The sequence below is a fragment of the Pseudogemmobacter hezensis genome (genome assembly GCF_013155295.1).
GTDB lineage: Bacteria > Pseudomonadota > Alphaproteobacteria > Rhodobacterales > Rhodobacteraceae > Pseudogemmobacter > Pseudogemmobacter hezensis.
Genome location: NZ_JABJXT010000007.1, coordinates 168,357 through 226,027, shown reverse-complemented (window position 1 = coordinate 226,027; position 57,671 = coordinate 168,357). Strand labels below are relative to the sequence as shown.

Here is a 57,671-nt window from a genome sequence, read left to right as displayed (position 1 = left end):
GGTTCAGCACGCCGTAAATGCCGATCAGCGCCGCCAGATAGCGCCGCCGGGGCAGCCGTGCGCCCAGCAAGGTGGTCAGCGGTGCGCCGACGACCACGCCAAAGGCATAGGCGCTGATAACATGGCCTGCATCAGCCTCGCCCACGCCCAGATCGGCCGCATACCAGGGCAAAAGCCCCATCGCGGCAAACTCCGAGGTGCCGATGGCAAAAGATCCCAGCGCAAGCGCCAGGATGGCCCAACGGAAACTGGGCTGAGAACGGGTCTGGGATGTCATTGATACACCTGAACGCAAAAAGCCCGGATCAGAGTATCCCGGCTGCCGCTGTTTGCGATAACAGGCGTGCGCTGTCCATGCTGATCGGATTGGATTTTGCAGATCGCGCCGAAATCGCGCCAAAGAGTGATCCGCTGCAAAGATTTCAGGCCCCTGCGCCGTCCTTTTGGCCGCTGCCTCCTCTGGCCGCTACCTTCGCAGGCCGCTGCCTTCGCAGACTGCCCTCCTCAGGCCACAGCCCTCAGGCCGGCCGCGCGCCCCAAAGGATCACCAGCGCCCCGGCCAGCGCCAGCCCTGCCCCGGCCAGATCGGTCATGCGCGGGGCCTCGCCCTCAGCCAGCCACAGCCAGCAAAGCGAGGCGCAGATATAGACCCCGCCATAGGCCGCATAAGAACGCCCCGCATGTTCGGGCGGCGTCAGCGCCAGCGCCCAGGCGAATGCCGCCAGCGCCACCATGCCCGGGATCAGCCAAAGCGCATTCGCGCCCTGCTTCCACCAGGCCCAGAATGCAAAACAGCCCGCGATCTCGGCCAGCGCCGCCCCGATGTAAAGCGCGCCCGTATAAAGCGCCCCGCTCACGCGCCAGACCCGTCGCGCCAGCGGTTGACCATCGGATAGCGCCGATCCAGCCAGAAGGCCTTTTGCGTCAGCCGCACGCCGGGCGCTGACTGAAAGCGCTTCCACTCGCTGATATAGACGAGGTGTTCGACCCGCTTGACGGTCTCACGCGGAAAGCCCTGCGCCACCAGATCGGCGACCGAGAGATCATTCTCGATCAGCCCTTCGAGGATCGCATCCAGCACCTCATAGGGCGGCAGGCTGTCGTCATCGCGCTGATCGGGGCGCAACTCGGCCGAGGGCGGCTTGGTGATCACCCGCTCTGGCATCACCGGGCCTGCGGGGCCCTTCATCCAGGGGCGGTGGTTTTCATTCCTCCAGCGCGCGGTCAGGAAAACCCGCGTCTTATACATATCCTTGATCGGATTATAGCCGCCGTTCATATCGCCATAGATGGTGCAATAGCCGACTGCGACCTCGGATTTATTGCCAGTCGTCAGCAAGAGCCCGCCGAATTTGTTGGAAATCCCCATCAGCATCACGCCGCGCAGGCGGGACTGGATGTTTTCCTCGGTCACCCCCGGCTCGGTGCCCTGGAACACATGCGCCAGCGCATCGCCCACCGCGCCACGTGCCCCCACGATGGAAACCGTATCAAGCCGCGCCCCCAAAAGCCGCGCGACCTCTGCGGCATCCTCCAGCGAATGCTGGCTGGTATATTCCGAGGGCAGCATCACGCAATGGACGTTCTCAGCCCCAAGCGCATCGGCGGCAATCGCCGCAACAATCGCGGAATCGATACCCCCCGACAGGCCCAGCACCGCCTTTGAGAACCCCGATTTGCGCATGTAATCGCCCAGCCCCATGACGCAGGCGCGATAATCGGCCTCGCCAATCGGCGGGATCGCGGCGATCTGACCCTGATCGGCCTGCCAGCCTTCCGCGCCCCGGCGGAAGGTGACCAGCTCTGCCACCTCATCGAATTGCGGCATCTGCAGCGCCAGCTTCCCGCCCCGGTTCAGGACCATCGAAGAGCCGTCAAAGACCTGATCGTCCTGGCCGCCCACCATATTCAGATAGATCAGCGGCAGGCCGGTCTCGACCACCCGCTCGACCATCAGGTTCAGCCTGAGGTTTGGCTTACCGCGATGATAGGGCGAGCCATTGGGGATCAGCAGGATCTCTGCCCCGGTCTCGGCCAGCGTCTCGGCGACATCGGGGTGCCAGGCATCCTCGCATATGGGCGTGCCGATGCGAACGCCTTTGACCACATAGGGCCCGGTCACATCGGCGGAGGAAAACAGCCGTTTTTCGTCAAATACCGCATCATTGGGCAGGTGATGCTTCAGCACCCTGGCCGAGACCTGACCGCCTTCAAGGATGTAATAGCCGTTGAAAAGCCGCCCGTTTTGCAAAACCGGCCCGCCGATCCCAAGCGCCGGGCCATCAGCGCAGGCCTGGGCCAGATCCTCGATGGCGCGGATCGCCTCCTGGTGGAAGGCGGGTTTCAGGATCAGATCCTGGGTCTGATAGCCGGTGATGAACATCTCGGTCAGCGCAACCAGATCGGCCCCGGCCGCACGGCCACGCTGCCAGAACTCCAGCGCCTTTGCCGCATTTCCGGCAATATCGCCCAGGCTCGGATTGGCCTGCACCAGGAAGAACCGGAATGTATCGGTCATCGCCCTTATGTCCTTTCGCGCCTTACGCCTCCCGCTTGTAGCAGATCATCCGGGGCTGGAAAGCCTTTGCCGCGCCTCCCCCTCACGCCGGCCCTCACGCCCCCCCCTCACACCGCCTTGACCGCTGCACGACTGGACAGCGGCCCGGGCCTTTTCTAGGCTGCGCCCAGCAACGAAACCGGAGACCACCCGCAATGCGCAAATTCACGGCCAATTTCTACGCCGCCACACTTGCCGCGCCGCTGGCCGCATCACTGATCGCATCACAGGCCATGTTCTCCGGCCCTGCCCTTGCCCAATCCGAAGGCGAGGTAATTACCAAGCAATATGACAACGGATCGGTTTACGAAGGCACCTTCAAAAACGGCCGTCAGCATGGCAAGGGAACCTACCGCCTGCCCAACGGATATGAATATTCCGGCGATTGGGTCGATGGCGAGATCAGGGGCCAGGGCCGGGCGCGTTATCCCAACGGATCGATCTATGAGGGGGCCTTTGAGAAAGGCCAGCCCCAGGGCCATGGCAAGATCACCTTCGCCGACAATGGCACCTATGAGGGCGACTGGGTGCTGGGCAAAATGACCGGCAATGGCGTCGCCACCTATCCCAACAACTCGACCTATACCGGCGCCTTCCTCAATGGCCAGCGCCACGGCAGCGGCGTTTTGCAAAACGAGGGCGGCTATCGCTATGAGGGCTCCTGGGTCAATGGTGTCAAAGAGGGCGAGGGCAAGATCACCTATGCCGATGGCACCGTCTATCAGGGCGCGATGCGCGCCGATGCACGCACCGGCATCGGCACCCTGACCATGCCCAATGGGCTGACCTATACCGGCGGCTGGGCCCAGGGCCAGATCAACGGCCAGGGCAAGCTGACCCAGCCCAATGGCGACACCTATGAGGGCGCCTTCATCAATGGCAAACGCGAGGGGAACGGCATCGCCACCCATAAAGCGGGCGACATCTATGAGGGCGGCTTCAAGGCCGACAAACGCGAGGGCCAGGGAAAATTCAGCACGCCCGACGGCTTTCGCTATGAGGGCTCCTGGGTCGCGGGCCGGATGGAGGGCACCGGCTCGGTGACCTATCCCGACGGCTCGGTCTATGTCGGCGCGATGAAGGCCGATCAGGCGCATGGCCAGGGCGCGATCACCTATCCCGACAAATCCACCTATCAGGGCGATTGGGTCAATGGCGTGATCGCGGGCAAGGGTCGCGCCACCTATGCCAATGGCCAGGTCTATGAGGGCGACTTCGTCAAGGCCCGCCCCGAGGGCCAGGGCGTGATGACCCGCCCCGATGGCTATCGTTATGAGGGCGGCTGGAAAGCAGGCCTGCGCGATGGCACCGGCACTCTGACCTGGGCCAATGGCACCGTCTATAAAGGCGATTTCAAAGCCGACAAACGGACCGGCAAGGGCGAGCTGACCACCACCGACGGCTATCGCTATACCGGCGACTGGGTCGACAACAAAAGCGAAGGCCAGGGGATCGCCACCTATGCCACGGGCGATGTCTATGAGGGGGCCTTTGTCGCCGACAAACGCCACGGCCAGGGCAAGATGACCTATAAGGACGGCAAGATCGCCGAGGGCATCTGGAAAGACGGCATCCTGACCGCTCCCTGAGGCCCCACCTCCCGGCGCTAGGGCCTCAGGCCCCAGGCTCAGATACAGCACCGAGACGGCGCAGAGGCTGGCAGCTCTCTGCGCCGTCTGCGTTTGCGGCTCTGATCATCGGGGCCAGCACCGCCCCCTGCCCCAATCCACAGCAAAATCAGGCCAGAACGTCAGCTTTGCTGCCCTAAGAAAATGCGCCACCTTCGGCAAAAAATGCCGCCCCGCCCTTTTCAAGCGGCAATTCCTCCGTATAGTCGCGGGCATGATCACGGGTTCGCATCAGATTATCCTGCCGCAGCCGGGCGCCTGCCCGCTCTTGCCCCGTGGCCTTCTTCTTCTCAGCCTCGTCTGAGCGGGCCTCCGGGCGCGACCGCTCAGATGTGACCAAGCGCCCGGCCTGAAAACTGGCCCGCCTTCGCATATCGGGCCGTCTGTAAAGATCTCTGGCTGCCAGGATCTCTGGCTGAGACGAAAGACCAAGGAATACCCAATGGCACAAGCTGCTGAACAACCCCGCGTTCTGATTTTCGACACCACCCTGCGCGATGGCGAGCAGTCGCCCGGCGCGACCATGACCCATGCGGAAAAGCTGGAAATCGCGGGTCTGCTGGATGATATGGGCGTCGACGTGATCGAAGCGGGCTTCCCGATCGCCTCTGAGGGTGATTTCGCCGCCGTCTCGGAAATCGCCAAAAACGCCCGCAATTCAACGATCTGCGGCCTGGCGCGGGCAAACTTCAAAGATATCGACCGCGCTTATGAGGCGGTGAAACACGCGAAATCCCCGCGCATTCACACCTTTATCGGCACCTCGCCGCTGCACCGCGCCATCCCCAATCTGGACATGGACCAGATGGCCGAGCGTATCCACCAGACCGTGACCCATGCGCGCAATCTGTGCGACAATATCCAGTGGTCGCCGATGGATGCGACGCGCACGGAACCAGACTACCTCTGCCGCGTCGTCGAGATTGCGATCAAAGCCGGGGCGACCACGATCAATATCCCCGATACCGTCGGTTATACCTATCCGATGGAATCGGCCAAGATCATCCGCATGCTGCTGGAGCGTGTGCCGGGCGCCGATGAGATCATCTTCGCCACCCACTGCCACAACGATCTGGGCATGGCGACCGCGAACTCCCTCGCCGCAGTCGAGGCGGGTGCCCGCCAGATCGAATGCACGATCAACGGCCTGGGTGAACGCGCCGGCAATACCGCGCTGGAAGAGGTGGTCATGGCGCTGCGGGTCAGGAATGACATCCTGCCCTATCAGACCGGCATCGACACGACCAAGATCATGCATCTGTCGCGCCGCGTCTCGACCGTTTCGGGCTTTGTGGTGCAGCCGAACAAGGCCATCGTCGGCAAGAACGCCTTCGTCCACGAATCCGGCATCCACCAGGACGGCGTTTTGAAAAACGTCGAAACCTTCGAGATCATGAAGCCCGAGCATATCGGCCTGACGGTCAAGAATATCGCCATGGGCAAGCACTCGGGCCGCGCGGCCTTGCGGGCCAAGCTGAAAGAGCTGGGCTACGAGCTGGCCGACAATCAGCTGAACGATGTCTTCGTGCGCTTCAAGGCGCTGGCGGATCGCAAGAAAGAGGTCTTTGACGAGGACATCCTGGCGCTGGTGGCCGATGAGCAGACGCTCGACGCCCATGACACGCTGGTTTTGAAAAAGCTGCGGGTGATCTGCGGCACCGAGGGCCCGCAAGAGGCCGATATGGTGCTGACGATTGACGGCACCGACCATCACATCGACGCGACGGGCGACGGCCCGGTCGATGCCGCTTTCAACTGCATCAAGCAGCTCTTCCCGCATAAGGCGCGGCTGCAGGTCTATCAGGTGGCGGCGGTGACCGCTGGCACCGATGCCCAGGCCACCGTCTCGGTGCGACTGGAGGAGGACGGGCGCATCGTCACCGGCATGTCGGCCGATACCGATACCATCGTCGCCAGCGTCAAAGCCTATATCAACGCGCTGAACCGTCTGATCGTGCGCCGCACCAAATCGGCCCCGAATGACGATGTGAAATCGGTCACCTATACCGACGCGCCCTGAGGGTTCTCGGTTGCATAAATGAAAATCTGCAAGTGAGGTGGCCCTATGGCCGCCTCATTTTTCTGTGCCAATCGGCTGCCGGGGTGATTCCCGCAAGGGTGCCGCAGGGCCTGCCAAAGCCCGGCACAAAGCTCTGGATCCGGCCGTGGCCTGACCCGCCCCGGCCCCGCGCAATTCGCCCATGTTGTAAAAGGTAAAGCGGCCCCGCAAACTGGCCGTATTTTTCCGGGTAAAATGTTGAAAATCTGCAAGCAAATTTTACGCACGCATATGTGTGCCAGAACCGGCCCGGCGGGCTTTCACAAAATCCTGTGGCTCTTTATATGAAAGCGCCCGCCAGAGTCGTCTGAGTCGCGGGTGCAACAGGTCATAGCCTCTGCTTTCTGCAGCAGGGGTCCCGGCCAAAGGACACGAAGGACGCTGCCCGCATGGCGCTTATTCCCGGTATTTTCTCGTCGGACATGGCGATCGACCTCGGCACGGCCAATACGCTGGTCTATATCCGGGGCAAAGGCATCGTCCTGAATGAACCCTCGGTCGTGGCCTATCACACCAAGGATGGCAAAAAGCAGGTGCTGGCCGTCGGCGAGGATGCGAAACTGATGCTGGGGCGCACCCCCGGCTCTATCGACGCGATCCGCCCGATGCGTGACGGCGTCATTGCCGATTTCGAGGCCGCCGAGGAAATGATCAAGCATTTCATCGGCAAGGTCATCCGCCGCAGCCCGTTTTCGCGCCTAAAAATCATCGTCTGTGTGCCGCATGGCGCGACGCCTGTGGAAAAGCGGGCGATCCGCAATTCGGTTCTCTCGGCTGGTGCGAAACGCGCGGGCCTCTTGTCGGAACCGATTGCCGCCGCGATTGGCGCGGGCATGCCAATCACCGAGCCGACCGGCTCTATGGTGGTTGATATCGGGGGCGGCACCACCGAAGTCGCGGTGCTGTCGCTTGGCGATATCGTCTATGCGCGCTCAGTCCGCGTGGGGGGCGACCGCATGGATGAGGCAATCATCGCCTATCTGCGCCGCCACCAGAACCTGCTGATCGGCGAATCGACGGCCGAGCGGATCAAGACCTCGATCGGCACCGCCCGTATGCCCGATGACGGGCGCGGCGCGGTCATGCATATCCGGGGCCGTGACCTGCTGAACGGCGTGCCGAAAGAGACCGAGATCAGCCAGGCCCAGGTTGCCGAGGCGCTGGCCGAGCCCGTGCAGCAGATCTGCGACGCGGTGATGCAGGCGCTGGAAGCCACCCCGCCTGATCTGGCCGCTGACATCGTTGACCGTGGCGTCATGCTGACCGGGGGCGGTGCGCTTTTGGGCGATCTGGATCTGGCGCTGCGCGAGCAGACCGGGCTGTCGATCTCGGTCGCCAATGAATCGCTGAATTGTGTTGCTTTGGGCACCGGCAAGGCGCTGGAATATGAAAAGCAACTGCGTCATGTGATCGACTACGACAGCTGAGCGGGAAGATGAGTGGGGGCCCAGCCCCATCCGTTTGCTGCATTCATTTCAGGAATACCGGGGCGCGCGCGTGTCAGGAAAACGTAGCGGATCAGAGGATTTTTCCCGCCCGGTCAGGCGGCTTCTGGTTGCGATCCTGGTGGTCCTGCTGCTGGGGATCTTTGTGCTCTGGCGCATCGACAGCCCCCGGGTCGAGCGTTTTCGCGCGGCCCTGGTCGATGCGGTGATCCCGAATATGGAATGGGCGATGGTGCCTGTCACCCGCACCGTCTCGATGTTTGAAGATTTTCAGTCCTATACCCGCATCTATGAACAAAACCAGGAGCTGAAGCGCGAGCTGCAGCAGATGAAGGCCTGGAAAGAGGTCGCCCTGCAGCTGGAGCAGAAGAACGCCCGGCTGCTGGATCTGAACCATGTGCGCCTTGATCCGAAACTGACCCATGTGACCGGGGTGGTGCAGGCCGACAGCGGCAGCCCGTTCCGCCAGTCGGTGATCCTGAATGTGGGCGCCCGCGACGGCATTCGTGATGGTTGGGCGACGATGGACGGGATTGGCCTCGTCGGGCGGATCTCTGGCCTTGGCAACCGCACGGCGCGGGTGATCCTGGTCAGCGATACCACCTCGCGGATTCCGGTGACGATCCAGCCCTCGGGGCAAAAGGCGCTGCTTTCGGGCGACAATTCGGCGCTGCCTTTGCTGGATTTCATCGAATCGACCGAAGAGGTGCGGCCGGGCGACCGGGTGGTGACCTCGGGCGATGGCGGTGTGTTCCCGGCCGGGCTGCTGGTCGGCCAGGTGGCGATGGGCTCTGACCGCCGCCTGCGCACCGTGCTGGCGGCGGATTTCCAGCGGCTGGAGTTCCTGCGCGTGCTGCGCAGCCATGAGCTTGAGCCGATCCTGGATCCCGGCCAGCTGGTCGCGCCGCCCCTGCCCTCGGTTCCGGTGGCCGAGGTCGATGCCGAGGCCGAGGCCGCCAGCCAGCCTGCGACAGGCAGCGGCGAGATTGGCGAAAGCGGATCGGGCTATGCCGAGGGCGGTGACGCCGCTGCAGCAGAGGGCACAGGGGCAGCCGAATGAGCGGCCTGATGCGCATGGACCCCTGGGGCTACCGGCTGCTGTTTCTGGGCCTGGCCTGCCTGCTGCTTTTTACCCGGCTTTTGCCGCTGCAGGGTGTAACGGGCCGCTTCCCTGGCCCAGATCTGCTGATGTGCCTGATCTTTGCCTGGATGATGCGGCGCCCCGATTTCGTGCCGGTCTGGCTGCTGGCCCCGGTGATCCTGACCGAGGATCTTTTGCTGATGCGCCCGCCGGGCCTTGAGACGGCGCTGGTGATCATGGCGACCGAATTCCTGCGCGCCCGTCACGCCATGACGCGCGAGCTGAATTTCGCCGTTGAATGGCTGGTGGTCTCGGGTCTGATGATCGCCATGTTGCTGGGGCAGCGGCTGATCCTTACCTTAACCCTGGTCGATCTGCCGCCCTTTGGATTCGCGGTGGTCCAGGTGCTGTGGTCGATTGTCGCCTATCCGGTGGTGGTCGGGCTGTCGCGGCTGTTTTTCGACCTGCGCAAGCCTGCCACCGGCGAGGTGGATGACTACGGCAGACGTTTGTAACGGGTGACACAACCATGAGACGCACGCAAAAAGACGTCGAGGACAGCGCCCGCACCATCACGCGGCGCGGGCTGCTGATGGGCGGCGCGATGACGGCGATGGTCGCGGCTCTGGGCGCCAGGATGCGCTATCTGCAGATCGACCAGGCCGAAGAGTTCCGCCTTCTGGCCGAGGAAAACCGCGTCTCGGTCGAGCTGATCCCGCCTGGTCGCGGGCTGATCCAGGACCGCAATGGCAAGCTGATTGCCGGGAACGAGCAGAACTACCGCGTCGTCATCACCCGCGAGGATGCGGGCGATGTGGACCGCGTCATGCATCGGCTGGCCGGGCTGATCCCGATGACCGTCGAAGAGATGGACGCGACCCTGGCCGATGTGAAGAAAAACGCCGCCCATATCGAGGTGGTGGTCAAGGATCGCCTCAGCTGGGAGGAATTCTCCAAAGTGGCGATCAACGCGCCCGCTCTGCCCGGCGTGATCCCCGAGGTCGGCCTGTCCAGGATCTATCCGCGCGGCTATGATTTCGCCCATGTCGTCGGCTATGTGGGGGCGGTGTCGCAAAAGGATCTGGACGAGCAGGACGACCCCGATCCGATCCTGCGCCTGCCCAAGTTCCAGATCGGCAAGATCGGCACCGAGCGCTGGATGGAAAACACCCTGCGCGGCCGCGCCGGCACGCGGCGGGTGGAGAAAAACGCCTTTGGCCGCGTGATGCGCGAGCTGGACCGCCAGGAGGGCACCTCGGGGGGCGATATCCGGCTGACCATCGACGCCGATCTGCAGAATTTTGCCCAGGCGCGTCTGGGCGAGGAAAGCGCCGCCGTCGTGGTGATGGACGTGAGGAATGGCGATCTCTTGTGTTGCGCCTCGGCGCCGTCTTTCAACCCGAACCTTTTCGTGCGGGGCATCAGCCATACCGATTACGCCAACCTGACCGGCAATGATCACCGGCCGCTGGCCAATAAGGCGGTCTCGGGGGCCTATCCGCCGGGCTCGACCTTCAAAATGGTCACCGCGCTGGCGGCGCTGGAGGCGGGCTCGATTGATCTGGGCTATAAGGTGCGCTGCCCTGGCTATCTGGAATATGGCGGCAGGCGGTTCCACTGCCATTCGCGCGGCGGTCATGGCACGCTTTCCCTGACCCAAAGCCTGCAAAAAAGCTGCGACGTCTATTATTACGACATCGCGCAGAAGGTGGGCATCGACAAAATGGCCGAGATGGGCCGCAAGCTGGGTCTTGGCGTGCGCCATGATCTGCCGATGTCGGCGATCACCGACGGGATCATGCCCGATCGCGCCTGGAAAAAAGGCCGCTATGACCAGGACTGGCGGATCGGCGACACGATCAATGCCTCGATCGGTCAGGGCTATGTGCTGGCCTCGCCGATGCAGCTGGCGGTAATGACGGCGCGGATCGCCTCGGGGCGGGCGGTCGAGCCGCGTCTGGTGCGGATGATCGACGGCAAAGAGGTGCCGATCCCCGAGGCCCCGCCTCTGGGCCTTGAAGAGCGCCATCTGGCCGCGATGCGCCAGGGCATGTGGGATGTGGTCAACAGCCAGGGCGGCACCGCACGCACCAACCGGATCGTCGATCCGACCATGGTGCTGGCAGGCAAGACCGGCACCAGCCAGGTCCGCAATATCAGCGCAGCCGAGCGGGCGCGCGGCGTGATCCGCAACGATCAGCTGCCCTGGAACCGGCGCGACCACGCGCTTTATGTCGGCTATGCGCCCTATGACAATCCGCGCTATGCGGTGTCGGTGATCGTCGAACATGGCAGCGGTGGCTCGACTGCGGCTGCCCCTATTGCGCGCGACGTGATCCTGGCGGCTCTGACCGGAGGCCGCCCGCCACTGGCCGCCTATCCCAAAGACCAGCACGGCCGGATCGAGTCGATGCTGAAAGACCTGAAACTGCGCGACCCCGAGACCGGGGCCATCACCACCACCGATCAGGCCTGAGGCCCAAGCCATGGCATTTTACGAGAACCGCCTGAAACATGTGCCGACCGGCATCCGCAAGGTGCTTTACCTGAACTGGCAGGTGATCGTGCTGGTCACCGCCGTCGCCTCGGTCGGGATCCTGATGCTGTGGTCAGTGGCGGGGGGCAATTTCGACCTCTGGGCGCGGCGGCAGGCCCAGGTTTTCGCGGCTGGCATGGTGCTGATGTTCATGGTGGCGATGGTGCCTGCCTGGTTCTGGCGCTCGATGGCGGGGATCGCCTATCTGACATCCTTTGTGCTTTTGATCATCGTTGATCTTTACGGCGTCATCGGCATGGGGGCGCAGCGCTGGATCGACATCGGACCGTTGCGGCTGCAACCATCAGAAATGATGAAGTTTTCGCTGGTTCTGATGCTGGCCGCCTATTACGACTGGCTGGATATCCGCAAGGTCTCGCGCCCGTTCTGGGTGCTGGTTCCGGTGTTTCTGACCTGTGCGCCAACAGTGCTGGTGCTGATGCAGCCGAACCTTGGCACCTCGCTGATGCTGTTGATGGCGGGGGCTGCGGTGATGTTCGCGGCGGGCGTCAGCTATTGGTATTTCGCCGTGGTGATCGCGGGCGTGGTGGGCACCGTGGTGGCGATTTTCCAAAGTCGCGGCACCGACTGGCAGCTGTTGCATGACTATCAGTTCCGCCGGATCGACACCTTCCTGGACCCGACCGCAGACCCGCTGGGCGCGGGCTATAACATCATCCAGGCCAAGATCGCGCTTGGTTCCGGCGGCTGGTCGGGCAAGGGCTTCATGCAGGGCACCCAGTCGCGGCTGAACTATCTGCCCGAGAAACAGACCGACTTCATCTTCTCGACCCTGGCTGAGGAATTCGGCTTTGTGGGCGCCTTCTCGCTTTTGATCCTTTACGCGCTGATCATCGGCTTTTGCCTGATCTCGGCGCTGCAAAACCGGGATCGCTTCTCGTCACTGCTGATCATCGGGGTGGCGGCGAATTTCTTCTTCTATATCGCGGTCAATCTGTCGATGGTGATGGGGATGGCCCCTGTCGTGGGGGTGCCTTTGCCGCTGATGTCTTATGGCGGCTCGGCGATGCTGGTGATCCTGGCGGGCTTTGGCCTGATGCAAAGCGCCCATGTGCACCGCCCGCGCTGAGCGATGATCCGCCAGACCGCACTGCGCCCGATTCCGGGCCTTTGCCCTCTGGACAATCGGCGCCAGAGCCCGCAGCCTGCGCGCCATGATCCGCATCTTTTTCTCTGCGCCCGGCTGGGCCGAATACCAGCCCTTCCTTCCCGCAGCCCTGAAAGCCGCCGGGATTGAGGCCGAAATCGTCACCGAGGCGCCCGAGCCCGCCTCGATTGACTACATCCTCTATGCGCCCTCCTCGCTCCTGCAGGATTTCGCGCCCTTTACCCGCGCGAAAGCGGTGATGTCGCTTTGGGCGGGGGTTGAGCGGATCGTCGGCAATCAAAGCCTGACGCAGCCGCTGACGCGGATGGTCGATCATGGGCTGACCGAGAGCATGGTCGAATATGTGACGGGCCATGTGCTGCGCCACCATCTGGGGATGGACCGCCATATCCTGAACCCCGGCCATATCTGGGATCCGACCTGCCCACCGCTGGCCCGCCAGCGCCCGGTCACCTTCCTCGGGAATGGCGAGCTGGGTCTGGCCTGTGCACGTGCCCTGCAGGCGCTGAACTTCCCGGTCAAGACCTGGGGGCGCAGCGAAAAATCCATCGAGGGCATCGCCAGCCATCACGGCCCCGAGGGGCTGGCCCCGGCGCTGGCGGGGGCGCAGATCGTGGTGACCCTTTTGCCAAACACACCGCAGACGCATGACATCCTGAGCGCGCAGACGCTGGCGCTGACCGCCCCGGGTGCGGTGATCATCAACCCGGGGCGCGGGCCCCTGATCGACGATCAGGCGCTCCTGGCGGCGCTGGACAGCGGTCAGATCTCACATGCGACGCTGGATGTGTTTCGCATCGAGCCCCTGCCCCAGGATCACCCCTTCTGGGCCCATCCGCGCGTCACCATCACCCCCCATATCGCCGCCGATACGCGGGCGATGACGGCCTCGGATGTGGTGGCGGAAAACATCCGCCGATCAGAGGCCGGCCTGCCTTTGCTGCATCTGGTTGACCGCAATCGCGGCTATTGAGGCGAGTATTGAAGGCGGGGCGCAGTTTTCCCTCTTGAAGGGGGGGGGCGTTTGCTGTCACCAAAGGCGATGGACTGGATAAAAATCATACATATCCTTGCCGTAATGGGCTGGATGACCTCAATTTTCGCGGTGCCCCGCGCGCTGATCTACTGGAAGCGCGAATGGGCAAAGCTGGGTGAGTTCGGCCCGCTCGGCGATCTGACGCTGCGGCTTTACCGCTTTTCTGCCGGGCTGATGGTGATCGCCATTGCCACCGGGCTGTGGCTGGCCTTTGGCTGGTGGGGGTTTGATCCCTGGCTGCATCTGAAGCTGACGCTGGTGGTGATCCTGGTGATCCATTACCTCTGGACGGGGCGGATGGTGCTGCGGGCCCGCAAAGGTGAGTTCCGCGAAAGCGACCTCTTCCTGCGCATCTTCAATGAGGCCAGTGTGATTGCCGTCATCGCCATCCTCTGGGCGGTGGTGGTGAAACCCTTCTGACGGAGGTCACCGATGCAAAGCCTGATCTCGCTGATCAATACGCCCCTGCCCGATATGCTGGCGCTTGGCAGCATTATCACGGCCTGGGCTGTCACCGGCTGGCTGGTCGAGAACCCGCCGAAATCGCGCCCCTCGGTCACCATCCTGATGCAGGATTACCGCCGCGACTGGATGCGGGCCTTCATCACCCGCGCGCCCCGCATCTTCGACGTGACGCTGATTGCCTCGCTGCGCCAGGGCACGACGTTCTTTGCCTCGGCCTCGATGATCGCCATCGGGGGCGGCGCGGCGCTGATCGGCAATTCCGGCGCCCTCAATGAGCTGGCCGCAGATCTGCCGCTGGATACCGGGCAGATTGATGTGGCGCTGAAGATCCTGCTGCCGATGGCCTTCCTGGCCAATGCCCTGCTGAAGTTCATCTGGGCGCATCGGCTGTTTGGCTATTGTGCGATCCTGATGGCGGCTGTGCCCAATGAACATGACCACCCCGAGGCGCTGCACCGCGCCCTGCAGGCGGCCGAGATCAATGGAACCGCCGCCAAAAGCTACAATCGGGGCCTGCGCTCGATCTATTTCGCGCTGGCGGCCATGGCCTGGCTCTTCGGGGCGATCACCCTGGTTGTGGCCACTCTGGCGGCGGCAGGGGTGCTGCTGCGCCGCGAGTTCTGGTCACAGTCGCGCCAGGTAATCCTTGATCGCTGCCCGCCGCCTGCGAAATATGGCGCAGCGGACAGCGCCTTCGGGACCGGGGGGCCGCCGCCCGTATAAGGCAGCCGCCCGCACCCCAGTCTGCCCCCCCAATCCGAACCCACCAGTCCGAAGCCACCAGTCCGAAACCCCGTTTCAGCGTTTCGCGCCGCGCCGCCCCTCGATCAGCCAGGCGGCAATGGTCAGCCCTGCCGCCAGGATCAGCCAGGCCCAGCCCGGCAGCAAAGCCGCCTGCCGCACCTCGGTCGTGACCCAGGCCTCACGCGGGGTCAGCCCGATCCAGCCGCGCCCGGTCACCGGACGCCCCTCGGCCACCTGACGCAGATCTGGCAGGCCAGATTCCAGCCGGGTCAAAGAGCCATAGGCCCCCGCCGCCGCCCCTTTTGGCGCCAGCAGATCCGCGCCCGAGGCGATGGTTTCCTCAAATTCCTTCGGGCTGGCAGGGCCGACGCCGATCATCCGTGTCAGATCGCCCTGTTGCAGACGGTAAAGCCCGGCGGCAGGGGCCTCCCAGACCACCTGGTATTTGCCGGCACTGATGCGGGCCATGTCCAGAAGGATCTGCTCGCCTGCCGGGGTGGTGACCACCAGCGGCTCTGGCGGGTCTTCGGAAATGGTGCGCCGCGTCAGCGTCAGCTGATTGCCTTTGGCGGTGGCGGTCAGGGCCTCTTCCTCAAGATCGGGCTCTTTCAGCATCCAATGCGCCAGGCGTTTCAGCAGCTCCAGCTGCGGGCCGCCGCCTTCATAGCCGCGCCCCCAAAGCCAGGCATGATCCGAGGTCAGAACGGCGATCCGCCCCTCGCCCACCCGGTCCAGCACCAGAAGCGGCGCAGAATTCGGCCCCTCCATCACCGTCTGGCCGGAAATCTTCTCGACATCCATGATCCGGAACCAGCGGCCCCAGCCCGGCTCGCCATTCTCGCCAGGGGGGGCGAAACGCTCCAGCCCCTCGGTCACCGGATGGCGCTGCCCCAGTTCGGTGATCTTCGGGCGAAAGCCCCCCTCATTAACCAAAGAGGTCGGCGCGACGGGAAGAACCTCGGCCAGCGGCGAGCGGTAAAGGCTGTCAACCGCGCCAAATTCCGGCCCCGAGGCCACCAGGACCGTGCCCCCTTCGCGGACATAGCGCACAATGTTTTCAATATAGGACATCGGCATGATGCCCCGCATCCGGTAGCGGTCAAAGATGATCAGATCGAACTCATCGACCTTGTCGATAAACAGCTCGCGCGTCGGGAAGGCGATCAGCGACAGCTCTTCGACCGGGACGCCGTCATGCTTTTCGGGCGGGCGCAGAATGGTGAAATGCACCAGATCGACGCTGGCGTCTGACTTCAGCAGGTTGCGCCAGACCCTCTCGCCGGCATGGGGCTCGCCCGAGACCAGCAGCACCCGCAGACGGTCGCGCACGCCGTTGATCTGCACCACCGCCGCATTGTTGCGATCGGTCAGCTCGCCATCCGAGGCGGCGATCTGGAACTGCAGCACATTCAGCCCGCCATGCGACAGCGTCACCGGCAGCTCCAGCTCTTCGCCAACCGGGACCGAGTAGGTCTGCGGCGGATCGGCATCGACGGCGATGGTCAGGTCGATGTAATCGGGCGCATCGGCGGGCATCCGGCCCTGATCCTCGATCATCAGGGTCAGCTTGAATTCCTCGCCGATGATCGCAAAGGCGGGCGCGTTTTTCACCACGAGGCGGCGGTCCCAGTCGGCCTCGGCCCCGGTCAGCAAAAGGTGGAAAGGCGCGGGCAGATCGGGGCGCATCTCAAGGTCATGGACGCGGCCATCCGAGATCATGATCACGCCCGCCACCCGGGCGCGGGGCTCTTCGGCCAGCGCCTCGGCCATAGCGGTCATCGCCAGCGTGCCGGTATTGTCAGCGCCGTCTGCGACATGTCTGACGCGCAGCTCGGTGTTTTCCATCGCCGCGACCTGGGCCTCGATACGTGCCAGGGCGCGGGCGGTCTGATCGCGGCGCGCGCCAAGCCCCTGGCTTGCGCTGTCATCAACCAGCACGATCACGATGTCGGACAGGTTGTTGCGATCCTCATTTTGCAGGCCCGGCCCGGCCAGCGCCGCCAGCAGCGCCGCAAGGCCAAGCCCGCGCAACAGCCAGCCCGGAAGGCCACGCCACAGGGCCAGCGCCAGCATGAACAGCACCACCCCCGCCAGCACCCAAAGCACAGGCCAGGGCAGCAGCGGGTCGAAAACCAGACGCGCGTTCATTGCGACACCCTCTTCATTGTCCCAGCCTGTCCAGCAATGCGGGCACATGGACCTGGTCGGATTTATAATTTCCGGTCAGCACATGCATGATCAGATTGACGCCAAAGCGCCTGGCGATCTCGCGTTGCTGATCGCCCGCCGCGCCCCGGCCGACCGGCAGCAGGGTCACGCCGTTTTCATCGGCGGCCCAGGCCGCAGCCCAGTCATTGCCGCCGATCACCACCGGCGTCACCCCGTCATTAAGGTTGCGAAACGGCACGCCCTCGGCCTGGGCGGCATCGGCAGGCGCGGCTTCAACCCAGATCGTGCCCTCGGCCCAGCGGCCCGGGAAGGTCTGCAGCAGATAGAAGGTGCGGGTCAGGACGTGATCCTCGGGGATCGGCTCCAGCGCGGGAATATCAAGGCCCGCCGCGATGCGCTGCAGCGCCTGCCCCTCGGACGAGCCGCCCCCCACCGAGGCCACATTGGCATCACGGGTGTCGAAAAGGATCATGCCGCCGGTGCGCAGAAACTGGTTCAGTTTCACATAGGCCGCATCCGAGGGCAGCGGCGCATCAGCGGTGATCGGCCAGTAGATGAAGGGGAAGAACGCCAGCTCGTCGGTCTCAAGGTCGATGCCGATCGGGGGTTCGGGCTCAATCGAGGTGCGCTGCCAAAGCGTGTCGCCCAGGCCGCGCAGACCATAGTCCGAGATCTCGTCGATCTGCGGATCCCCGGTTTTCACAAAGGCGAGGGTGACGCCATTGGTGGCGCGGATGGCGAAATCATCACCCGGCTGCGGGCCCGCAGCGGTGCTGCCTTGCTGCGCCGTTTCCTGCTGCCCCGCCCCCTGCTGACCCGCACCCTGCTGCCCGGTGGCATCCTGCGCCTGCGCCTGCGGGGCTGCCAGCGCGGCCAGCATGGCAACCGCCAGCACGGCCACCCCACGGCCCAGCCTGCGCAGCCGCCCACCCAGCCAAAGCGCGGCCAGGATATCGACCAGCAGCGCGATCAGCGCAGCAGACAGGAAGCCGCCTTTCAAAGATTGCTCTGGCATCAGCGCAAGCCCCTCGATCTGCGCAGACGCAGGCCACTCAGCCGCCGCGAAACTGGCCTCAGCCCCCAGCACATTCAGCGCCACGCGCCGATCTGCCCCGGCGTAAAGGCCGGGCGGATGGGCGGGGCCGGGCCCTGCGGTCATCGCATCGGCCAGCTCTTCGCCGGGCACGCCCGCCACCTCGCCCGCGTCACGCTCTTCGCCCCAGGCGTTCAGCGTCACCTCGGGCACCCAGATCTGGCCTGCCAGCTCACGCGCACCGGGCTGCGCGGGCCGGGTCGAGATTGCCAGCCGTTCCAGCATCTGCACAAACAGGCCCGACAGCGGCAGGGTCGACCATTCCGCATTGGCGGTGACATGGATCAGCACCACCTGACCCTCGCCGATGAATTTGCGCGTCACCAGCGGCGTGCCATCATCCAGCGCGGCAATCGTGCGGGTGCCAAGTTCGGGGTCGGGCTGGGCCAGCACCTGTTCGGCGATCTGCACATCATCGGGCAGCGCCAGGCCAAAGAAGGGGCTGCCCTCAGGGAAGGGAGCCAGCTTTTTCGCATCCCCCCAGCTCATGGCACCGCCCAGGGCGCGGCCACCTTCGCGCAGGCGGACCGGCATCAGCGGATCCTCTTCATAGCGGCTGACGTCTGAGGCCGCGAGCCGCGGCCCGGCAAAACGCAGCAACAGCCCGCCCTTTTCCACCCATTCCACCAAAGCGGCCTCTTCCGGCGCGGTCAGCCGCGCTACATCGGCCAGCACCACCGCATCGGGGCTGGCGGGCAAGGCGGTCAGGATCGGGGCCTCGATCAGATCGGCAACCGGGGCCAGCGCCTGGCGCAGATAATGCAGGGGCGACAGCAGCTGCAGCCCCTCGGCCTGGGGGCCTGCGGTGATCAGCGCCACCTTGCGCCGCTTCAGGCTGTCATCGGTCAGCGTCACCGCCCCGGCCGAGCGCAGGCCCGCAATCTCAAAACGCGTCACCCGGTTGCGCAGCTCTGGCGGCAGATCCATCTTCACCTCGGCACGGGCCTCATCGCCGGTAAATTCAATCGTGGCACGGGCCAGTTCACGCTCGATCCCCGAGGGGTCAGGGCCACGCCCGACCACCTCAAGCGAGGCTTCGCCCCCCTGCCCCACAAGCCGCGAGGCCGAGACGACCACCGCGCCCTCATCAAAGGCAACCGGATGCAGGCCTACGACCGGGGCATCGCCCTCGATCACCGTCAGCTGGCCTTTGTCGGCGAAAAGCCCGGCCAGCATGTCGCGGCCCGGATGCGCCAGCCCGTCCGACAGCCAGAGCGTGTCGAAGTTTTCAGCCGGGAAACGGTCGACCCAGGCCTCCAGGTTTTGCGGCAGCCAGGGGCTGGGCTCGATCACGGCCAGGCGGCCCTGCCAGTCGCTGGCGGCGCGGAAGGTGATTTCCTGCGGCTGATCGGTCAGCCGCACCACCGCCACCACGCGCCCGTCGCGCCCGGCCTCTTCAAGGACCATCCCGGCCCGCTCAACGCGGCGCGGCCAGTCACGGGCCTCGGCCCAGCCGCCATCCAGCACGATCAGCAAAGGCGCATTGCCCGCCTGTTTCGGCTCTGGGTTCAGCACCGGGCCGGCAAAACCGATGATCGCCGCCGCCACCGCCAGCATGCGCAGCAGCAAAAGCCACCAGGGCGTGCGGTCGGTTTCAGCATCCTCATCGGTCAGGCCCAAAAGCAGCGCGACGCCGGGAAAGCGGCGGCGGATCGGGGCGGGCGGCACGGCCCGCAGCAGGAACCAAAGCAGCGGCAGAATCACCAGGCCCCAGAGGATCCAGGGCGTCAGAAAGCCAATCGGGCCAATCATAAACATCAGCGCCCGCCCTCCAGCGCGCGGTAAAGCCACAAAAGCGCCGACTGCGCCGGGCCGCCGGTGTGATGGGTTGAAAACTGCCAGCCGACAGCGCGGGCAAGGCCGGTCAGACGGTCGCGCCGTTCGGCCAGGCGCGCCAGATAGCGGCTGCGCAATTCGCCCGCCTGCTGGGTTTCATGGCGCAGCGCCCCGGTCATCGATTCGAAGACGACGCGGCCGTCAAAGGGAAATTCTTCCTCGGCCGGGTCCAGCACCTGCAAAAGAACGCCCCGAACACCGCGATCAGCGGCCCGGGTCAGCGCGGCCTCAACCGCATCCAGCGGGCCGAGAAAGTCAGATATGAAAACCGCGCGACCATGGCTGACCATGCCCTCGGTCTGGGGCGCACCGTAATCCCCCGCATCATCGCCCTCGTCGCCCGCCAGCCGCGCGGCCAGCCGCACGACCTGGCTGCGCCCGGCGCGGGGCTGCGCCAGCCCGGCAAGGCCAACCCGCTCGCCGCCGCGCAACAACAGCACCGCCAGGGCCAGGGCCAGCAGTCGCGCCCGCTCGCCCTTGGGCGCACGGTCTTTGCCGCCGGTGAAACTCATGCTTTTGGCCGGATCGACCCAGAGCGTTACCGATTGCGCCGCCTGCCATTCGCGTTCGCGGATGAAATGCCCGTCAGATCGCCCCGAGCGGCGCCAGTCAATCGCCCGCGCCGGATCGCCCTGATGGGCGGGGCGATATTGCCAGAACTCATCCCCCGCGCCTGCCCGCCTGCGACCATGTTCGCCCAGCATGACCGTCGCGGCCAGCATCTCAGCCTCGGCCAGCAGGGGCGGCAAAGACTGGCCAAGCGCCTCGGCCTCATTTTGCAGATGAAGGCTCACGCAGCCGCCTCAAACCCCAGAACGCGGGTCGCGGTGCGGGCGATCACGCTTTGCAGCGTCTCGCCCCGGGCGCGGGCGGCAAAGGAAAGCGCCATCCGGTGGGTCAGCGTGGCCTGGGCCAGCGCCGCCACATCCTCAGTCGAGGGGGCAAGGCGGCCCTGCAGCAGAGCGCGCGCCCGCACCGTCAGCATCAGCGCCTGCGCCGCGCGCGGCCCCGGCCCCCAGGCAAGGCTGTCTTTCAGATCGCGGCCCTCAGGCTCGCCAGGGCGGCAGGCGCGGACAAGGTCGAGAATCGCATCGACCACCTTATCGCCCACCGGCATGCGGCGGATCACCGATTGCGCATGGATCAGCTGTTCGGTGTCAAAGACCTGCACCGCCGCCGCCTCATTGGCGCCGGTGGTCGCCAGCACGATGTCACGCTCGACGGCGCGGGTCGGGTAATCGACATCAACCTGCACGAGGAAACGGTCAAGCTGCGCCTCGGGCAGCGGATAGGTGCCCTCCTGTTCAATCGGGTTCTGAGTCGCCAGCACATGGAAGGGACGGCCAAGCGCCCGGTGCTGCCCGGCGATGGTGACCTCTTTTTCCTGCATGGCCTGCAAAAGCGCCGACTGGGTACGGGGGCTTGCGCGGTTGATCTCATCGGCCAGCAGAAGCTGGCAGAAGATCGGCCCTTCAAGGAAGCGAAACGCCCGGCTGCCATCGGCGGCCGTCTCAAGCACCTCAGAGCCGAGGATATCGGCGGGCATCAGATCGGGGGTGAACTGGATGCGGCTGGAGTTCAGCCCCATCACCGTGCCCAGCGTGTCCACCAGCCGCGTCTTGCCAAGGCCCGGCAGACCAACCAGCAGCGCGTGGCCCCCGCAAAGCATCGCCGAAAGCACCAGCTCGACCACTTTCTCCTGGCCGATAAAGCGCTGCTCGATTGAGGATTTCGCGGCAGACAGCTTTTCTCCCAGCCCCTCGATCTCGCTTACCAATGCCACATCTGCTGCGGGGGCCAGGGTCATCACGCGCTCCATCTGTTTCGCACATATATGTTCAGCCTGGACATTAGATCGAAAAGAGCGGCGAACCACAAATGCCAAAAGACGACTTGACACAAATGATCGTGAGAGAATGCGAGGTTTCGCCACTTGCCGGTCGGGCAAAGGGGGCCAGCCCCCTCGCGGCAAAGCCGCTCACCCCCGGGATATTTGAGGACAGATGAAAATTGAGGAGGACCATTCATCTGTCCTTAAATATCCCCGCCGGAGGCATCCGAAATTGGTCAGGCGCGCATCCTCTTGTGCTTTACGGGCCGACATTGGACAGTGGATCACAGATTGGGTGTGAAAGATGGACGCGCAAAACGACAGGAAACTCTCAGCGGAAGGGCTGGCGGCGGCAGCCTCTGCGGCGACGAAAAAGGGATCTGCCCCCCCCGTTCACCTGTGGAACCCGCCATTCTGCGGCGATCTGGATATGCGGATCGCGCGTGACGGGACGTGGTTTTACCTTGGCAGCCCCATCGGGCGCGAACCGCTGGTGCGGCTTTTCTCATCGATTCTGAAGCGCGAGGGCGACAGGTATTTCCTGGTGACCCCGGTCGAGAAAGTGGGAATCACCGTCGAGGATTTGCCCCTTCATGCCATCGATGTTGAAAACGCGGGCCAGGGCGAGGCGCAGATTCTGACCCTCCACACCAAAACAGGCGACACGGTTTGCATTGGGCCGGACCACCCGATCCGCATCGCCTTTCAGCCCGAAACCGGCGAGCCTGCGCCCTCTGTGCTGGTGCGCGGCACGGCCGACGGGGCGCTTTGGGCCAGGATTGATCGCAAAACCTTCTTCCGGCTGGTGGATTTTGGTTGCCATGCCCCACATCAGGGGGATAGCTGGTTCGGCCTCTGGTCATCGGGGCAGTTTTTCCCCGTCATGCGATCTGCAGAACTGGCCTGATATCCCCTCTATGCCCCTATTCGCCGCCAATCTGACACTGCTCTTCACCGAAGTTCCGATGCTTGATCGCCCCGACTGGGCGCGGCGCACCGGGTTTGACGGGGTTGAGGTGCTGTTCCCCTATGACCATCCCGTCGCCGAATGGGAGCGTGCGCTTGGCGATCTGCCGCTGGCGCTGATCAATACGCCGCCGGGCGACTGGGCCTCGGGGGATCGCGGTTTTGCGGCCCGACCGGGCGATGAGCAGATCTTCCGCGACGGTTTCCTGCATGCCGCCGATTACGCGACGCGGCTGAAAGTGCCCTGTGTGCATGTGATGTCGGGCGTGGCGCGTGGCCCCCAGGCTGAGGCGACGCTGACCGCCAATCTGGCCTGGGCGGCCGAGCAGGCCCCCGATCTGACCCTGGTGCTTGAGCCGCTGAACCCCGACGACATGCCGGGCTATTTCCTCAATGATTACGACCAGGCGGCGCGGATCATTGATGATCTGGCCAATCCGAAGATCGGCCTGCAATTCGATATCTGGCATGCCGCAAGGCTGCATGGCGATGCAGCCCAGGTCTGGGCCGACCACCGGACGCGCGTGCGCCATGTGCAGATCGCGGGCTTTCCGGCCCGAAATGAGCCTGGCGGCGGTGGGTTTTCGCTGCCCGATCTCTGCGATCAGGTGGATCAGCTGGAAAATGTCTGGATCGGCGCCGAATATCGCCCGGCGCGTGGCACGGCCCAGGGGTTGTTCTGGCTGACTGCGCTGAAATCACGCGGGGCGCTGATCGGGGGCTGATCGGGGGCTGATAGGGGCCGGGCAAACGCCCCTCCCTATTATAGCGCCCCGGTTATCGCGCCCCGTGCTATCAATCTCTGTGTTGTCAATCCCTGGTCAGGCCGCCCCCCAAGGGACGCCCGATCACGGCAAGGCTCAGCTGCGGCGCAGGCGGATCACCACATCGACGCGGCTGACCTCGGTGCCTTTGGGCGGGGTTGGGATGCGGGCCAGTTCCAGCTCTTCTTTGGGGGCGTCGGTCAGGATCGCGCTGTCTTCCCAATAGAAATGCGGATGATCGTCGATGCGGGTGTCGAAATAGCTGCGGGCGCCATCGACCACGATCTCATTCACGAGGCCCGCATCGCAAAAGGCGCGCAAAGTGTTGTAAACCGTTGCCAGACTTACTTTTTCCTGGGCGCATCCTGCCATCTCGAACAGGCTTTCGGCGGTGACATGGCGGTCTTCACCATCGCCCACCAGCAGGCTGGCCAGCGCAATCCGCTGGCGCGTCGGGCGCAAGCCGCCGCGTTGCAACCATTCGGTCGCACGTTCCGTCGCGCGATCAGGCGCACCCATTTCTGCCGTCTGAGCCATATCCATCCCGCTCCTGCCCCCTTGCGCTCGGGCCGCTTTGCCAGGAGCTGCGCCCCTCACAAACACGCGAACAGGCAGCTCATGGCAATGCAGCCCACTGTCATCCGGGCGTTGCTTTCGTGAATATAGGATGCCAGCCGCCAGGGATTCAATTAAAAACCGCAATTTGCGCCATATCGGCCACGCAGCCCCTAACAGACGCTGCACCCTTGCCCTATGTTTGCCGCCTCTGTTAGAGGAAAGCAGAGATACAAAAGACAGAATGGGGAGACTATGGGGCGCTATCCGAACAAATTCGACCGCGAAGACCTGCTTGCCTGCGCAAGAGGCGAGCTTTTCGGCCCCGGAAATGCCCAGCTGCCAGAGCCGCCCATGCTGATGATGGACCGCATCACTGAGATTTCAGAGGATGGCGGCGAACATGGCAAGGGTCATGTGGTGGCCGAGTTCGATATCAACCCCGATCTGTGGTTCTTCGCCTGCCACTTCCCCGGCAACCCGATCATGCCGGGCTGCCTTGGCCTTGATGGTCTGTGGCAGCTGACCGGCTTCAATCTGGGCTGGCGCGGCTGGGAAGGGCGCGGCTACGCGCTTGGCGTCGGCGAAGTCAAACTCACCGGCATGGTGCGCCCCGAGCGCAAGATGCTTCGTTATTACGTCGATTTCACCAAGGCGGTGCAGACCCGTCGCCTGACCATGGGCGTGGCGGATGGCCGCGTCGAGGCGGATGGCGAGACCATCTATCTGGTGAAAGACATGAAGGTGGCCCTCTCGGCCTCCTGATCTCCAGCTAAGGACTATACCCCTATGCGTCGCGTTGTCATCACGGGCCTCGGCATCGTCTCTCCTATCGGCAATGATGTGGCCGAGGTCGAAGCCAGCCTGCGTGCCGGGAAATCCGGCATCGTTTTCGCCCCTGACTATGCCGAGCGCGGCTTCCGCTCGCGGGTGCATGGTCAGCCGAACATCACGTTCGAAGACCATATCGACAAACGCGATCTGCGTTTCATGGGCGATGGCGCGGCCTATAACTACATCGCCATGCAGCAGGCGATCAAAGACAGCGGCCTGGAAGAAAGCGACATCTCGAATGAGCGCACCGGGATCATCGTCGGATCCGGCGGCCCCTCGACCAAGTCGTTCTTCAAGGCGCATAACATCGTCGCGGAAACCGGCAGCCCCAAGCGGATCGGTCCGTTTGGCGTGACCAAGGGCATGTCCTCGACGACCTCGGCCTGTCTGGCGACACCCTTTAAAATCAAGGGCGTGAACTATTCGATCACCTCGGCCTGCTCGACCTCGGCGCATTGCATCGGCAATGGCGCAGAGCTGATCCAGATGGGCAAGCAGGACATCGTTTTCGCCGGCGGCGGCGAAGAACTCGACTGGACGCTGTCGTGTCTGTTCGATGCGATGGGCGCGATGTCGTCGAAATACAACGACACGCCCGAGCGCGCATCGCGCACCTATGACGCCAACCGCGACGGGTTTGTGATCGCAGGCGGCGGCGGTCTGGTGGTGCTGGAAGAGCTGAACCATGCGCTGGCGCGTGGCGCGAAGATCTACGGCGAAGTCACCGGCTATGGCGCGACCTCGGACGGCTATGACATGGTGGCCCCTTCGGGCGAAGGCGGCGAGCGCTCGATGAAACTGGCGCTTTCCACCCTGCCCCAGGGCCGCCGGATCGACTATCTGAACAGCCACGGCACCTCGACGGGTGTGGGCGATATCACCGAGATGAAGGCGATCCGCCGCGTCTTTGGTGAGGGCAAGACGCCGCCCGTGGCCTCGACCAAATCGCTGACCGGCCATAGCCTGGGCGCGACCGGGGTGCATGAGGCGATCTATTCGCTGATCATGATGAACAAGGGCTTTATCGCGGCCTCGGCCAATGTGGAAACGCCCGACCCCGAGCTGCTGCCCGGCGAAATCGTCACCAGCCTTCGTGAGAATGTTGAGATTGACGGCGTATTGTCGAACAGTTTCGGTTTTGGCGGCACCAATGCCACCCTGGTAATGAGTAAATATCTCGGGTAACCTAAAGACGCGAAGGGGGCGGCGCGATGGCCGGACTGATGCAGGGTAAACGCGGCCTCGTGATGGGGGTTGCGAATGAACGCTCTATCGCCTGGGGCATCGCCTCGGCGCTGGCCGCCGAAGGCGCAGAGCTGGCCTTTTCCTATCAGGGAGAGGCTTTTGGCAAACGTCTGCAACCACTGGCGGCCTCGGTCGGGTCAGACATTCTGGTCGATGCCGATGTGACGGATGAGGCCTCGCTGGACGCCTGTTTCGCCACCCTGAAAGAGCGGTGGGGCAGCCTGGATTTCGTGATCCACGCCATCGCCTATTCCGACAAGAATGAGCTGACCGGGCGGTTCACCAATACCAGCCGCGCGAACTTCCTCAATTCGATGAATATCTCGTGCTACAGCTTTATCGACGTGGCACGCCGCGCCGCCGAGCTGATGCCCGAGGGCGGCAGCCTGATCACCCTGACCTTCCAGGGCTCTACCCGGATCGCGCCGAATTACAACGTGATGGGCGTGGCCAAGGCGGCGCTGGAATCGGCGACGCGCTATCTGGCGAACGACCTGGGCCCGCAAGGCGTGCGGGTGAACGCAATCAGCCCCGGCCCGATGAAAACGCTGGCCGGGTCGGCGATCGGCGGGGCGCGGGCGACCTTCCGTCATACCGAGGAAAACGCGCCCCTGCGCGCCAATGCCACGCTGGAAACCATCGGCGGCACGGCGGTCTGGCTTTGCTCGGATTACGGTCGTGCGACCACCGGCGAGACGATCCATGTCGATGGCGGCTTCCATATCCTGGGCTTTCCGCAGTCGGACAATCTCTGAGATCAGCTGACAGCGGGGCAGATTATGCCCCTGACCCCCAAAACAGCCCGCGCAGCCCCGTCTGCGCGGGCTGTCTTTATCACTGCGCCCGTCAAAGCTGCAGTCAAAGGCACCTGTCGCAGCTTTGGAACAGATGGGCCGGACTGCATGAAAATATCACTTGTCTGTGAACCAAAGTCACCGCAAAGTCCGACCATAAAACCTGGCCAGCCAGACAGCCATTCAGGCCGCCTACAGGGACCGATATCCGTCTGCCCCTGAACAGACGCATATTCGCCACCCTTTCCCACCTGTTCTATTTTGCCAAGTAACGAGGTCTCTCATGCCGACTGCCAGTTTCTCTGCCCCGGTTTATTTCGACATTCTGACGTTCACCAATGACGGATATGAGATCAACCTGTATCTCGACTGGTCACAGACCGAAGGTTTTGGAGACCCCTATTATTATTCGGGCTCGATCAACCTGATTTTCATGAATGAACATTACAGCCATATGGATGCCCATGATCCATATCTCTACCTTAATGCGTCTTTTTATCTTGACGCAAACACGGTTTATAACGGCCAATACTGGGTTGATGATTATGAGGCCTGGTCGGCCCCGACCGGCACTTTCAGCGTAGCGATCTATGACACCCAGATCACCTATCGGGGCAATGCGCATACCGATATCGTCATTGGGTCTGATTTCAATGATCGCCTTTTCGGATTGGGCGGCAATGATGCGCTGCATGGTGGCGGCGGCAATGACACGCTGTTTGGCGGCATTGGCGCAGACACGCTGCAGGGCGGCGACGGCATCGACTCGGCCTCTTATGAATTTGCCGCATCGGGCGTGGTCGTCTCGCTGACAGAGCCCTCGCAAAATACCGGAGAGGCGGCGGGCGATGTTTTCGACAGCATCGAGGGGCTGATCGGTTCAGCCCATAATGACACGCTGACGGGCGATGAAGGCGACAATACCTTTGCCGGACGGGCCGGAAATGACCGCATTCTTGGCCATGGCGGGAATGACAGCCTGGTCGGCCAGGAGGGCGATGACACGCTGATCGGCGGCGACGGGGCCGATACGCTGCATGGTGGCGATGGCAATGATTATGTCCTGTACAGCGATGCCGTTACCGGGGTTGTTGCCGATCTGCTTAATCCGTCGCTTAATACGGGATATGCGGCGGGCGATGTCTATGTCTCAATCGAGAACCTTTATGGCAGCCAGTTCGATGATGTGCTGGGTGGCAATAATATCGCCAATATCATGGCGGGTGCCGCCGGCAATGACATTATCGACGGCCGTGGCGGCAATGACAGAATTTATGGCGGCGCCGGTGATGACACATTGATTGGCGGCCTTGGCGCAGATCAGCTGTTTGGTGATGCGGGCTTTGATTTCGCCTCTTATCAGACTGCCTCGGATTGGGTTTTTGCGTCTCTTGCATCCCCCTCTTCAAACACTGGCGAAGCTGCCGGTGATACCTACAGCAATATCGAGGGGCTGATTGGCTCTGATTTTGATGATTTCCTGCTTGGCAATACCGCAGCCAATGCGATTTACGGCGGCGCAGGCGATGACCGGATTTATGGCGGTGGCGGCGCTGATACGCTTTATGGCGGCACGGGCAATGATACGATGTTCGGCAGTGCCGGGGCGGATCAGTTCTTCGGCGGCGACGGGCGTGATGTGGTTGATTATTCGCAGGCAACAACCGGGTTGCGCGTTGATATGCTGCTGCCCGCAACCAATACCCAGAATGCGGCGGGCGATACGTTCTCTTCCATTGAGACGATTATCGGCAGCAATTTCGCAGATACGCTGAATGGCGATGCGCAGCACAATCAGCTGATCGGCGGGGCCGGGAACGACAATCTGCACGGGCGCTCGGGCAATGATACGCTGGATGGCGGGCTGGGGCAGGATATCCTCAATGGCGGTGACGGAATGGATACCTTCCGCTTCTCCGCGCCGCTGGTTGCCGCCAATGTCGACCGAATTGACGGCTTCAACGCGGCGGATGATACGATCCTGCTGGTCAGCCAGGTCTTTGCCTCGCTTGAACTTGGCACGCTGGCGGCTTCGGCCTTTGCCAATAGCCTGACCGCCACCACTGCAGAGCATCGCATCCTTTACGACAAGCCCACGGGCCGGTTGTTTTATGATGCCGATGGGGCGGGCGGCGCGGCTGCGGTGCATTTCGCCACGCTCAGCGGTGCGCCGACCATCACGGCCTCGGATTTCCTGGTTCTGTGATCCGGGTTCTGTGATCCTGGTGCTGTGATCGGGGCGGCTTTAACCTGCAAACAACTGCAGCGGCCAGGCCGCCGCTGCGGTCACGACTGGCGAACACAACGCGCAGGTGCCGCATCCCTGCGCGTTTTTTCCATCCCGCTGCCCCTGCCCGCCCTGAGCGCGCCATTTCTGCCCTCCTGGCCCATTGCCTTTCCATCCCAGCTTCGGCAAACCGTTTACAAAGCCTGGGGCCTGACCCGGGACTGCGCGTGATGACGGGGACGGGAGAGACGCTGATGACACGGATCGACAAGGCATTCGCACGGCTGCGGGCCGAGGGGAAAAAGGCTTTCGTCTCTTACATCATGGCGGGCGACCCGGATGAGGCAACCTCGCTTGCGCTGATGAAGGGCCTGCCGGGTGCGGGCGTCGATATCATCGAGCTGGGCATGCCCTTCACCGATCCGATGGCCGATGGTCCGACCATTCAGGCCGCAGGCCAGCGGGCGCTTGAGGCGGGCATGACGCTGCAGCGCGTGCTGTCCATGGCGCGGGCCTTCCGTGAGGGCGACCAGTCCACCCCCATCGTGATGATGGGCTATTACAATCCGATCTATTCCCATGGCGTTGACCGCTTCCTGAAGGACGCGTCCGAGGCCGGGATCGACGGGCTGATCGTCGTCGATCTGCCGCCCGAAGAAGATGAAGAGCTGTGCATTCCGGCGCAAAAGGCGGGGCTGAACTTTATCCGCCTTGCCACCCCCACCACCGATGACCGCCGCCTGCCAAAGGTGCTGCAAAACACCTCGGGCTTTGTCTATTACGTCTCGATCACCGGGATCACCGGGGGCGCTGCCGCCGAGGCGGCCGATGTCGCGCCCGAGGTGGCCCGGATCAAGGCAAAGACCGATCTGCCGGTGATCGTCGGCTTTGGCATCTCGACGCCCGAATCGGCGAAGGCGATTGCCGGGGTCGCCGATGGCTGCGTGGTCGGCTCGGCCATTGTGAAAAGCGTTGGTGAAAAGCGCGATACCGCTGAGATCCTGGCGCAGGTGGCAGCCCTGGCCGCCGGTGCGCATTCGGCCTGATCGGGCGGCCTGATCGGGCGGCCTGATCGGGCGGATCCGCGTTACATTGCGATCATATAAGGGGGCTGTAGCGAAGGCTGCGGCCCCTTTTTTCATCTCTGCGCGGGCTTATTGTGGGCTCATGGCCTTGCGCTGGCGGGCGCGTTCCAGACCCAGCCTGCGCTCGCGCCAGATGATCATCATGCCCGCGAAGATGATCAGAACCGCGCCACCCAGCATGGTCCGGGTTGGCACCTCGGCAAAGACGAACCAGCCAATCGCCAGCGCGAAGATCATCGAGGCATAGTCGAAAGGGGCCACCACCGAGGCATCGGCCTCGCGGTAGGCCGAGGTCAGCAGGATCTGCCCCACGCCCCCCAACAGCCCGGCGGCGATCAGCGTCGCGGCTTCAACGGGCGTCGGCCAGACCCAGCCAAAGGGAATGGTGAAAAGCGACAGGCCCGTCGCCGTCACCGAGAACCAGAAGACGATTGTCGCGGTTTTCTCGGTGGCCACCAGCTTGCGGATAAAGACCTGGGCCAGCGCCGCAAAAACCGCGCCGCAAAGCACAAGGCTTGCGCCAAAGGCCTGGGCATGGCCGCCGCCTGCCGCCCCCTCAACGCCCTGCAGCACGCTGAGACGGGGCGCGATCACGATCAGCACGCCGATCAGCCCGGTCAGCACCATGGCAATGCGGAAAAGCCGCACATCCTCGCCCAGGAACATCGCGGCAAAGACCACCGTCAGCAAAGGCGCGGCATAGCCGATGGCGGTGACCTCGGGGAAGGGCAGATAGGCCAGGCCCGCAAAGCCCAGGCCCATCGCCATCGTCCCCGCAAAGCCGCGCCAGACATGGCCCATCGGATTGGCGGTATAAAAGCCGGTGCGCAACTCGCCGCGCAGCGCCAGCCAGGCCACGATCACCGGGATCGCAAAGAATGAGCGGAAGAACACCGCCTCGCCGCCCGGCACCCGCCCGGATGTGGTTTTGATCAGCGCTGACATCAGAATGAAGATCAGGACCGAGCCGATTTTATAGGCGATACCGCGCAAGGGGCGCATGGGAACTCTCCTGGCTTTGCCTGTTCAGAGCATGACCGGGCGCAAGGAGCAAGACATTGGGGGCAAGGCATTGGGAGCAAGGCATTGTCGGCAAGGCATTGGGCCACAGAGGGTTTGTGGCACAGGGTATATGACACAGGGTTATAACACGGGCACAGCGAGCCCAGGCCGCAGCGGCTTTCGCGCTCAGATCAGCGCCTCGGGCAGGAAGGCGGGCGGCAGCGGGGCGGCCCCCTCCAGGATCAGCTGCGCCAGCAGTTCGGCACAAAGCGGCGCCATGCCAAAGCCGGTTTTAAAGCCGCCATTGGCCAGGAAATGCCCCGGCCGGCCCGGCCATGGCCCAACCAGCGGCGAGCGGCTCTTTGCCCTGGGCCGGATCCCGGCCCATCGCTCCAGCAACGGGGCATCGGCAAGCGCGGGCAGGACGCGGATGGCCCCGGCCAGCAGCGCGTCGCATTGGGCATCGGGGCCAGGCGCGTCCCAGGTCGATTCGCTGGTCGAGCCGATGGCCGTGGTGCCATCGCCGTGAAACACGATATGCAGGCCCGGCGCATAGACCTGGGGGGCGTGGCGGGCGTCATAATCCAGCAAGACCGCCTGCCCTTTGACACCGCCGCCCAGCTTTTGCCCGAAGGCCTCGGACAGGGTCTGCAGCCCATCGACCCCGGTTGCATGCACGACCTGGCCCTCATCCGGGGCCTCGCCGATCACAATCTCTGCCCCCCTGGCCTGCAGCGCCGCCACCAGTGACGCGCAAGCCGCACGCGGGGCAATCCTTGCGGTCAGGCTGTCGCGGATCAGACAGCCGCCGGGCGCATGGGGTTCATTCCTGTCACCACTGGCCGCCACCAGCTGCCATTCGGCCTGGCCCTGCCACAGCGTTCTGGCCGCCTCTGCCCGTTCCTGCGCCAGCAAAAGTGCGGGCGCGTCGGCCACCGCCTGCACCCGGCCGCTGCGGGCATAAAGCGGGTCCAGCCCGCCCTGGCGCTGCACATCTTCCCACCAGGACGCGGCCATGGTCAGGCTTTGAAACTGAAACGCCTTCATCGGGTTCCATTTTTCCGGCGCATGCGGGGCCAGCGCCCCCACGATCCCGCCCGAGGCCCCTGCCCCGATCGACCGCGTCTCGATCACCCGCACCGCCGCGCCGCGCCTCACCAGCGCCCAGGCGGTGGAAAGGCCGAAGATCCCCGCCCCTCTGACCGTGACATCGACCGCCGTCCCGCCCATACTTGCCATCGTGCCCTCACTGCCGCATGGAGGGGGCAGCCAACCAGGCCGGATGTGACCCATGCCCGAAACGCCCCGCCCCGATCTTCCAGAACATGCCAGCCTCAGCTGGCTTGAGGGCGCGATACCTGTCGCCACCCGCTTTGACGACCCTTATTTCAGCCTGAAAGGCGGGCTGGAAGAGACGCGCCATGTGTTTCTGGCCGGAAACGACCTGCCTGCCCGGCTGCAGGACGGCTTTCACGTGGCCGAGCTGGGCTTTGGCACCGGGCTGAACCTGCTGACGCTGGCACTGGCCTGGCAGGAGGCGGGTCAGGGGGCGGCTCGGGGGGCAGGTCAGGGGGCAGGTCAGGGCCAACTGCGCTACACCAGTTTTGAGGCTTTCCCGATGCAGCCCGACGATATGGAGCGGGCGCTGCGCCATTTCCCCCAGGCCCATGCGATTGCGGCGCCGCTTCTGGATGCGATGCGGGCGGGCCTGCAGGAGTTTCAGCTGCCGGGGATTGATGTCACGCTGATCGCCGGCGATGTGCGCGACACGCTGCCTGCCTGGCGCGGGCGGGCGGATGCCTGGTTCCTCGACGGCTTCTCGCCTGCGAAAAACCCCGAGATGTGGGGCGAGGCCCTGATGGGAGAGGTTGCCCATCACACCGCCAGGGGCGGCAGTTTCGCCACTTATACCGCCGCAGGCCATGTGCGCCGGGCGCTGGCGGGGGCGGGTTTTGTCGTGCGCCGCCTGCCCGGTTTCGCGGGCAAGCGGCATATGTCTGCGGGCTTCCTTAGCTAAGCGCCGGATCTTCCTGCCCTGCTGGCTGGCTTATTGCAGCACCATCCCGCTGGGCCAGCTGAGCGTATAGCCCAGCGAGATCTCCTGGATCTTGCCCGGCTCCAGCTCAAAATCCCAGGCCAGCAGGCCGCGCTGCCCGTCGGGATCGGTGCGGGTGGGCCGGGGCGAGATCTCGGTCGCAATCTTCAGATCGGCCTGTTCCGAATAGGGCACCTGGTCGATCACCTCGACCGGCCAGCTTTCGCCCGTCAGGTTCTCGATGCGCAGGATCGCGGTCTCGCTTTGCTGGTTCGAGGTGGTGAAAACCCCGGTCTGCCCGGAATCGCGCTGCGGCATGTCACGGCGCAGCACCAGCCCGTCAATCGCGCCAAACGGGATCTCGGCCTCGGCCCCGGCAGCAGTCAGCGCCAGGTTATAGCCGCCAACCAGCACGCCCTCGCGGTACAAAAGCGCCTCACCCGGCAAGAGCGGCTCGCCCGAGCCATTGGTGAACTTCGCCATCACAAAGGCGGTGCGATCACGCGCGGGCACCGCCACAGCGCGGATCTCAGCCTCGGCCCCGATCCGGTCCAGGCTAAGGCGCAGATCCTCGACCCCGGTCGCAATATCGACCTTGCGCGGATAGGCATAGACCACGGTATCGCCCTCAAGCCCGGCTACGGCAGAAATCGGCGCGGGGCCGGGTTCCGGGGCGCCTGCCGCCATCATCACCTCGGCTGCGGGCATATCGGCATAGGCCTCGCGTGAGCGGGCCTCTTTCTTCGCCAGCTCATCAGCCGAGACGATCCGGCGCGGCACGGGCCACAGATGCGAGGGCGAGGCCTGCTCGGACGGGCGCGACGAGGACAGCGTCAGGGAGACCCCGCTCCAGTCTTCGCCACTGTATTGGGTGACGAGGACAGAGCGCTCGATCTGCAGGTTTTCGCGGTCCTTGCGGTTCAGGTGCAGATCGTAGAAGGGCCGCCAGCCCGCCTGATCGACGAAATGGCTGATGGTGATCACCTTCTCACCCGCCGATCCGGTCTCAAGCGCGGCCACCAGCGCGGTATAGTTCTGATCCGGCCCGGGCAAGGCTGCCAGAGTAGCCTCGGCCTCATTCACGCGTTTTTGCGCGGCCTCCAGCGCCTCCTGGACGGGCCAGAGATCCTTGCGGGCCTGCGCCGCCTCACGCGAGGCGGCCAGCGTTTCCTCGCCAATCACCTTTGCGAAATCGCGCAGGCTTTCGACGCTGGCATTCTCGCCGGGCTGACCGCTGATCGAGGCCAGATAGGCCATGCGGGCATTCGCGGCACCGATGCGCGACTGCACCTCTTCCACCTGGGCATTCGCCTCACGCAGATCGGCGCGGGCGGCATCAACCGCTGCTTTGGCTTCGGTTTGCGCCGGGCTAAGGGTCTCCGGGCGCGGCGGCAGGCGGTCATCCCGCAGCGAAAACGCGCCTGTCGTCACGCCATCGGCGCCGATCACCCGCATGGAACGCGCCTCGGTATATTGCGGCAGATCGGTCACCAAAAGCTCATGCACCCCGGCTGAGGGGCTTTCAAAACGCACCTCACGGGTGACCTTCGCCCCCTGAGGATAGACAGTGACATCGGTGATCGTGCTGGTTGCGGTGATCGTATCGGCAAAGGCCGGCAGGGCTGTGGTAACCAGCAGGGCGGCAAGGGCGGCACGCATGGGGCAACTCCGGTTCATTGGTTATGCCGGGATTATGACGCGGCCCCGCAAAGCAACAAGGTCGGAAAACCCGGCCCATGGATTTCCGCCTGGGCTGCGTCAAAAGCAGATCTGCCTTTTTGCCTGGTCCTGGCCGGGGCGTTTCCGCGGGCCCTTTTCCGGCGTCTCTTTTCTGGGCCCATATTCCGGGGGCCTTATTCCAAGGGGCCATATTCCGCAGTCTCTTTCGTTGGTCTCTTTCCGTCGTCTCGCTCTGTGGCTTCGTTTCGTGTGTCCTTCCTGGGCTGCTTTATCCGCGGCTGCGAAACATCTCGCGGATGGTTTTCACCACGCCCGGCTCTTTGACCCGGTAGCCCGGCAGCCCCGAGATGGCGCGGGCAAATTCCGCCCCGCGCATGGCCGAAAGCACCCGCCCCATCGCCGGGTGATCCAGGATGCGGGTGTGACAGAGGAAGACGTAATCCTCGGTCAGCACGGGCACGAAATCCAGGCCGAACTGCCGCGCCGCCGCCTCGACGCCAAAGGCCACATCGGCATAGCCCGAGGCCACATAGGCCGCCACCGCCGCATGGGTGAACTCGGAATGGCTGTAGCCCTGGATCGCAGCCCCCTGCACCTGATGCTGGGCCAGCAGCTGGTCAAACAGGATGCGGGTGCCCGAATCCGGATCCCTATTGACGAAACGCACGCCCGGGCGCAGCAGATCCTGGCAATGGGTGATGCCCAGCGGATTGCCCTTGCCAACGATCAGCCCCATCTCGCGGGTCACGAAAGAGATCACCCGGTGCTGATCCGGGTCCAGCCAGCCGCGCATCATCGCCAGCATCCGGCCGCGCAGCTCGCCCTGGGGCAGATGCATCCCCGCCAGATCGCAGCTGTTCTCAACCATAGAGACCAGGGAATTCGAGTTCGAGACATAGCGGAAATCGACGCTGGACTCGCCGTCACGCGCCAGGATCTCGCGCAGTTTCGGCACCGCAAATCCATGGCTGGCCCTGACCCGCAGCTCAAGCCGGCCACTGGCAAGGGTCTGGTTGACCTCGGTCTGCAGTTCCTGCGCCAGGTTTTGCAGCAAGGGGCGCAGCCGCGCCTCAAGCCGCTCAGCCGCCCAGACCAGCTTGTCACCGAAAGGGGTCAGGCTGGTGCCGCTGCCCTGCCTGCGCTCGACCAGCGCGGTGCCGAAAAAATCCGACCAGCGGATCAGCAGGTTCCAGGCATGGCGATAGGACATGCCCGCCCGCGCCGCCGCCTCGGACAGTTTGCCGGTATTGCGGATGTCAGAAAGCAGGCCAAGCGTGATCTCCAGCCGCTCGGGCGTATCGCTGCGCTGAAAGGCCCAGACCGGCGCGATCTCGACCCTGATCGATCTGTCCATCTTATGCACCTCTATTCATATATCTTACGTCTGACACCGGAACGCGACTTCCGGACCCGGGACAGTGATTCATGCAAATCATATCATATTCCCAGAATTATTCATCCAGGTAAGCATAGTTTCATCAGGGAATGCCGGGAGGAGAGCGGCATCCCCGATAGATATATGAACTTCGATGCATATCATGGAGGAAGCTATGTTCGACCAGAGAACCGGCAAAACCTGGCCGCTGCTGATCGGCGGCGAGGCGCGCCCGGCCCTGTCGGGGCGCGTGTTCCAGACGCTGAACCCCGCAACGGGTGCCCATCTGGCCGATGTGGCCGAGGCCGGGATCGCGGATGTCGATCTGGCCGTCGCCTCAGCCCGCCAGGCCTTTGAAGAGATCTGGGGCCCGATGCGGGCGGCAGATCGCGGTGCGCTTCTTCTGCGTTTCGCCGAAGTGATCCGGCAACACAGCGAAGAGCTGACCCAGCTGGAAAGCCTTGATTCCGGCAAGCCGGTTTCCGCGATCCGCCGCCAGGATCTGCCTGCGGTGATCGACACGCTGATCTATTATGCAGGCTGGGCCGATAAGATCACCGGAACCGTTACCCCTGCCCGCCCCGACGCGCTGACCTATACTGTGCGTGAGCCGCTGGGTGTCGTCGGCGCGATCATCCCGTGGAATTTCCCGCTGATGATCGGCATGTGGAAGATCGCGCCCGCCCTGGCCTGTGGTTGCACGGTGGTGCTGAAGCCTGCCGAGATCACGCCCCTGACCGCGATCCGGCTGGGTGAACTGGCGCTTGAGGCCGGGCTGCCGCCGGGGGTGCTGAATGTGGTGCCGGGCTTTGGCAAGGTTGCGGGCCAGGCCATTGTTGACCACCCCGATATCGACAAGGTGACCTTTACCGGATCACCCGTGGTGGGGCGGCAGATCCTGCAGGGTGCGGCGGGGAACCTGAAACGCGTCACGCTGGAGCTGGGCGGGAAATCCGCCAATATCATCTTTCCTGATGCCGATATTGATGCGGCGGTCAGGGCGGCGGGCTCGGGGATTTTCTTCAATACCGGGCAGGTCTGTTCGGCCGGATCACGCATTCTGGTTCACGAATCGATCCATGATGAGGTGGCCGGGAAGCTGGCAGCACGCGCCAAAAGCATGCGGCTGGGCAATCCCCAGGAGGCGGGCACCTCGATGGGGCCTGTGGTTTCCGAAGTGCAGATGAACCGCATCCTGACCTATATCGAAATCGGTCGCGCCGAAGGGGCGCAGCTGATCACCGGCGGCGCGCGGCACGGCGATCAGGGCTATTTCATCGAGCCGACCGTCTTCGCCAATGTCCGCCATGAGATGCGGATCTCGCAGGAAGAAATCTTCGGCCCGGTCGCGGCTGTGGTGCCCTTTAAAGACGATGACGATGCGCTGCGTCTGGCGAATGGCACCGTCTATAGCCTGGCCGCCGGGGTCTGGACCGCCGACATGACCCGCGCCCACCGCTTCACTCGCAGGCTGAAGGCCGGCACGGTCTGGGTGAACACCTACGGGCCGACCGATATCCGCCTGCCCTGGGGCGGCGCCCGTGATTCCGGTTTCGGCCGCGAACATGGCGAAGAGGCCATCGACAATTTCACCGAACCCAAGGTGGTCTGGATCAATACCGGCCCCGCCTGACCCGCACTCCCTGAGGCCTTTTCCCGAGGCCGACTTCGGGGTCCGCCCTGGCGGTTTCATCCCGCCCGGACCCCGCTTTTCCCCCATATCCCATAAGGAATTCCCCGATGCGTATCGCAATCATCGGCCAGCAGGCCTTTGGCAAAGCCGTGCTGGACGCCTTTCTTGCCCGCGGTGACGATGTCGCCGCCGTCTTTTGCGCCCCCGAAAAGCCAGGGGCGCGGCCCGACCCTTTGCGCCTTGCCGCCGAAGAGCGTGGCGTGAAGACCCTGCAGCTGCCCAATCTGACCAGCGCCGGGGCCGCCCAGGCCCTGCGGGATCTGGATGTCGATCTGGCCATCATGGCCTATGTGCTGCAATTCGCGCCGCAAGGGTTTGTCACCATCCCGAGGCACGGCGCGATCTGCTATCACCCCTCACTTTTGCCAAAATATCGCGGCCCAAGCGCGATCAACTGGCCGCTGATCCGGGGCGAGACAGAGACCGGGCTGACCATCTTCCGCCCCAATGACGGGCTGGACGAGGGCGATATCATCTTGCAAAAGACCACGCCGATCCTGCCCGATGACACGCTGGGAACCGTCTATTTCGACCGCCTCTTCCCGATGGGCGTGGCCGCGATGCTGGAGGCGGCGGATCTGATCCTTGCGGGCAAACACAGCGAATCCGTGCAGGATGAGGCGCTTGCCAGCTATGAGGGCTGGTGCCGCGATCCAGAGGCCCGGATCAACTGGGCGGCCCATGCGACAGATGTGCATAACCTGATCCGGGGCTGCGATCCGGCACCGGGGGCCTGGACGCAGATCGCCAATGCACGGGTCAGGATCTATGACAGCCAGCTGATCCCGGCGCGACGCTTTGCCGATGTGAAAGGAAAGCCCGGCACCATCGCCGCGATTGAGGGGGGCAAGGTGCTGATCGCGCTGCAAGGCGGGCTGGTGCAGATCGGGCGTATGCGCAGCGATCAGGGTGAAAAGCTGAGCGCAGCAGAGTTTGTCACCCGGGCGGGCCTTGGAGTTGGCGACCGGCTGGAGGCAGAGCCCCCTCCCGGGCGTCTGGCCGCCGAATAGCGCGCGCTACCCCCCCGAGACGCCCCCCCAAGCTGCCCCCGGGTGCCCCCTGAGTAGCCACCGGGGGCGCATCCGGATTGCCCGCCAGATTAACCCCGGGCGCGGGTCAGATCAGCTTGCAAAGCCCCGGCACAGCGCCTCGACCAGGGCGGTGATCTCAGCGTCCAGCCGCGCACGTGGCACGGCGATAAAACGATCCTGCAGGGCGAGCTGAACCGCGCCCTGCACCGCCCCGAAAAAGATCCGCACCCGGATCAGCAGATCCTCGGGCGGCAGGGCGGGGAAAACCTGCGCCAGCGGCCCCGCAATCAGCCCCATCAGCGCCTCTTGCTCGGCCTGCATCCAGTCGGGCAGCGCCCGCTCGGGTGACAGCTGAAACTCAAACAGCGCGGCCCAAAGGCGCGGATGCTCCATCGCGAAGGCAATATAGGCCCGCGCCTGGGCCTGCAGACGGGCAACGGGCGTCTCGCCTTTAACCGGGGCGATCAGCTCGCGCATGCGGATCAGCGTCGCGGTATTCACCCGCATCACCAGCTCATCCATATCGCCGAAAGCGGTATAAAGCGCACCCAATGCGCAGCCCGCTTCGGCGGTGATATCGCGCGCTTTCAGCTGCGAAAGTCCCTGGCTTTCAATACGGGCGGTGGTGACAGCCAGCAGACGCTCGCGCAGCCCTTCGCGCCTTTCCTCTCGATTGTTTCGCAAACCACGCTCCATTATTTCATGAACAACGTTCATTTTATTATTGAACGTCGTTCATTCTTGTGGCTATCTGGCGCCATGAACAACGTTCGTATCACGGAGCAAGAGATGTTCAAGACCCTGATCACACTCGGACGCAGCCGCAGCCACGATCTCGCACAGGCGGTAAGTGACGCAAATGCCCTGCCGATCCTGCGCCAGCAGATCCGCGACAGCGCGGCGGGTGTGCAATCGGCGCGTCGCGCTCTGGCTTTGGTGATGGCGCATGCCGCCCGCGAACGTATGACGCTGGAGCGGATCGGGACGCAGATCACCGATCTCGAAACCCGCACCCTGGACGCTCTGGCGCTGGACCGTGAAGATCTGGCAGCCGAAGGTGCCGCCGCCATCGCCCGTCTTGAGGGCGAGCAAAAGGCGACCCAGGCGGCGCTGAATTCCTACACAGCCGAGATCGCCACGCTGCAAACCCACCTGACCGAGGCCGAGCGCCGCCTGCGAGAGCTGGATCGCGGCAGCCATATCGCCGCCGCCGTTGCCAAAAGCCAAAGCCTGCGCGGGGTGATGAATACCGGCGTCACCTCATCGCTGAACGAGGCCGAGGCGACATTATCGCGGCTGAAAGACCGCCAGCAGGTTGCCGAATTCAGCGAGACCTCGCTTTCCGCCATGACCAGCTGCCAAAGCGCCGAGGCCGTCAGCGCCCGCATGGCCGCCGCCGGATGTGGCCCCGCGCTGGAAACCGATGCGACAGCCGTGCTGGCCCGCCTCAGATCCCGTCAGAACTGACATCTGCCCTGCCCTGACTTCCCCCATTTCACAGATTTCCCCCATTTCACAGATTTCACAGGAAAGCACCCGCCATGACCGACCAACCGATCCGCACTTCGCAAGCCTTCAATATGTTCAGCTATGTCAATTTCGTGGTTGCCGCCGCGATGATGGCGGGCGGCATCTACTTTATGGAGGCCAGCTTCGCCGCGAAGGGGTTTTACGCAATGGCGGCGCTGATGCTGGTCAGTTCGACCGTCGGCGTGACCAAGGCGCTGCGCGACAAGGAAGAGTCTGAGCGTGTCTATAACAAGCTGGAAGAGGCCCGGACCGAGCGCCTGCTGGCCGAGGTTTCCGCCAGCACCCGCGCCGCCTGATCCAGAGATCACATTGTAAAACGGCGCGGCAGATCACTCTGCCGCGCCGTTTTTATTCCGCGAAAAAGGGATCAGCCCTTTTTCAGCACCCGGTTGCCCAGGGTCTCGGCGATCTGCACCGCATTCAGGGCCGCGCCTTTGCGCAGATTGTCCGACACACACCACAGGGTGATGCCGTTATCCACGGTCGGATCCTGGCGCACGCGGCTGATATAGGTCGCATATTCGCCCACCGATTCGATGGGGGTGACATAGCCGCCCGGCTCGCGCTTATCGACCAGCATGATGCCGGGGGCTTCACGCAGGATGTCCTGGGCTTCCTGCCAGTCCAGCGGCTCTTCGAACTCGATATTGATCGCTTCCGAATGGCCGACAAAGACCGGAACCCGCACGCAGGTTGCGTTCAGTTTGATCTTCGGGTCGAGGATCTTCTTGGTCTCAGCGACCATTTTCCACTCTTCCTTGGTCGAGCCATCGTCCAGGAAAACGTCGATATGCGGGATCACGTTGAAGGCGATCTGCTTGGTGAATTTCTTCGGCGGCACTTCGGTGACCGGGTTGTAGACCGCTTTGGTCTGCTCCCACAGCTCATCCATGCCCTCTTTGCCCGCGCCCGACACAGACTGATAGGTCGAGACGACAACGCGCTTGATCTTCGCGCGGTCATGCAGGGGCTTGAGCGCCACAACCATCTGCGCGGTCGAGCAATTGGGGTTGGCGATGATGTTTTTCTTCGCATAGCCCAGGATCGCATCGGCATTCACCTCTGGCACGATCAGCGGCACATCCGGGTCATAGCGGTAAAGGGACGAGTTATCGATCACCACGCAGCCCGCGGCCGCAGCCTTCGGAGCGTAGATTTTCGTCGCATCCGAGCCGACGGCGAAAAGCGCCATATCCCAGCCGGTGAAATCGAAAGTGTCCAGATCCTTGGTCTTCAGGGTCTTGTCGCCAAAGCTGACCTCAGTGCCCAGCGATTTGCGCGATGCCAGAACGGCAATCTCGTCCACCGGGAACTCGCGTTCAGCGAGGATATTCAGCATTTCGCGGCCCACGTTGCCCGTGGCTCCCACGACGACGACCTTATAGCCCATCGGGGTTCTCCTGTTACCCAGACCCTGCAAATCGCGCAGGGAAAGCCTATCCCCCGGATCATCCGGGGACGAGGCCCCTTAGCCGATCAAAAGCCCTGGGTAAAGCGGCTTCGCGGTCATGGATCAATCCGGGGGGTGCCCCGGTCGCGCCTTTCGGCATCAGGAAGGGGCGGTGGCAGAGGCCGCGCATATTGCAACCCTGACATGGTTTGCAGACCAGGGGCACAAATCCCCTACTTGCATTCATCCGCCAGATCGGTCGGGATGTGGCCAGGTTTCAACATGAGGTCGTCATGCGACTGCACATTTTTCGCCCCCGCCCAAACAACTGCTCTTTGCCGTTTCCACCCGCCTTTCGGGCGCTGTCGCTGACGCTCTTGCTGGGGGCTGCGGCGGGAATGACAGCGGGGACAGCCTTCGCCAATGACGGCTTTGGCGGTCTGACCGCCACCGGGCTGCAATTCAGCGTCACCGACAGCGTGTCCATGGTCAAAGAGGATCTGCGTATCAGCCCGGACCGGATCAGCGTCGATTACGTCTTTCGCAACATCACCGCAGAGGATGTCACCGGCGAGGTGATCTTCCCCCTGCCCCCGATCGAGATGGAGCCGGCCTGGATCGGCATGCTCAACCTGCCCGACCCGGTGCCCGAAGATGTGGTCGGCTTCAGCGCAACCGTCGATGGCAAATCCGTCCCGGTCAGTATCGACCGCATCGCCGTTCTGGCCGAACCATGGGACGAAGACGCCCCTCTTTCGTTGCAATATCAATCCCCTGGCCGAGATGTCACCGCGGATCTGAAAGCGCTTGGCATCCCGCTTGGCTTTGATTTCGACGCGATGGTGGCGGCGCTGCGCGACCTTGATCCCGCACAGCGCGCCCGCGCCGTCGAGGCGGGTCTGGCCTATTGGCAGGATATCAACCAGCCCGACAGCGAGGTCTGGCCCGCCTGGTCGGTCGTGTTGCGTTATCACTGGACGCAGACCTTCCCCGCCGGGGCCGAGGTGAAGATCAGCCATGACTATGCCAATCTCCCGCCCGCCTCGGTCTTTGCCTGGAGCACGCCGGAAAACCTCGGGTATCACGACGAGCTGATCAAGGCTTACTGCATCGATGCAGGCACTTCGGCGGCGATCACCAAATCGCTGAGCCATAATGGCAAAAAGAAACCCGACGAGGCCTATGGCAGCGCCTGGTATATCAGCTATGTGCTGCGCACCGCGAACAGCTGGGCCGGACCAATCGGTGAGTTCCGCCTGACGCTTGACAAGGGCGAGGCGGAAAACGTGATCTCGCTATGTGCCGATGGGGTGAAGAAGACCGGGCCAACCACCTTCACCATCGAGCGCAGCAACTACACCCCCGACAAGGATCTTGAGATCCTGCTGGTGGTGCCGAACGGGCTTTGATCCGGGCGGCTCTCCCCTTCGGCCGCGGGCGGATCAACCCTCCCGCGGCGTCCATGCTTTGCCGAAAAGCGCCATGTTGCGGGCCACAATGCGTGTGAACACCTCTTCGGACCAGATCTCGGTCATCCGCCCGCCCGGGGCCTGCAAAAGCGAGATACCCAGACCCGCGCGACCGCCTTCGGGGGCAAAGCCCATCCAGTCAAGAATCGTTGGATAGAGGTCAAACATCCCCCCCGTCTGGGAAATCTGCTGCCCAGCCCCTGTACCACCGATCAGGATCACCAGATTGGCCTCTTGCTGCGCGGTCGGCAGGCGGGCACTCGCGTGATTGAGGTGGTCGGATTGCAAGATGATGCGCAGATCGCCCTCACGCCCCGAAAGACGGTATTCCTCTTGCAGATCAGCGATCAGATCACGGGTCTGCACCGCAAGACAACGCGCTGAAAGCGCGACATCGTCGGTGCGGATGGCCTTGCCATCTGCCGTGCATGACGATGACAGGAAGCTGGGCACCCCATGCGGGCCGATCGTGGCCACGGTCATATAGAAAGGCGCAGGCTGCGCCAGATGTGCCGCAAATTGCTGCCGGGCCGCGTCATAGACCACCTTATCCTCGGTAAAGGCGTCAAAGGTGACATCGGCGATGGCCTCTTTGCCATAGATCCCGATCAGCTCTTCCTGGGCTATGGCTTTGGAATAGCCATGGCTGAGCCAGAAGTCGGCGGTCGTGGCAAAAGCCCCCGGGGCCCCCATGACAAAGCTTTGGTCGTAGCCGCTATCAAACAACAGATCCCCCAGGCAGATCAGACCGGGCAGAATGGGCCAAATGGGAACCGGGCCATCCGCCGGACCTTCAGGAGCGGAGGGTGGTGGGTTCTTAATGACCTGCCACAAACCCTTTACCCCGCCCTCGGGCAAAAGCGGCACCCCGCATTGCGATGCAACCATCCCCGCAATCGTCCAGCCCGTGCCCGCCGTTTCGCGTATATCGGTAAAGCTGAGGCCCGTCTTTTCCAGATCACGCAGAATACGCGCCGTCTCAGCGTCAATCGCGGGATCAAGGAAGCGCCTGTCCAGCCCCTCAAGATAGATGTGCACCACATCCGGGCGATGCGCCGGCGGGGTGACCACAGCATCCTGAACCAGATCCATCAGCACCACGTCAGGCACATCCATCATGCGGTCGCGCAGCAGGAACAAGAGCACCGGATTGCTGCCCAAAAGGAACAGCCCGATCACAAGCGGCATACGGCGGAAACTGTGATATGAGGTCAGCGCCCAGCCCGCGATCAGCAGGCACAACAGAATGGCCCCGGTCAGAACAATCTCTTTCCTGACCATGCCCAGATCCATACCCGACATGCCTGCCTGGTGATGGAAGGCGACCGAGATCATGTCGACGCGGCCAAAAGTGTGCAAAATCACCGCGAAAGGCCAGGCAATCAGCGCCATGATCAGCGCGAAAGCAAAGCCAAACCCCGGCCGCCGCCAGCCTTTTCCCATCCTCAGCCACAGCCCGCCCAGCAATGTCACCGCCAGCAGGGGCACCGTTTTACTCAGCGGGATCCAGGGCGACAGCAGAATCCAAAGCGCCGTGGCGGCAGCAAGCACCAACAGCAACGGCGCGAGAAACGGGCTTTTACGCAAGGAATCAATCACAGACACAAGCGGCTCCACAAAGCGAGAGAATTGTCCGGGCAAGGACAGAGTAGCGGCAAATCAAGGGTGCCCAGGGCCCGGCAATAGCCAGCGGTCGGGGCCAATTTGTGACCGAAAACAGATCACTATCCGCGAAATCCGCCACAATGCAGCGATTTCCACCATATTCTTCGATTTCCGAAACAATCGCGCAGGCCCGGTCCCGGCGCAGGCCACCGCCCCTCTAAGCGGTGAAGCGCATGAAAAATGCGGCAATGTCGCCATTGCCGCATCTGTCGGGATTACCCCGGTTTTACATGGCAGGCCTAAGCCTGATTGCCTCACACCGTGTGCAGATAGAGGTCGAAATCCACCTCAGACACGGTGCGCATCACGCGGCCATATTCGGCGGCCTTGATCGCGGTGAAGGTGCGGTGCATGTCCTCACCCAGTGCCCATTTCAGGAAGTCTGAGCGTTTTGCCGCCTCGATGGCTGTGCGCCAGTCGCTGGGGATCGCGCTTGCGCCTGCGTCCTCATAGCCGTTCCCGGTGGTCTCGGGGCCCGGGTCAATGCGGTTTTGCATGCCGTGGCGGATCCCGGCCAGCACGGTCGCGCCGACCAGATAGGGGCTGGCGTCAACCCCTGCGGGGCGATGCTCGATCCGCCGGGCGCGAATGTCACCTGCCGGGATGCGCAGCGCGACCGAGCGGTTGTTCACCCCCCAGGTCGGCGAGACCGGCGCATAGGATTGCGAGGCAAAGCGCCGCCAGGAATTGGCATGGGGCGCGAAGACCAGCATCGATTCCGCCATCGTCTCTTTCAGCCCGCCAAGCGCGTGGCGGATCGCCTGGTTCCACTGGCCCTCGACCTCTTCGCGGAAAACATTCTTCCCATCCGCATCCTGCATCGAGACGTGGAAATGCATCCCCGAGCCGGCGTAATCCTCATTCGGTTTGGCCATAAAACAGGCCGTCACACCATGCGCACGGGCCTGGGCGCGAACGATCCGCTTCAGCCGCACCACATCATCGGCGGCCTGCAGCACGTTTTCGCGGTAATGCAGCGTCAGCTCATATTGGCCTGGCGCATATTCCGAGATCATCGTCTCGGCATTAATGCCCGCCGCCTTTGCGCCCGCGTAGATATCGGAAAACAACGGAAGCATGCCGTGCAGATGGTCGACCGAATAAACCTCGGTCTTGCGACTGCTGCGCCCGTCCAGCACGTCACGCGCGGGCTGCATCTTGCCATATTGGTCGCGGTTGTTGTCGAGCAGGAAGAACTCCAGCTCAAACGCGCCTGCCGGATAAAGGCCTTCGGCGGCCAGCGCCTCAACCTGGGCCGCCAGAGCATGACGCGGGTCCGAGGTCATGGGTGCCCCTTCCAGCGTATACATCGACATAAAGACCTCGCCCCGGGCTGGATTGGTGCCATGTAGCGGCACCAGCGTGCCCGGGATCGGCCAGGCCCGCAGATCGCCATCGCCCTGATCCCAGATCAGCCCGGTCTCATGCACATCCTCGCCGCAGATATCGAGGCCCAGGATCGAGATCGGCAGGTGGCGGCCCGATTTATAAAGCCCCTCCAGCTCGTGGCGGCGGATGATCTTGCCGCGCCCGATGCCGTTCGCGTCATGCAAGATGATGTCGAAGGCCTCGATTTCGGGATGGGCGGCCAGGAAGGCTTCGGCCTCGGCCAGGGTCGAGCCGGAGGGGCTGATCTCAGTCATGTCAGTCAACTTTCAAAGCAGGAAACAGCTGCGCCAGAACATCGGTGAAATTGGCGATCAGGTGGTCGATCTGCCGATTGGTGGTCACCGGGCTGACCAGCATCATATTGTGGAAGGGCGCGATCAGGCTGCCACGGTTCAGCAGCCCCAGATGCACCGCCGCCTCGACGCTGTGGTGATGCGCAAGCCCCGCCTCGGTGCCGTTTTTTAGGGGCCTCGGGGCGCAGATGAACTCGACCCGGGCACCCACGCGGGCGACATGCCAGGGGGCACCCGCCTTACGGATCGCCTTTGAAAGACCCCGGGACAGCCGCTCGGCCCCCTTTTCCATCTTCGCATAGGCCCCCGCGGTCATTACCTCAGAGAGGTTGGCGACCAGGCAGGCGAATTGCATCGGATTGGCGGAAAGCGTGGTGCCCATGCCGGAATGGCCCGGCGCACGGGCGGCATTCGCGGCCTCATAACGGCGGGCGATATCCTCGCCCATGCCCCAGACGGCGGTGGGCATGCCGCCCGCCACGCATTTGCCGACGATGAACATATCGGGCGACAACCCATGCACGCCCGTATAGCCGCCCAGCCCCGAGGACAGCGTATGCGTCTCGTCGATCATCAGCAGCGCATCATATTTGGTGGCCAGCCTGCGCAGCCCTTCGTGAAAGCCGGGCGCAGGCAGCACCATGCAGGAATTGGTCATCACCGGCTCTGTCAGGATCGCGGCGATATCGCCCTTGGCCAGGGCCGCCTCGACCGCCGTCAGGTCGTTGAACTCCACCGCCACCGCGCCGGGCGTCAGATCGGTGAACTGGCCCAAAAGCCCCTGGCGGTTTTGCGTGACGCCATTCACCAGCTCGACCATCACATCATCGACGGTCCCGTGATAGCAGCCGTTGAACACCAGGATCTTTGGCCGCCCCGTCACCGCCCGCGCCACTTTGATCGCAAAGCGGTTGGCATCGGTTGCGGTGGTGGCGATCTGCCAGCGCATCTCGCCAAAGCGTTTTGTCAGCAGCCGCCCCGCCTCGGCCACGGCATCCGAGGGCAGCATATAGGTCAGCCCGCGCGTGGCCTGGGCGCGGATCGCCTTTGCCACGGGGGCGGGCGAGTGGCCAAACATCGAGCCGGTATCGCCCAGGCAGAAATCGTCGATCTTATGGCCGTCAATATCCTGGATCACCGCGCCACGCGCCTTTGCGATCACCGCCAGATGCGGCATCGGCCAGTCGGTCATCCAGTGCATCGGCACGCCGGACAGATAATGCGCCGCCGCCTCGCCCATCCGCGCCTTTGATTTCGGATGCGCCTTTGCATAGGCCTTTGCCTCGCGCCGGGCAAAACGCTGCAAGAGCGCGGTTTCAACCCCGGCGACCACCTGCGCAGGGGTGCTTTTCGCGGGTTTTGCTTTGGCCATGCAGAGCCCTCCTGATCCGGCGATGTTTATCACGCCGAATTTGATCAAAAATCAAGAGGTGTGAAAGCACTCAGCCTCAGTCTATGCCCAGTCGCCCTCAAAATCCTTCGGCACCAGCACATGATCGCGGCTGATCCGGGCCAGATCACGCTCGCCGCACAGGGCCATGGCGATGTCCAGCTCGTCGCGGATCACCTCCAGCGCCTTTGTGACGCCCGCCTCGCCCATCGCGCCCAGACCATAAAGCCAGGGCCGCCCGATCATCGCCGCATCCGCGCCAAGCGCCCGCGCCTTCAGCACGTCCTGACCCGAGCGGATGCCGCTGTCGATATAGATCTCGGCCCGCTTTTTGCCGTCCGGCCCGGTCAGCGCCCGCACGATGCCAGGCAGCATGCGGATCGAGGAAAGCGCCCCATCCTGCTGCCGCCCGCCATGGTTCGAAACCACAATCGCATCGGCGCCGACATCCAGCGCCATCCGCGCATCATCTGCGTCAAGAATGCCTTTCAGCACGAATTTCCCCTGCCACTGATCGCGGATCCGGCGCACCATATCCCAGGTCAGGCGCGGCTCGAACTGCTCCCAGGTCCAGGCATTCAGGCTGGCCAGATCGGTCACGCCCTTCACATGGCCCATGACATTGCGGAAGGTGCGCCGCTTTGTGCGCGCCATCGCCAGGCACCAGGCGGGCCGCGTCATCATATTGAGGATATTGGGCAAAGTCAGCCGTGGCGGCGCGGAAAGCCCGTTCTTGATATCCTTGTGACGCTGGCCGATCACCTGCAGATCCAGCGTCACCACCAGCGCGGGGCAGCCCGCCGCTTTGGCCCGGGCGATCAGGCGATCCACGAAATCCTCATCGCGCATCACGTATAGCTGGAACCAGAACGGGCCGACGCCCGCCTCGGCCAGATCCTCGATCGAGCAGATCGACATCGTCGACAGCGTGAAAGGCACGCCGAATTTCTTTGCAGCCCTTGCGCCCAGGATCTCGCCATCCGCCCATTGCATCCCCGCCGACCCGGTGGGCGAGATCGCCAGCGGCATCGTCACCTGCTGGCCCAGCATCTGACCGCCTAAGCGTCGGTCGGACAGATCCCGCGCCACCAGCTGACGCAGGCGGATCTGCGTGAAGTCTGCCGCGTTTTCCCGGAAGGTCTGCTCGGTATAGCTGCCGCTTTCACAATAGTCCCAGAACATGCGCGGCACGCGGGCCTGATGGCGCTGGCGAAGGTCTTCGATACAGGTGATGATCGGCATGGGGTGCTCTCTCACAGGTGGGGCCAAGGCGGATCCTGGGCGGATCCTGGACGGATCACGGGCGGATCGCGCCAAAGGGGAAATCAGGCCGCTTTAATCTGCCTTAGCCCTGCAGGCGGGCAGCCTCAAGCATCGGCAGCAGCCTGCAGCGCCGCCGCCGCAATCAGCGCGGGAATGCGGGGGTCCAGCCCCAGCGGCGGCAGGATGGTGCCCAAAAATCCGGCAGTCGCCAGGGCCTCGGGCAGGTCAGAGACCACATGCCCGCCCGACATGGCGAAAAACGGCAGGCAAATCGCCTTTGGCCCCCATCCCTGCACCGCTGACAGAAGCGGCGGCTCTTCGATAAAGGCGGCCTCGACGCGCCGCGCCTTTGTGCCCGCAGCGATCAGCGCGACCACCTCACGCGCCACCTGCGCCGGGGCATCTGAGCGGCCCGAGCCATGGGCGGCCAGCAAGACCTCATCCGCGCCGCTTTCGCGCGCCAGTGTCACCGCCAGCGCCTGCAGGGCGGGCATAACGCCCATCGGTTCCATCATCTGCCATCCTGTCACCCCCGCCCGCGCCAGCCGACCGGGCAGCGCGACCTGGGTGAACCAGCCCCGGGCCATGAATACCGGAAAGACAAGGCCAGGATCCTCTGTCTGCCCGGCGGCGGCCTCTTGCGCAGCAAAGCGTTCCAGCGCGTCGGCCTCGGCCAGCGTCGCCGAATGCACCTGCCAGCCCGGCAAATGCCCGGCAATCCGCGCCGCCAGCCCCCGCAGCTCTGCCGCAGCGGGCAGCGGATCAGAGGGCTGGCCATGCGCCACGATCAGCAGCTTGCGGATCATCGTCATCCCGTCGCGCGAAAGAACCCAAGGCGCGGCATCAGAAATGCGCCCGCACCGCATCCGCCACCAGGGCGGCGATCACCGGGGCGGCCCCGGCCTCATAATGGATGCCGTCGATATCCGAGACCGCTACCTTGCCGCCCAGATCCACGAAGGGCAGGCCATTGCGCATCGCCATCGCCCCCAGCTCGGCCCCGAGGTGCTGCGATTTCGCCGCGCCCCCCGCGAAGATCCCGGCCAGCGGCCCGACCTCACGGATCGGCGGCGGCGCGATGATCAGGACACCAGGGGCACCCCCCATCGGGCCCGCGCCCGAGGCCCGGATCACCCGCACCAGCCTCTCGATCGCGCAGGCAATATCGGCGGCATTGACAGAGAAACGGTGCTTCAGATCATTGGTGCCCAGCATCAGCGCCACCACATCCAGAGGGCGATGGCTTTCGAGGATGGCGGGCAGAATGGTCAGGCCGTTGCGATGCGGCCCCTCGATCGGGTCATCATGCACGGTGGTGCGGCCGGGATGGCCCTCGGGGATCACCTGCCAGTCGCTGAGATCTTCGGCCAGCAGACTGGTCCAGCGGTGGCGCGGTGCAAAGCGCCCCATCGCGCCGGGTTCAGACATCGGCATGGTGCCATGGGTGTTGGAATCGCCGTAAAGCAGCAGAGATTTCGTCATCGCCTTACCTTATTACTGGGCCTGTTCAACGGGGCTGACCGCTGGGTTTCGTCACCGGGCCTGCGGATCGTAGATCACCTTTCCATCCGCCGCCAGCACCGGCGTTGCGGGCTGATGCGGCAAAATCCGCCCCACTTCCACCGCCGGGCGGCACAGCGCCGTGCCGAGGGGCGTGACCACAAAGGGGCGCTCGACCAGGATCGGATGCTCGATCATGGCGGCGATAATCGTCTCTGGCGGAACCTCTGGCCCGGTCAGGCCCAGCATAGCCGCAGGCGTGCCTTTGACGCGCAAAGCCTGAGCCGCTGTCAGCCCCGCCGCCGCGAACAGCTGGCGCAAGAGCGGCGCGTTCCATCCGGCCTTCAGATAGTCGACCACCTCGGGCGCCTCGCCCGCCGCGCGCAGGATCGCCAGCACATTGCGCGAGGTGCCGCAGGCGGGATTGTGATAAATCGTGCTCATCGGGGGTGCCCTATGGAATGACTTCAAAGCGATCCACGTCGATCATGCCGTGATCGGTGATTTTCAGATGCGGGATCACCGGCAGCGCCAGGAAAGCCAGCTGCAGGAACGGCTCTTCCAGCACGACGCCCAGGCTGCGCGCCGCCGCCCGCAGCGCGATCAGGTTTTCGCGCACTGTTTCAAAGGGTTCAAGGCTCATCAGCCCGGCCAGCGACAGCGCCAGTTCAGCCAGGATTTTCCCGCCCTCAACCACGACAAAGCCGCCCTCGATCTGGGTCAGGCGGTTCGCGGCCAGCGCCATATCGCCGTAATCCACCCCCACCACCGCGATATTGTGATGGTCATGGCAGACGGTCGAGGCAATCGCCCCGCGCTGCAGCCCAAAGCCCTGCACAAAGCCGGTGGCGCGGTTGCCGTTCCTGCCATGACGTTCAATCACCGCGATTTTCACGAGGTCACGGGCCAGGTCGGGGCGCTTGTCGCCATCCTCGGGGGCAATGTCGAAGGTCAGATGTTCGGTGATGATCTTGCCGGGCAGAATGCCGATCACCGGGGTCTGGGCGCGGTTGCCCCCGGTGCGAAAATCCGCCGCGCTGACCTTGGGCGCTTTGACCGATTGGCGGGCGATGGGCGGGATGATCTGCCGGGCAGCAAAGGCCGCAGCAGTCAGCTCGCGCCCGGCGGTGAAGACGCGGCTGACATGGCAGCCCGCAAGCGTGTCGATCACCGCAATATCGGCGCGTTTGCCCGGCGCGATCAGCCCGCGATCCTTCAGACCGAAGGCCTCGGCCGCCGACAGGGATGCCGCGCGGTAGACCGCCAGCGGCGGGCAGCCCAGCCCGATTGCGGTGCGGATCATGTAATCCAGATGCCCATGTTCCGCGATATCCAGCGGGTTGCGGTCATCGGTGCAAAGGCAAAGGTAAGGCGAGTGCCGCTCGGTCAGAATCTCTGCCAGCGCCGCCAGATCCTTCGAGACCGAGCCCTCACGGATCAGCACCCGCATCCCCTTGCGCAGCTTTTCCAGCGCCTCGGCGGCGGTGGTTGCCTCATGCTCGGTGCGGATCCCGGCAGCGATATAGCCGTTCAGATCGGCCCCGCGCAAAAGCGGCGCATGGCCGTCGATATGGCGGCCCTGGAATGCCGCCAGCTTGGCCATAGAACCCGGGTCTTTCATCAAAACGCCGGGGAAATTCATGAACTCGGCCAGGCCAATCACCCTGGGGTGATCCATCAGCGGCACCAGATCGGCGGCCTCAAGCCTTGCGCCTGCCGTCTCCATATGGGTCGAGGGCACGCAGGACGAAAGCTGCACCCGGATATCCATCAGCGTCTCAGCCGAGGCGTCCAGGAAATAGCGGATGCCGTCAATGCCGCAGACATTGGCAATCTCATGCGGGTCGCAGATCGCGGTCGTCACCCCATGCGGGCCAACGCAGCGGTCAAATTCAAAGGGGGTGACCAGCGAGCTTTCGATATGCAGATGGGTGTCGATAAAGCCCGGCACCATGATCTGCCCCTGCAGATCAATCTCGCGCTGGCCGTGATAGGTACCGAAAGTGCCGACGATCATATCGCCGCAGATCGCCACATCGCTTTCGACCAGTTCGCCGGTGATCAGGTCAAGAAAGCGCCCGCCTTTCAGAACCAGATCGGCCGGGGCAATGCCCCGCCCCTGGTCGATACGCTGCGCGAGTTTTGCGACGCCTTCGCGGCGGGCGTCACTTTGGTCGTTCGTTACCGGCATCGGGCACCTCCTGCCCGCACATAGTTACCCTTTGTGCGGGCAGGCACCAGGCATTCGTCACGTAAAGCCGCGATCAGCCAGCGTTAAAATCGTAGCCAGAGATGGCTTTGGGCTCGAGGAACTCTTCCAGCCCCCAGATCCCGCCTTCCCGCGCCCGGCCCGATTGCTTTACGCCGCCAAAGAACACGCCCGCGCCGCGCGATTTGCCGTTCATCTCAATCATGCCGGCGACCAGGGCGCGGCCAAGGCGATTCGCACGGGTCTGGTCCTCGGTCTGGACGTAGTTGGTCAGACCATAGGGGGTGTCATTGGCGATGCGCAGCGCCTCTTCCTCGGTGTCGAAGGGGATGATCGAGAGGACCGGGCCGAAGATCTCTTCGCGCTCGATGGTCATGCCGGGTTTCACATCGGCGAAAACCGTGGGTTTCACGTAAAAGCCGCGATTGAAGCCCTCGGGCAGATCGGGGCCGCCCGCAACCAGACGGCCCCCCTCTTCGATCCCTTTGCGGATATAGGTCTGGATGATGTCCCACTGCCGCTTGTTCACCACCGGGCCGATGTGATCGCCCGGCTGATCGGCGGGGCCGACCTTAATCGCATTGGCCAGATCTGCCGCCTCTGCCACCACGCGGTCATAGACCGAACGCTCGACCAGCAGACGCGAGGGCGCGTTGCAGCTTTGCCCGGTGTTTTCCATCATCCGCGCCACCGACCAGCGCACTGCATCGGGCCGCGCATCGGCAAACAAAAGGTTCGCGCCCTTGCCGCCCAGCTCCAGCGTGACCCGTTTCAGCGTTTCGGCGGCTGCCTTCGAGATCGCCCGCCCGGCCCTGGTCGAGCCGGTGAAGGAAATCATCTCGACATCCGGATGGGTCGACAACTGGCTGCCGACGCCCGCGCCATCACCATTCACCAGGTTGAACACCCCCGCCGGGATCCCCGCATCATGACAGAACTCGGCAAACATCATCGCATCAAGCGGGGCCTCTTCTGAAGGCTTCAGCACACAGGTGCAGCCCGCCAGCATCGCCGGAATCGCCTTCAGCGCGATCTGATTGACCGGCCAGTTCCAGGGGGTGATCAGACCGACAACGCCGATCGGCTCCAGCGCGATGGCGGCACCCGGCGCGTGATCGCCCAGCGGGCGGATCCATTCGATATGCTCGAAAGCCCGCAGGAAGTTGGTGGTGTGCCAGGGCAGACAGGGGGCCTGCTCGGCCAGGGCGAAATCAATCGGCGCCCCCATTTCCATAGCAATGGCTTCGGCAAACTCCTGTTTGCGGGCCTCATACTGATCGAGGATCTTTGCCACCAGCCGCGCCCGCTCGGCGGGGGGGGTTGCCCGCCAGCCCGGCAGCGCCGCCTTTGCCGCCGCAACCGCCGCGTCGGTATCGGCCTGATCGCCCAGAGAGATCACCGCGCAGGGCTCTTCATTCGAGGGGTTGATCACCTGGCAATCACGCGGCTTTGCCGGGGCCACCCAGGCACCGTTGATATAGAATTCACGTTTGGCAAGCATAAGAGACTCCGATCCGCAGCGGGAATTTGATCAAACTTAATGCCAGCCACCCCGCCGCTGCAAGGGATCTGATCGCCAAAAGGGAATACTGACGCCAAAGCATATCGGGAAAGATGAAAACTTATCCCTTCGATCCACGGCTGTCAGGAAGATGGTTCTAATTTGCATCGGGCAGCGCGACAGGGGGTGAAATTTTCTCCCATCAGGCGTAAATCAGGCGAAGGAATTTCCTGAGGAGTCCATCCATGTCTGTCCGTATCAATGACATCGCCCCCGATTTCACCGCCGACACCACGGCAGGGGTCATCAACTTTCACGAATGGCTGGGTGACAGCTATGGCCTGATCTTCAGCCATCCGCGCGATTTCACCCCCGTTTGCACCACCGAATTCGCAGCCGTCGCCCGGCTGATCCCGGAATGGCAAAAACGCGGCATCAAGGTGATCGGCCTTTCCGTTGATGGCAAAGCCGACCACGAAAAGTGGAAACGCGATATCGAGGCCTTCGGCGGCGCCCCCGCTGATTTCCCGATCATCGACGATACCAGCCTCGCGGTCTCGAAAGCCTATGACCTCTTGCCCGCCGATTACTACATCCCGACCGAGGGCCGCACGCCCGCCCATACCGCCACCGTGCGCGCGGTCTATTTCATCGGGCCGGACAAGAAAGTCCGCTTCACGATTTACTACCCGATGTCGGTCGGCCGCAACTTCGCCGAGATCCTGCGCGCCGTTGACGCCGTTCTGCTGACCGATGGCAAGCCGCTGGCGACCCCGGCTGACTGGATCCCCGGTCAGGATGTGATCGTGGCGCTCAGCCTGAACAACGAACAGGCCGCCGAGAAATATGGCGAGCTGGACATCAAACTGCCCTACCTGCGTTTCGCAAAACAGCCGGGCTAAGACACGCCCCGCCTGCCGAAAGCGACAGGCAAAAATGACAAAGGGGAGGCACGCTGCCTCCCCTTTTCAATTTGATTTAACGGCTGAACGATCTGCGCAAGGCCCTGGCCTGGCCGCTCTCAGTTCGGATAGATAAAGCCGTTGATCGGATAGCTGGATTTGCCCATCTCGCCGGCAACACGCTCGACCTTGACAGAGGTCCAGTCATTTTTCGGCGAGATATCAACCACTTTCATATCCAGCTGGACCTTGTTCTTGATCCAGTTCGCATGGTTGATGCGGATCTCACGCTCGGAAACCACCTCGGACACCACCGCGATATGGCCGCGCGACATCTTGCGCGTTGCTGCAAAGGCCATCACAGCGCCGGGCCGGGGCTGATTGCCGCGCTCATAATTGCCCGCCGCCGAATTCCACCAGGTTTTTGCATCGCCGCGCAGCGCCACACCGCTGGCCGTACGCGCGAAAGGCACACACCAGACCCGCTGCCCTTTGGCACGCTTCTGGCTGGCTTCCAGCAGAGCCATCTGCTGACGCTCAGAATCAATACCGCCGAAAATCGAGGAGTTTGCTGCCTCGGGGGCCAGATCGCGGCCCATACAGGCGCTGAGGGTCAAAACAGCGCAAAGCAATCCCATGCGCTTCAAAAGCGTTTTCGCAGCGGTCGAAGTCATCGTTTTCCGTTCCGAGTGTCGTATTTTCTGCCCAATTCCGGTTTTCACCGGCCCGGTCTTTGCCGGGGTTGTGGGGCCTGATCACCCGGATTCGAATTTGAATCAAGTTTATGTTTCGGGATGTTTCGGAAACTGGCAGGATTTTGCCAGTTTCCGTGATCGACGGCGGGGCATTGCCTGCCCGCCATCAACCCGGCCCAAAAGCACGCTTAACGAAAGCGCAGATTGTCGCGGCTCAGCTCAGAGATGTTTTTGGCGCCCATCAGCCGCATATCGCGCAAAAGCTCGGCCTTCAGCTGGCCAAGCGCACGCTCGATCCCGGGCTGGCCCGCCGCGGCCAGCGCATAAAGATAGAAGCGCCCCAGCCCCACCGCTTTTGCGCCCAAAGACAGCGCCTTCAGCACATGGGTGCCGCGCCGGATGCCGCCATCGATGATCACATCCAGCCGGTCGCCGACGGCCTGCACGATCTCATCCAGCTGATCAAACCCGGTGCGCGAGCCATCCAGCTGCCGCCCGCCGTGGTTCGACAAAACGATCCCCGAGCAGCCGATATCCGCCGCGCGACGCGCATCCTCGGTGCTCATGATGCCTTTCAGGCAGAATTCGCCGCCCCATTCCTCTTTCAGCGCCGCCACATCACCCCAGCTCATCGAGGGGTCCAGCATCTCGGTGAAATAGCGCCCGATGGTCAGGCTGTCGCCCTTCATGTCGATATGCTGATCCAGCTGCGGCAGGCTGAATTTCTCATGGGTGACGTAGTTGATGCCCCAGGCGGGCTTGATCGCAAACTGGAACATGCCGCCCAGCGTCAGCCGGAAGGGGATGGAAAATCCGGTGCGCAGATCGCGCTCGCGGTTGCCGCCGGTGATGCTGTCAACGGTCAGCATCATCACATTGATCCCGGCCTCTTTGGCCGATTGCATCATCGCGCGGTTCAGACCCCGGTCCTTGTGGAAATAGAACTGGTAAACCTGCGGATTCTTGTGCTTTTTCGCCAGCTCAGCCATCGAGACCGTGCCCAGGGACGAGCAGCCGAACATCGTGCCATAGGCCTCGGCGGCGGCGGCGGTGGCACGCTCGCCCTGGTGGTGGAACAGGCGCTGCAGCGCGGTCGGCGACAGATAGACCGGCAGCGCCAGCTTTTGCCCCATGACCGTGGTCGAGAGGTCGATCTCTTCCACGCCGCGCAGCACATTTGGCACCAGATCCACGCTTTCAAAGGCCGCAGTATTGCGCCGCAGCGTCACCTCATCATCCGCGCCACCGTCGATATAGTTGAAGATCGGGCTCGGCAGGCGCCGCTTTGCAAGACGGCGGAAGTCGTGGAAATTGTGGCAATCACTGAGGCGCATGAGCGGATCCGGCTGAGACGGTTGATCGGTGTCTGACAGGATCTGCGCCCCTGCGGGTGTCGCTTTGGCGCGAACAGCTGTCGCGCGCAGCTTGTGCAGAGCCTGGCGCGAAATTCAAGTCATCCAGGGCACCTTTGCCATTCCTGCCCGCGCCTGAACCCGGCCCGGCCCGCGGCTTTTCCCGGCACATTTGGCGCCGCTATATGAGCCGGTGACGGCGCGGCATAATTTAAGAACAGTGTTCAT

At 63.6% G+C, this 57,671-nt stretch carries 49 protein-coding genes (1 of these 49 only partly in view); 24 read left to right on the top strand and 25 right to left on the bottom strand.

The window, feature by feature from the left end; genetic code table 11:
- The 3 genes from HOY34_RS10275 to HOY34_RS10265 all read right to left on the bottom strand — a co-directional run.
- On the bottom strand, positions 1 to 277 hold the start of the coding sequence (locus HOY34_RS10275) for an MFS transporter (protein WP_172362414.1). 911 nt of this gene lie to the left of the window's left edge; only the first 277 of its 1,188 coding nucleotides appear in the window; the start codon lies at positions 275 to 277; its stop codon lies beyond the left edge, outside the window.
- Between the two features lie 241 nt (positions 278 to 518).
- Positions 519 to 857, bottom strand: a complete 339-nt coding sequence (locus tag HOY34_RS10270; protein ID WP_172362412.1) for a YnfA family protein — start codon at positions 855 to 857, stop codon at positions 519 to 521.
- On the bottom strand, positions 854 to 2,518 hold the full coding sequence (locus HOY34_RS10265; RefSeq protein WP_172362410.1) for an NAD+ synthase: 1,665 nt from the start codon (positions 2,516 to 2,518) through the stop codon (positions 854 to 856). Before HOY34_RS10265 ends, HOY34_RS10270 begins: the two co-directional genes overlap by 4 nt.
- 194 nt (positions 2,519 to 2,712) lie before the next feature.
- Between HOY34_RS10265 and HOY34_RS10260 the strand changes: the two genes are divergently transcribed.
- From HOY34_RS10260 to HOY34_RS10215, 10 genes are all read left to right on the top strand, one after another.
- Entirely contained in the window at positions 2,713 to 4,146 is a 1,434-nt protein-coding gene (locus tag HOY34_RS10260) for a 2-isopropylmalate synthase (RefSeq protein WP_436645194.1), read from the top strand.
- Between the two features lie 481 nt (positions 4,147 to 4,627).
- Complete coding sequence (locus HOY34_RS10255) at positions 4,628 to 6,205, top strand: 2-isopropylmalate synthase (protein ID WP_172362408.1); 1,578 nt, start codon at positions 4,628 to 4,630, stop codon at positions 6,203 to 6,205.
- A 428-nt stretch (positions 6,206 to 6,633) separates the two neighbouring features.
- Positions 6,634 to 7,671, top strand: coding sequence for a rod shape-determining protein (locus HOY34_RS10250; RefSeq protein WP_172362406.1), 1,038 nt, complete (start codon positions 6,634 to 6,636; stop codon positions 7,669 to 7,671).
- A 70-nt stretch (positions 7,672 to 7,741) separates the two neighbouring features.
- A complete protein-coding gene (mreC, locus tag HOY34_RS10245; RefSeq protein ID WP_172362404.1) occupies positions 7,742 to 8,749 on the top strand; it encodes a rod shape-determining protein MreC in 1,008 nt (335 codons plus the stop codon).
- Positions 8,746 to 9,285 (top strand): rod shape-determining protein MreD, encoded by a 540-nt coding sequence (locus tag HOY34_RS10240; protein ID WP_172362403.1) that lies wholly within the window; start codon positions 8,746 to 8,748, stop codon positions 9,283 to 9,285. The genes mreC and HOY34_RS10240 overlap by 4 nt, the downstream gene beginning before the upstream one ends.
- A 14-nt stretch (positions 9,286 to 9,299) precedes the next feature.
- Positions 9,300 to 11,246: a penicillin-binding protein 2 gene (gene mrdA / locus HOY34_RS10235; protein ID WP_172362401.1), complete on the top strand. Its 1,947-nt coding sequence runs from the start codon at positions 9,300 to 9,302 to the stop codon at positions 11,244 to 11,246.
- A 10-nt stretch (positions 11,247 to 11,256) separates the two neighbouring features.
- Positions 11,257 to 12,396: a rod shape-determining protein RodA gene (rodA, locus tag HOY34_RS10230; protein WP_172362399.1), complete on the top strand. Its 1,140-nt coding sequence runs from the start codon at positions 11,257 to 11,259 to the stop codon at positions 12,394 to 12,396.
- 85 nt (positions 12,397 to 12,481) lie between these two features.
- Positions 12,482 to 13,408, top strand: a complete 927-nt coding sequence (locus HOY34_RS10225; RefSeq protein ID WP_172362397.1) for a 2-hydroxyacid dehydrogenase — start codon at positions 12,482 to 12,484, stop codon at positions 13,406 to 13,408.
- A 69-nt stretch (positions 13,409 to 13,477) separates the two neighbouring features.
- A complete protein-coding gene (locus tag HOY34_RS10220; protein WP_172362463.1) occupies positions 13,478 to 13,891 on the top strand; it encodes a CopD family protein in 414 nt (137 codons plus the stop codon).
- Positions 13,892 to 13,903: 12 nt separating this feature from the next.
- Positions 13,904 to 14,659 carry a DUF599 domain-containing protein gene (locus HOY34_RS10215; RefSeq protein WP_172362396.1) on the top strand — a complete coding sequence of 252 codons (756 nt, stop codon included), beginning with the start codon at positions 13,904 to 13,906 and terminating at the stop codon, positions 14,657 to 14,659.
- 75 nt (positions 14,660 to 14,734) lie between these two features.
- On the opposite strand, the gene HOY34_RS10210 is transcribed toward HOY34_RS10215, so the two are convergent.
- From HOY34_RS10210 to HOY34_RS10195, 4 genes are read right to left on the bottom strand one after another with little or no spacing between them, the layout of a single operon-like run.
- Complete coding sequence (locus HOY34_RS10210; RefSeq protein WP_172362394.1) at positions 14,735 to 16,828, bottom strand: hypothetical protein; 2,094 nt, start codon at positions 16,826 to 16,828, stop codon at positions 14,735 to 14,737.
- 13 nt (positions 16,829 to 16,841) lie between these two features.
- A complete protein-coding gene (locus HOY34_RS10205) occupies positions 16,842 to 19,700 on the bottom strand; it encodes a DUF4159 domain-containing protein (protein WP_172362392.1) in 2,859 nt (952 codons plus the stop codon).
- Positions 19,700 to 20,572: a DUF58 domain-containing protein gene (locus HOY34_RS10200; protein ID WP_366926944.1), complete on the bottom strand. Its 873-nt coding sequence runs from the start codon at positions 20,570 to 20,572 to the stop codon at positions 19,700 to 19,702. Before HOY34_RS10200 ends, HOY34_RS10205 begins: the two co-directional genes overlap by 1 nt.
- Positions 20,569 to 21,579: an AAA family ATPase gene (locus HOY34_RS10195; protein WP_172362460.1), complete on the bottom strand. Its 1,011-nt coding sequence runs from the start codon at positions 21,577 to 21,579 to the stop codon at positions 20,569 to 20,571. Before HOY34_RS10195 ends, HOY34_RS10200 begins: the two co-directional genes overlap by 4 nt.
- Before the next feature lie 334 nt (positions 21,580 to 21,913).
- Between HOY34_RS10195 and HOY34_RS10190 the strand changes: the two genes are divergently transcribed.
- Both HOY34_RS10190 and HOY34_RS10185 read left to right on the top strand, forming a co-directional pair.
- Positions 21,914 to 22,516, top strand: coding sequence for a DUF1285 domain-containing protein (locus HOY34_RS10190; RefSeq protein WP_172362390.1), 603 nt, complete (start codon positions 21,914 to 21,916; stop codon positions 22,514 to 22,516).
- Positions 22,517 to 22,526: 10 nt separating this feature from the next.
- Complete coding sequence (locus HOY34_RS10185; protein ID WP_172362388.1) at positions 22,527 to 23,300, top strand: hydroxypyruvate isomerase family protein; 774 nt, start codon at positions 22,527 to 22,529, stop codon at positions 23,298 to 23,300.
- A 135-nt stretch (positions 23,301 to 23,435) separates the two neighbouring features.
- Here the strand turns inward: HOY34_RS10185 and irrA are convergent, their stop codons facing one another.
- Positions 23,436 to 23,876: an iron response transcriptional regulator IrrA gene (irrA, locus tag HOY34_RS10180; protein WP_253944363.1), complete on the bottom strand. Its 441-nt coding sequence runs from the start codon at positions 23,874 to 23,876 to the stop codon at positions 23,436 to 23,438.
- A 273-nt stretch (positions 23,877 to 24,149) separates the two neighbouring features.
- Between irrA and fabA the strand changes: the two genes are divergently transcribed.
- The 5 genes from fabA to trpA all read left to right on the top strand — a co-directional run bounded on the left by fabA (position 24,150) and on the right by trpA (position 30,040).
- Positions 24,150 to 24,659: a bifunctional 3-hydroxydecanoyl-ACP dehydratase/trans-2-decenoyl-ACP isomerase gene (gene fabA / locus HOY34_RS10175; RefSeq protein ID WP_172362386.1), complete on the top strand. Its 510-nt coding sequence runs from the start codon at positions 24,150 to 24,152 to the stop codon at positions 24,657 to 24,659.
- Between the two features lie 24 nt (positions 24,660 to 24,683).
- Positions 24,684 to 25,913 carry a beta-ketoacyl-ACP synthase I gene (gene fabB / locus HOY34_RS10170; protein WP_172362384.1) on the top strand — a complete coding sequence of 410 codons (1,230 nt, stop codon included), beginning with the start codon at positions 24,684 to 24,686 and terminating at the stop codon, positions 25,911 to 25,913.
- A gap of 26 nt (positions 25,914 to 25,939) precedes the next feature.
- Positions 25,940 to 26,728 carry an enoyl-ACP reductase FabI gene (locus HOY34_RS10165; protein ID WP_172362382.1) on the top strand — a complete coding sequence of 263 codons (789 nt, stop codon included), beginning with the start codon at positions 25,940 to 25,942 and terminating at the stop codon, positions 26,726 to 26,728.
- Between the two features lie 322 nt (positions 26,729 to 27,050).
- Entirely contained in the window at positions 27,051 to 28,973 is a 1,923-nt protein-coding gene (locus HOY34_RS22310; protein WP_172362380.1) for a calcium-binding protein, read from the top strand.
- A gap of 275 nt (positions 28,974 to 29,248) precedes the next feature.
- Positions 29,249 to 30,040: a tryptophan synthase subunit alpha gene (gene trpA / locus HOY34_RS10155; protein ID WP_172362456.1), complete on the top strand. Its 792-nt coding sequence runs from the start codon at positions 29,249 to 29,251 to the stop codon at positions 30,038 to 30,040.
- Between the two features lie 108 nt (positions 30,041 to 30,148).
- Here trpA and HOY34_RS10150 read toward each other — a convergent pair whose 3' ends face one another.
- Together HOY34_RS10150 and HOY34_RS10145 are read right to left on the bottom strand one after the other, a co-directional pair.
- The gene (locus tag HOY34_RS10150; protein ID WP_172362378.1) at positions 30,149 to 31,081 is read right to left on the bottom strand and encodes a DMT family transporter; all 933 of its coding nucleotides are present in this window, start codon (positions 31,079 to 31,081) and stop codon (positions 30,149 to 30,151) included.
- Between the two features lie 186 nt (positions 31,082 to 31,267).
- Entirely contained in the window at positions 31,268 to 32,320 is a 1,053-nt protein-coding gene (locus HOY34_RS10145) for an NAD(P)/FAD-dependent oxidoreductase (protein ID WP_253944362.1), read from the bottom strand.
- A gap of 52 nt (positions 32,321 to 32,372) precedes the next feature.
- On the opposite strand from HOY34_RS10145, the gene mnmC2 reads away from it, so the two are divergent.
- Entirely contained in the window at positions 32,373 to 33,098 is a 726-nt protein-coding gene (gene mnmC2, locus HOY34_RS10140; RefSeq protein WP_172362376.1) for a tRNA (5-methylaminomethyl-2-thiouridine)(34)-methyltransferase MnmC2, read from the top strand.
- Between the two features lie 30 nt (positions 33,099 to 33,128).
- On the opposite strand, the gene HOY34_RS10135 is transcribed toward mnmC2, so the two are convergent.
- Both HOY34_RS10135 and HOY34_RS10130 read right to left on the bottom strand, forming a co-directional pair.
- Positions 33,129 to 34,775 carry a DUF4139 domain-containing protein gene (locus HOY34_RS10135; RefSeq protein ID WP_172362374.1) on the bottom strand — a complete coding sequence of 549 codons (1,647 nt, stop codon included), beginning with the start codon at positions 34,773 to 34,775 and terminating at the stop codon, positions 33,129 to 33,131.
- Positions 34,776 to 35,064: 289 nt separating this feature from the next.
- Positions 35,065 to 36,150, bottom strand: a complete 1,086-nt coding sequence (locus HOY34_RS10130; RefSeq protein ID WP_172362372.1) for a substrate-binding domain-containing protein — start codon at positions 36,148 to 36,150, stop codon at positions 35,065 to 35,067.
- 196 nt (positions 36,151 to 36,346) lie between these two features.
- Between HOY34_RS10130 and HOY34_RS10125 the strand changes: the two genes are divergently transcribed.
- Positions 36,347 to 37,804, top strand: coding sequence for an aldehyde dehydrogenase family protein (locus tag HOY34_RS10125; RefSeq protein WP_172362370.1), 1,458 nt, complete (start codon positions 36,347 to 36,349; stop codon positions 37,802 to 37,804).
- A 107-nt stretch (positions 37,805 to 37,911) separates the two neighbouring features.
- Positions 37,912 to 38,874: a methionyl-tRNA formyltransferase gene (locus tag HOY34_RS10120; protein ID WP_172362368.1), complete on the top strand. Its 963-nt coding sequence runs from the start codon at positions 37,912 to 37,914 to the stop codon at positions 38,872 to 38,874.
- A gap of 111 nt (positions 38,875 to 38,985) precedes the next feature.
- Here HOY34_RS10120 and HOY34_RS10115 read toward each other — a convergent pair whose 3' ends face one another.
- Positions 38,986 to 39,579, bottom strand: coding sequence for a TetR-like C-terminal domain-containing protein (locus HOY34_RS10115; protein ID WP_172362366.1), 594 nt, complete (start codon positions 39,577 to 39,579; stop codon positions 38,986 to 38,988).
- 105 nt (positions 39,580 to 39,684) lie between these two features.
- On the opposite strand from HOY34_RS10115, the gene HOY34_RS10110 reads away from it, so the two are divergent.
- Both HOY34_RS10110 and HOY34_RS10105 read left to right on the top strand, forming a co-directional pair.
- Positions 39,685 to 40,362 carry a PspA/IM30 family protein gene (locus tag HOY34_RS10110; RefSeq protein WP_172362364.1) on the top strand — a complete coding sequence of 226 codons (678 nt, stop codon included), beginning with the start codon at positions 39,685 to 39,687 and terminating at the stop codon, positions 40,360 to 40,362.
- A gap of 74 nt (positions 40,363 to 40,436) precedes the next feature.
- A complete protein-coding gene (locus HOY34_RS10105; RefSeq protein WP_172362362.1) occupies positions 40,437 to 40,721 on the top strand; it encodes a YiaA/YiaB family inner membrane protein in 285 nt (94 codons plus the stop codon).
- A 71-nt stretch (positions 40,722 to 40,792) separates the two neighbouring features.
- On the opposite strand, the gene HOY34_RS10100 is transcribed toward HOY34_RS10105, so the two are convergent.
- Positions 40,793 to 41,815, bottom strand: a complete 1,023-nt coding sequence (locus HOY34_RS10100; protein WP_172362360.1) for an aspartate-semialdehyde dehydrogenase — start codon at positions 41,813 to 41,815, stop codon at positions 40,793 to 40,795.
- A 293-nt stretch (positions 41,816 to 42,108) separates the two neighbouring features.
- Here HOY34_RS10100 and HOY34_RS10095 point away from each other — a divergent pair, with 293 nt between their 5' ends.
- On the top strand, positions 42,109 to 43,224 hold the full coding sequence (locus HOY34_RS10095; protein WP_172362358.1) for a DUF4424 family protein: 1,116 nt from the start codon (positions 42,109 to 42,111) through the stop codon (positions 43,222 to 43,224).
- Between the two features lie 33 nt (positions 43,225 to 43,257).
- Here HOY34_RS10095 and HOY34_RS22415 read toward each other — a convergent pair whose 3' ends face one another.
- From HOY34_RS22415 to HOY34_RS10050, 9 genes are all read right to left on the bottom strand, one after another.
- Positions 43,258 to 44,889, bottom strand: a complete 1,632-nt coding sequence (locus tag HOY34_RS22415; RefSeq protein ID WP_172362356.1) for a sulfatase-like hydrolase/transferase — start codon at positions 44,887 to 44,889, stop codon at positions 43,258 to 43,260.
- 314 nt (positions 44,890 to 45,203) lie between these two features.
- Entirely contained in the window at positions 45,204 to 46,592 is a 1,389-nt protein-coding gene (locus tag HOY34_RS10085; RefSeq protein WP_172362354.1) for a glutamine synthetase family protein, read from the bottom strand.
- Between the two features lies 1 nt (position 46,593).
- Positions 46,594 to 48,003, bottom strand: coding sequence for an aspartate aminotransferase family protein (locus HOY34_RS10080; protein ID WP_172362352.1), 1,410 nt, complete (start codon positions 48,001 to 48,003; stop codon positions 46,594 to 46,596).
- A gap of 81 nt (positions 48,004 to 48,084) precedes the next feature.
- On the bottom strand, positions 48,085 to 49,263 hold the full coding sequence (locus tag HOY34_RS10075; RefSeq protein ID WP_172362350.1) for an alpha-hydroxy acid oxidase: 1,179 nt from the start codon (positions 49,261 to 49,263) through the stop codon (positions 48,085 to 48,087).
- A 125-nt stretch (positions 49,264 to 49,388) separates the two neighbouring features.
- A complete protein-coding gene (locus tag HOY34_RS10070; RefSeq protein ID WP_172362348.1) occupies positions 49,389 to 50,090 on the bottom strand; it encodes a sirohydrochlorin chelatase in 702 nt (233 codons plus the stop codon).
- A gap of 37 nt (positions 50,091 to 50,127) precedes the next feature.
- Positions 50,128 to 50,766 carry a GDSL-type esterase/lipase family protein gene (locus HOY34_RS10065; RefSeq protein ID WP_172362346.1) on the bottom strand — a complete coding sequence of 213 codons (639 nt, stop codon included), beginning with the start codon at positions 50,764 to 50,766 and terminating at the stop codon, positions 50,128 to 50,130.
- 51 nt (positions 50,767 to 50,817) lie between these two features.
- Positions 50,818 to 51,228: an arsenate reductase (glutaredoxin) gene (gene arsC, locus HOY34_RS10060; RefSeq protein ID WP_172362344.1), complete on the bottom strand. Its 411-nt coding sequence runs from the start codon at positions 51,226 to 51,228 to the stop codon at positions 50,818 to 50,820.
- Between the two features lie 10 nt (positions 51,229 to 51,238).
- Positions 51,239 to 52,975: an adenine deaminase gene (ade, locus tag HOY34_RS10055; protein WP_172362342.1), complete on the bottom strand. Its 1,737-nt coding sequence runs from the start codon at positions 52,973 to 52,975 to the stop codon at positions 51,239 to 51,241.
- Positions 52,976 to 53,048: 73 nt separating this feature from the next.
- Positions 53,049 to 54,494 (bottom strand): aldehyde dehydrogenase family protein, encoded by a 1,446-nt coding sequence (locus tag HOY34_RS10050; protein WP_172362340.1) that lies wholly within the window; start codon positions 54,492 to 54,494, stop codon positions 53,049 to 53,051.
- Positions 54,495 to 54,739: 245 nt separating this feature from the next.
- Between HOY34_RS10050 and HOY34_RS10045 the strand changes: the two genes are divergently transcribed.
- On the top strand, positions 54,740 to 55,396 hold the full coding sequence (locus HOY34_RS10045) for a peroxiredoxin (RefSeq protein WP_172362338.1): 657 nt from the start codon (positions 54,740 to 54,742) through the stop codon (positions 55,394 to 55,396).
- Between the two features lie 119 nt (positions 55,397 to 55,515).
- On the opposite strand, the gene HOY34_RS10040 is transcribed toward HOY34_RS10045, so the two are convergent.
- Together HOY34_RS10040 and HOY34_RS10035 are read right to left on the bottom strand one after the other, a co-directional pair.
- Complete coding sequence (locus HOY34_RS10040) at positions 55,516 to 56,070, bottom strand: CHAP domain-containing protein (protein WP_172362336.1); 555 nt, start codon at positions 56,068 to 56,070, stop codon at positions 55,516 to 55,518.
- Between the two features lie 209 nt (positions 56,071 to 56,279).
- The gene (locus HOY34_RS10035; RefSeq protein WP_172362334.1) at positions 56,280 to 57,425 is read right to left on the bottom strand and encodes an alpha-hydroxy acid oxidase; all 1,146 of its coding nucleotides are present in this window, start codon (positions 57,423 to 57,425) and stop codon (positions 56,280 to 56,282) included.
- Positions 57,426 to 57,671: the final 246 nt, after the last annotated feature.

Excerpts from the sequence above, each read along its gene's own strand:
- HOY34_RS10265 (WP_172362410.1), bottom strand. The coding sequence starts at position 2,518 with ATGACCGATACATTCCGGTTCTTCCTGGTGCAGGCCAATCCGAGCCTG.
- HOY34_RS10260 (WP_436645194.1), top strand. The coding sequence starts at position 2,713 with ATGCGCAAATTCACGGCCAATTTCTACGCCGCCACACTTGCCGCGCCG.
- HOY34_RS10255 (WP_172362408.1), top strand. The coding sequence starts at position 4,628 with ATGGCACAAGCTGCTGAACAACCCCGCGTTCTGATTTTCGACACCACC.
- HOY34_RS10250 (WP_172362406.1), top strand. The coding sequence starts at position 6,634 with ATGGCGCTTATTCCCGGTATTTTCTCGTCGGACATGGCGATCGACCTC.
- HOY34_RS10240 (WP_172362403.1), top strand. The coding sequence starts at position 8,746 with ATGAGCGGCCTGATGCGCATGGACCCCTGGGGCTACCGGCTGCTGTTT.
- mrdA (WP_172362401.1), top strand. The coding sequence starts at position 9,300 with ATGAGACGCACGCAAAAAGACGTCGAGGACAGCGCCCGCACCATCACG.
- rodA (WP_172362399.1), top strand. The coding sequence starts at position 11,257 with ATGGCATTTTACGAGAACCGCCTGAAACATGTGCCGACCGGCATCCGC.
- HOY34_RS10225 (WP_172362397.1), top strand. The coding sequence starts at position 12,482 with ATGATCCGCATCTTTTTCTCTGCGCCCGGCTGGGCCGAATACCAGCCC.
- HOY34_RS10220 (WP_172362463.1), top strand. The coding sequence starts at position 13,478 with ATGGACTGGATAAAAATCATACATATCCTTGCCGTAATGGGCTGGATG.
- HOY34_RS10215 (WP_172362396.1), top strand. The coding sequence starts at position 13,904 with ATGCAAAGCCTGATCTCGCTGATCAATACGCCCCTGCCCGATATGCTG.
- HOY34_RS10210 (WP_172362394.1), bottom strand. The coding sequence starts at position 16,828 with ATGAACGCGCGTCTGGTTTTCGACCCGCTGCTGCCCTGGCCTGTGCTT.
- HOY34_RS10205 (WP_172362392.1), bottom strand. The coding sequence starts at position 19,700 with ATGTTTATGATTGGCCCGATTGGCTTTCTGACGCCCTGGATCCTCTGG.
- HOY34_RS10190 (WP_172362390.1), top strand. The coding sequence starts at position 21,914 with ATGGACGCGCAAAACGACAGGAAACTCTCAGCGGAAGGGCTGGCGGCG.
- HOY34_RS10185 (WP_172362388.1), top strand. The coding sequence starts at position 22,527 with ATGCCCCTATTCGCCGCCAATCTGACACTGCTCTTCACCGAAGTTCCG.
- irrA (WP_253944363.1), bottom strand. The coding sequence starts at position 23,876 with ATGGCTCAGACGGCAGAAATGGGTGCGCCTGATCGCGCGACGGAACGT.
- fabA (WP_172362386.1), top strand. The coding sequence starts at position 24,150 with ATGGGGCGCTATCCGAACAAATTCGACCGCGAAGACCTGCTTGCCTGC.
- fabB (WP_172362384.1), top strand. The coding sequence starts at position 24,684 with ATGCGTCGCGTTGTCATCACGGGCCTCGGCATCGTCTCTCCTATCGGC.
- HOY34_RS10165 (WP_172362382.1), top strand. The coding sequence starts at position 25,940 with ATGGCCGGACTGATGCAGGGTAAACGCGGCCTCGTGATGGGGGTTGCG.
- HOY34_RS22310 (WP_172362380.1), top strand. The coding sequence starts at position 27,051 with ATGCCGACTGCCAGTTTCTCTGCCCCGGTTTATTTCGACATTCTGACG.
- trpA (WP_172362456.1), top strand. The coding sequence starts at position 29,249 with ATGACACGGATCGACAAGGCATTCGCACGGCTGCGGGCCGAGGGGAAA.
- HOY34_RS10150 (WP_172362378.1), bottom strand. The coding sequence starts at position 31,081 with ATGCGCCCCTTGCGCGGTATCGCCTATAAAATCGGCTCGGTCCTGATC.
- HOY34_RS10145 (WP_253944362.1), bottom strand. The coding sequence starts at position 32,320 with ATGGCAAGTATGGGCGGGACGGCGGTCGATGTCACGGTCAGAGGGGCG.
- mnmC2 (WP_172362376.1), top strand. The coding sequence starts at position 32,373 with ATGCCCGAAACGCCCCGCCCCGATCTTCCAGAACATGCCAGCCTCAGC.
- HOY34_RS10135 (WP_172362374.1), bottom strand. The coding sequence starts at position 34,775 with ATGCGTGCCGCCCTTGCCGCCCTGCTGGTTACCACAGCCCTGCCGGCC.
- HOY34_RS10130 (WP_172362372.1), bottom strand. The coding sequence starts at position 36,150 with ATGGACAGATCGATCAGGGTCGAGATCGCGCCGGTCTGGGCCTTTCAG.
- HOY34_RS10125 (WP_172362370.1), top strand. The coding sequence starts at position 36,347 with ATGTTCGACCAGAGAACCGGCAAAACCTGGCCGCTGCTGATCGGCGGC.
- HOY34_RS10120 (WP_172362368.1), top strand. The coding sequence starts at position 37,912 with ATGCGTATCGCAATCATCGGCCAGCAGGCCTTTGGCAAAGCCGTGCTG.
- HOY34_RS10110 (WP_172362364.1), top strand. The coding sequence starts at position 39,685 with ATGTTCAAGACCCTGATCACACTCGGACGCAGCCGCAGCCACGATCTC.
- HOY34_RS10105 (WP_172362362.1), top strand. The coding sequence starts at position 40,437 with ATGACCGACCAACCGATCCGCACTTCGCAAGCCTTCAATATGTTCAGC.
- HOY34_RS10100 (WP_172362360.1), bottom strand. The coding sequence starts at position 41,815 with ATGGGCTATAAGGTCGTCGTCGTGGGAGCCACGGGCAACGTGGGCCGC.
- HOY34_RS10095 (WP_172362358.1), top strand. The coding sequence starts at position 42,109 with ATGCGACTGCACATTTTTCGCCCCCGCCCAAACAACTGCTCTTTGCCG.
- HOY34_RS10085 (WP_172362354.1), bottom strand. The coding sequence starts at position 46,592 with ATGACTGAGATCAGCCCCTCCGGCTCGACCCTGGCCGAGGCCGAAGCC.
- HOY34_RS10080 (WP_172362352.1), bottom strand. The coding sequence starts at position 48,003 with ATGGCCAAAGCAAAACCCGCGAAAAGCACCCCTGCGCAGGTGGTCGCC.
- HOY34_RS10075 (WP_172362350.1), bottom strand. The coding sequence starts at position 49,263 with ATGCCGATCATCACCTGTATCGAAGACCTTCGCCAGCGCCATCAGGCC.
- HOY34_RS10070 (WP_172362348.1), bottom strand. The coding sequence starts at position 50,090 with ATGATCCGCAAGCTGCTGATCGTGGCGCATGGCCAGCCCTCTGATCCG.
- HOY34_RS10065 (WP_172362346.1), bottom strand. The coding sequence starts at position 50,766 with ATGACGAAATCTCTGCTGCTTTACGGCGATTCCAACACCCATGGCACC.
- arsC (WP_172362344.1), bottom strand. The coding sequence starts at position 51,228 with ATGAGCACGATTTATCACAATCCCGCCTGCGGCACCTCGCGCAATGTG.
- ade (WP_172362342.1), bottom strand. The coding sequence starts at position 52,975 with ATGCCGGTAACGAACGACCAAAGTGACGCCCGCCGCGAAGGCGTCGCA.
- HOY34_RS10050 (WP_172362340.1), bottom strand. The coding sequence starts at position 54,494 with ATGCTTGCCAAACGTGAATTCTATATCAACGGTGCCTGGGTGGCCCCG.
- HOY34_RS10045 (WP_172362338.1), top strand. The coding sequence starts at position 54,740 with ATGTCTGTCCGTATCAATGACATCGCCCCCGATTTCACCGCCGACACC.
- HOY34_RS10040 (WP_172362336.1), bottom strand. The coding sequence starts at position 56,070 with ATGACTTCGACCGCTGCGAAAACGCTTTTGAAGCGCATGGGATTGCTT.
- HOY34_RS10035 (WP_172362334.1), bottom strand. The coding sequence starts at position 57,425 with ATGCGCCTCAGTGATTGCCACAATTTCCACGACTTCCGCCGTCTTGCA.